This window comes from Flavobacterium suncheonense GH29-5 = DSM 17707 (genome assembly GCF_000430025.1).
In the GTDB taxonomy this organism is placed as follows: domain Bacteria; phylum Bacteroidota; class Bacteroidia; order Flavobacteriales; family Flavobacteriaceae; genus Flavobacterium; species Flavobacterium suncheonense.
In genome coordinates this window covers 20474-77795 of sequence record NZ_KE387022.1, presented here as the reverse complement: position 1 = coordinate 77795, position 57322 = coordinate 20474, and the positions used below count along the sequence as shown (strand labels likewise).

Sequence of the window (57322 nt, the reverse complement as noted above, 5' to 3'; positions counted from 1 at the left end):
AGAAGCTATCTTATTGAAAAAAGGAATCGAAATCATTCCGGACATTTTATGTAACTCAGGAGGGGTAATCGGTTCTTACTTTGAGTGGTTACAAAACCGTAACGGAGAAATCTGGACTATGGACGACGTAATCATTAAATTGAGAAAGAAAGTAGAAGATGCGTTCAACCGTGTAGTAATCACAGGAGGTCAGTACAAAACCGACTGGAGAACTGCGGCTTACATTCAGGCTTTGGTTCGTATTGAAATGGCATACAAACAAAGAGGTATTTTCCCTTAATCGGGTAGAACCTTTCAGAAATAAAAAAGCCGCTCAATTGAGCGGCTTTTTTATGTTTGATTGTTACCAAATCTTAACACGTTTGTTTTCCGGAAGAAACATCTTATTACCTTCTTTCACGCCAAAAGTCTTATAAAACTCCGGCATATTGCTTAAAGGCCCGTTAATTCTCCATTGTGCCGGCGCGTGAACATCTACCATAATTTGATTCGCAAGCGATTCATCTTTCATGTTCACCATCCAGGCATAACCATAAGCCAAGAAGAAACGTTGGTCTGGTGTTAAACCGCTTATTTTCTGTTGCGATTTGTATTGCTCGGTTTTCTTGAACGCTTCGTAACCCATTACGATACCACCTAAATCGGCAATATTTTCGCCTTGTGTGGCATCACCGTTTAAGTGTTTGGTGCCTAAAACCGTATAGTTGTTAAACTGTTCCACAATCAGTTTGGTTTTGGCCTGGAATTTTTTCAGATCTTCCGCTGTCCACCAGTTGTTCAGGTTTCCGTTTTCGTCGTATTGCGCGCCTTGGTCATCGAAACCGTGCGTAATTTCATGTCCGAAAGTCGAACCGCCGATAATACCGTATAAAATCGCATCGTCCGGCATGCGGCCTTCAAATCCGGGAACGATAATGTTACAGGCTGGTACCACAATTTCATTGTTACTCGGGTTGTAATACGCATTATACGTTTGCGGATACATTTGCCATTCGTTGCGGTCTACCGGTTTTCCGAATTTGTTAACCATGTAATTATGCTCCCAAATGTTGGCATTCATCACGTTTGTGCAGTAGGAACTTCTGTCGATGGTTAACGAACTCATGTCTTTCCATTTGTCCGGATAGCCAACTTTCATTACTATTTTAGACAGTTTGTTCAGCGCTTTTTGTTTGGTAGCTTCGCTCATCCAGTCTAATTGTTTAATGCGGTTGGCGTATACATCGCGGATGTTGTTACCGATTTCCAGCAGTTTTTCCTTAGAACCTTTCGGAAGGTATTCCGCTACATAAATCTGACCGATTAATTCGCCTAAAGAACCGTCGGTTTGTTCCACCACGCGTTTCCATCTTGGTTTTTGCTCTTTCACGCCGTTCATCACGGTCGAGTAGAAGTAGAAGTTCTGTTTGTCGATGGCTTTGTTCAGATAGGAAGCGTAGGAATTCACCAAATCCCATTTCAGGTATGTTTTCCAGTCTTCGATGGAATAATTTCCGACCATTGTGTTCAATGCTTTGAAGAATTCCGGTTGCCCGACAATTACTTCGTTAGCGTTTTTAATACCCATCGCCTGTAAAACCGGTTGCCATTTTACCGCTGGTGTCGCTTTATCCAAATCGGCTACTTTCATTTTGTTGTAGTTGAGAATAGGATCGCGTAAGTCTTCCAGTTTTCTTGAGGCTTTGGCTAACTCGGTTTCCATTTTCATGATTAAAGCCGCATTCTTTTTAGCGGAAGCATCATCGGCTCCGGTAAGTTTCTGCATGGCTTCCAGATGTTTTACGTATTCCGTTCTTACTTTAACGGTTTCCGCATCGGTATTGAAATAATAATCACGGTTGCCCATGCCTAAGCCGCCCTGATACAAAAACACGGCATATTGTGTACTGTTTTTATCGTCCTGACCCACATAAAAACCAAAAGCCGGGCCTGCACCCTGTGTGTGCAAATAACCGATCGTAGTCATTAAAGAGTTGATATCCTTAACAGCCTCAATTTTCTGCATCGTGGGCTGTAATGGTGATAGACCTGCTTTCTCGATAGCGGCTTCATCCATCCCCGAAGCGTAGAAATCTCCAATTTTTTGTTGGTTGCTGCCTTTTTCAGCGTTTGTATCTTCTGAAGATTTAATACAGATTTGTTTGATTTGCGAGTTGATGGTATCGGCAATCGTTCTGAAAATACCGTTACTTCTCTCCGAAGCCGGAATTGGGTTTTTCTTGAACCATCCGCCGTTGGCATAATTAAAAAAGTCATCTGCCGGATTTACCGTGGTATCGCGATTGGTTACCAGCGGGTCATTCAATTCGGCTAAATTTTCCTTGCCGTCCTTTTTGCAGCTTACCAGCAATGTAGCGGAAAGGCACAACGACAAAGCAATTGCGTTTGTTTTCATAATATGTATTTTGGTTAAAGTTTGAACAGATTAAATTAGTAAGTAAACAAAGGGATTTGTTACACGGAAAGCATGAGCAACAGCCAACCGGCCACGAGCAATAAACCACCAAGCGGCGTAACTGGCCCCAGAAAACGCCATTTGTTGCCGTTCATCGTAGTGATACACAAACCGTAGATACTGAAGGAAAACAGAAAGATTCCGATAATAAAGCACCAACCCACAGCATTTTGCATTGTATTTTCAAAAGGCAGCAGTAAACCTGCTAAAAGCAACGCCAAAGCGTGATACATTTGATATTTCACGCCGGTTTCAAAGCTTTTCAGTAAATCTTCGCTCATTCTCTTTTTTAAGGCATGCGCGCCAAATGCTCCGAAAATCACGGCCAAGCCTCCGTATAAAGCTCCAAAAGTGAGTACGATTTCTTTCATAGAATCAATTTTTTCAAAGATAGGGATTTAAGTTATGAGTGAGAAGGGAGAAGTGAGAAGGGAAAGGGAAAGGGAAAGGGAAAGGGAAAGGGAAAAGGAAAAGGAAAAGGAAAAGGGAAAAGGGAAAAGGGAAAAGGGAAAAGGGAAAAGGGAAAAGGGAAAAGGGGGAAGAACTTAACTTCATATTAGAACAAAGTACATAACAAATAAAAGTAGTAATTTTGATTATCAGAAAATCGATTTACAATGTCACCAAACAAAACCACCGTTCACAATTACATGGAAGCTTTCAGGATTCTGGATCATGAAGCAGTTTTAGAATGCCTAACCGACGATGTGGTCTGGCACATTCCGGGTTCTTTCACCATAACAGGAAAGGAAGCTTTCGATAAGGAAATTGAAAACGAAAATTTCACGGGAAAACCAGTTATTGAAGTAATACGAATGGTGGAGGAAAACGACATCGTAATAGCCGAAGGCACCGTAGGCTGTCAGTTGAAAGCAGGTGAGATGCTGCATTTAGTGTTCTGCGATGTTTTTCACCTGCAAAACGGCAAAATCAAACAGCTTACGTCATATCTGATGAACACAGCGGCTTCAAACCATTAATCATGGCAAAAAACTACAACAAATTTAATTTTCACAAACATACGTTCTGTGTTTTTAAAGAAGTGAATGCCGAGGTGGTGAAAAACCTTCAGCCCAGTCACAAAAGTAGTTCCGGAAGTACCTATTATTTTACGGAAGCCGGTGTGTACCGTGTTTCCAACCATTGGGGAAGAGCTGCCAATTGCCGCTGGCGACTGGAATCAGACCATAAAAATGTTAACCAGAGCACGAAAGCAGGCTATGCCAACTGGACGGATTTCTATCCGAACAACGAACAGGAAAACCTGTTTTACATCGAAGTGGATGAACAAACCCGGGAAGTCAGCTTTCAGCACAAAAACAATCCGAAATATGATGGGAAAGCACAATTGCGTAACGCTTCGGAAACCGCCAAAGTAATCCGAACTCTGAACGAAGTCTTAACCACAGACAACTGGGCGAAATACCTTAACTTTGAAGATCTTGATGCGTTACGAAGCGAAGTGGTGCATCAGTTGATTACAACCAATACCTCCTTTATCGAAATCAAACGCAAATTCACCAACTGATGGGACGCCGTAACGAAACCAATAGACTGGCTCACAAAAAGAAAGTCGACCAGAAGAAAAACCGGGAAAAAGAAGCCGATCAGCTCCGCAAGGAAAAACTAAAAGCCATCACCCGAAAGTTCAACGAAGAACAGAAAGACGGCGAAAAGTAGCGTTCTCCGTCTGGACCTTAATACTACTTTTAATTTATAGGGTAAATTTTTGTTTTTGTTGAAGCTAAAGGTTTGTATCAAGACAAAAGAAAAATAATAAAAAAATACTTAAATTTGAGAATATACACATTCTCAACATGATACCAACAACCAAACTCCGCGAATCCATATTCAGACATTTAGACGGCATTACCATAGCACCAGTAGCCATCAATTTAAAAGACAAAGGTGTTTTGGATTATCTCCTGAAAGAGAAGAAAACAACGTTAGCAGAAGTAACCTCGCAGTTTAAAGCAAACGAAGGTTATATGAACGTAGCACTTCGCTTGTTGGCATCACAGGGATTTCTGGAATATCATGTAGACAATGAGACCAATGCGGTTACCGTTGCCGCTAACAGCAAAACTGAATACGCCTTTTCGTTGTTTCCGCTGTATAAAGACGTAGTTACTCTTTTAAACACAACCGATGTTTTTACTTCAAACACCATAACGGCGGAAAGTATTGAGAAATTACAGCCGCTTTTTCAGCACTATGAAAAGAACTGTGGGATAACATTTGAAACCGATGAAAGTCTGAAAGCTATCCAAGAACAAATTTTAATGCATATCGAAGGCTATCTGGTAGCCCCGCTGATTGTGAGTTTGGGAATGAGCGGCATGTTTCACAAATACTTCATGGAAACCTCCTTTCGTGCCGAAGAATTCCACAAAGAACCCGAAGCTTTTGCGGTAATGCTCAATTTCTTTACCTATTTGGGCTGGTTTACCGAGAAAAAAGGTACGTATCAGTTTACCGAAGACGGACTGTTTTTTGCCAAAAGAGCCTCTGCTTATGGCGTAACCGTTTCCTATCTGCCGATGTTCAAGCATATGGAAAGTCTTTTGTTCGGCAATCCGAATGAAATGCGGGATTTGGCTCCCAATCAGGACGAAATCCATGTGAACCGGGAAATGAATGTTTGGGGCAGTGGCGGCGCACATGCTACTTATTTTAAAGTAATCGACGACATCATCATCGAATTGTTCAACAAACCGATTCACGAGCAACCCAAAGGCATTCTCGACATGGGCTGCGGAAACGGTGCCTTTCTGGAACATATTTTTAACGTCATTGAACGGCAAACGTTACGCGGAAAATTTCTTGACGCCCATCCGTTGTTTTTGGTTGGAGCTGATTACAACCAGGCCGCTTTAAAAGTAACCCGCGCCAATTTAATTAAGGCCGATATCTGGGCGAAAGTCATCTGGGGCGACATCGGTAACCCTGACGGACTGGCGCAGGATTTGGAAGAGAACTACAACATCGATTTAAAAGACCTGCTCAACGTACGTACCTTCTTAGACCATAACCGTATTTGGGAAGAACCCAAAACCCGAACTCCGGGCAGGGTGAGTACTTCCACCGGCGCCTTTGCCAATCGCGGCAAACATTTAACCAATAACGAAGTGGAAGACAACTTACTCGAACACTTTAAAAAATGGTCGCCTTACGTACAGAAATTCGGGTTGCTGATGATTGAACTGCACACCGTAGCACCGGAATTAACCGCCGCCAATTTAGGCAGTACGGCCGCAACCGCTTACGACGCCACACACGGTTTTTCAGACCAATACATCGTGGAGATAGACGTTATGCACAAAGTAGCTGCAGAAGCCGGATTATTCCCTGATATGCAGTATTTTAAAAAATATCCGCATACCGATTATGCCACGGTGAGTATTAATTTATTGAGAGGATAATTTAGTTCCCTTTCAATCGCGTAACCATTTTGGAAAGCAGCATTTTAGCATCGCCGCGTTCTCTTGGCGCTTCAACGGCGTGCAACCCTTGTTTTCCTTTTACGAACTGGTAACTGAACGCGAACCGGGGAGCTTTCGGGTTTTCGTCTATCAGACCGAAGCGTAAATCGTTTAAGGACAGCGTTCCGTTGGTTTCGGTTACAAGATACCAGCCTTCACTTATTTTTTTCAGCTTTTCAAAATCGGGGTTGTCTTGTAATTGGGCTTCCAGTTCTGGTTTTTTAGTGTACTGCTGAAAGGTTATCGGTTTACTATCGAAAAGAGAATAATCGCCCATCAGATAAGCGTCTTTAGTATCGATATTAGCGTTCCACAAAATCAGGTTGAACGGACTCGGTTTTACAATAATTTCAGTATAGTCAATTTTTTGTGCGGTGGCAGCTTCTTTGAATTGATGCAAGGCATACAGTTTAATGACACAGGACAACAGCAGGTAACTACTGCTTACGATTAATCCTTTCATAGCAAATTTATAACGAAGCGCTGTTTCCTTCGCATTCCATACCCGGATTAAAAAGTAAATGAACGGCAGCGTATAAAGCGGATCGATTACAAAAATGGTTTTCAAAGAAAAACGATGCGGCAACGGCCAAAGCAATTGTGTCCCCCAGGTGGTAAACCAATCCAACAGTGCGTGCGTGAACAGGCAGCAAAATGACATCAAAGCCGCTTTTCGGAATCCGACTTTACTGTTCTCAAACCGCGTAATCAGCCAGCCCAACGGAAAGGAGAGCAATATATGAAACAACAACGAATGGCTCAGCCCCCGGTGAATCATCACACTGTCTACCGGGTTCAGGAATTTCCCGACCATTACATCCAGATCCGGAATGGTTCCCAAAATAGCTCCGTAAAGGAAGGTACGGTTTTTTAGTTCCTTTCCGGCACATACTTCGGCAACGGCTATTCCTAAAACTATTTGGGTTAGTGAATCCATGGTGTAAATGTAGTGAGATTTGTTGGAAAGTGAGAGGTGAGGGATAAGGGATGATGGATGATGGATAAGGGATAAGGGATGATGGATGATGGATGAGGGATGAGGGATAAGGGATAAGGGATAAGGGATAAGGGATAAGGGATGAGGGATTTCGTTAAGAAATATCTGCTGTTGACCGTAGGGAGTTCGGAGATTTTAGGCAGTGCTTTAAATTTTTAGATGTAGTGTTCTCCGTCTTGTTCTTTTGTATCAAGACAAAAGAAAAGAATTAAAGAAGAAAATATTATCCACGGATTGCAAATCCGCGTTATCGGAATAGGTATTATCTTTGTAGTTTTGCAGAAAATACTTAGCTATGGGCATCAACTTCACCGAACTCCAAATAACCGTACAACAGGTAATCGATTTAATAGCCGCCAAAGACCTTAAAGCTGCGAACAACAAATTGGTTGATGCTAGTGAATTATTAGACGAACTGTTAGATCATGCCGAAGAAGACGAACAGCTAATCGAAGTAAGCAAATATCAGGTATTGTTAAACCAGTTGCATCAGAAGATTAACGGATAATGAGTGTTTCCTGTTACTGCAATTCCGGAAAGGCTTTTGCCGAATGTTGTGAACCTTACATTCTGGGGAAAGCAAAAGCACCAACTGCCGAAGCTTTAATGCGTTCGCGTTATGCTGCTTATTGTGTTCAAAATGCCGATTATCTGTTGGCAACTACCCATCTTTCCACCCGAAAGTACCATAACCGAAAAGACATACTGGCGTTTGCCACCGAAAACCATTGGGTAAAACTGGAAATAGTGGAAGCCACCGAAAACATAGTGGAATTTAAAGCGTACTATCTTGACCGCAACTTACAGCCGCACACGCACCATGAGAAATCTACTTTTAAAAAAGCAGGGGAGCAGTGGTATTATGTAGACGGGAAATGGTACTAATCGTTTAAACCCGATTTACTGCGGAATGTTTTCCACTAATACTTCCTTACCTGATGTATCGTAATAAGTACAGGTCATTTTTTCCATGTTTACAATCCATTTGGCTACACCTGATTTTGCACAGTCACTGCAGAAAGTCGGATAATCGGTTTTGCCTTGCTGGTGGGCTTTCAGATCACTAATAAATTGATTTACATTGCTTTCCTCTGAAATGCTTAACGCTTCATATTTTGGTTCCGAAGAGGTCGTGTAATCATTTTTCCCGTAATAATCGGCATGACCGTCCTTCACATAAGTATCATAGGAAGTTACGCCCAGCCTGATTAGGTCTTGTACATAATTCGGGAAATCAGCACCGCTTTTTACTTTGGAATGAGCCGCTTTAATCTGATCAATAGTAAACATAATGGGATTGGTTGTTAAAAGAATCTTCCTTGTGAATAAGCAGGTTTGTTGTTAAAAGGTATCCGGTCTATAATCTCAAACTGTTTAATGTTAGGGTTAAACTGTCGGATGACCACATGGTCGCAGGTAAAGTTGAGGTCTACTTCATCAAACAGCTCTTTAGCTTTTCCCAAAGCCTCCGGAGACAGACGCCGCGCCACCGACATATGCGGATCGCTGCTGGTTTTTTTATCGGCTATACACAGCGAATTGTTTAAGTGCTTCATGATGGCTTTCAGTCCCATTTTCGAACAGGCATCCGGGGCAATGTAGAATGCGCCGTTGTCGTAACTGCCAAAATGGTTCAGATGCACTTTTATCGGTTCGAAGCCGTTGCAGATGTAGGTAAGCTGTTTTTTAATGTTCTCCAACTGTAATTCCGACGTTTTAAACTCATTTATGGTAATATGCGCCAACGAGTTCTTACTGTTGAACCAGCCCACCTCTTTGTTTAAATCCTCCTTCATGTTTTTAACAGTCGCGATTACTTCTTCCGGTGGTGAAATTGCTATGGAATACAGATTTTGCATAAACACATTTCTGGAAAATACAAAGTTAAGGAAAAGAAACAACCCGGCATGAGGGAAGTGTTTGGATTAACGTTATTTAAGTAATCTTTTTCTGCTTAGGACGCATACATTTGCAAAACAACTTTTTTCATGCTTTATCCATACACTATCCATGCTTTATCTATGCTTTATCTATGCCTTATCGGTACTTTATCTCCTGTTTTTGTCAAAATCGGTAAGATAGGTGACGTATTGGGCTTCTACGACTAATTCTCCTCCGGGAATTCTGACGATCTTATCGGAATCTATTTTGCATTCCGGCATTTTTTCTCTAATGTCTGTAACAAAATAATAGATTTCTCCTTCGTCAAAGATACTGCGGACTCCTTTTCTGACTAACTCTTCTCTTATCAAACGTCTCATCTTGTCAAGTTTTTAGATTTTGTCTTACTCCTTGAAGTTGCAACTGTTCAATACAATTTGTCATTGTTCGGTTGCGCTATTATACTATAACGGAAAACGGAAGGCTCAGCGTATAAAGGAGGGTGTTTTTTTGACTTCTGATTGTGAATTTCAATGTAGTTTTTTTGATTTTAAGCTGAACGGTTACTTGCATATGTTTATAATTTCATATTATATCTTTTTTATATTATATCTTTCTTTTGTCTTGATACAAAAGAAACAAAAGATCAAGACTTGAACGCTCCACCTAAAAATTTCAAAGGTTTCCTAAATTATCCGAACTCCCTTCGGTCAGACAACGGATTATTCTTAACGTAAACCTTTGAAATTTTCTTAACGGTTGCGCGTTCTAGGTCGCGTGGTGCTTTGATGAACGTTTTGTTTTTAGTTGTTCTTTTTTGGTGTTATTTATTAGATGAATTCCATTAGAGCTAAAACAATTTTTCTTCAGGAAACTTGTAAACCCGCAGTTTTTGAAATACTTTTAAACTATGGAACAGCATTACCAATTACTCCGTAAACACATAGAAGAAATCTGCGTCTTAACCGATGAGGAATGGGACGTGGTGGCTCAGCGCTTCACGTACAAGTCTTTGAAAAAACATCAGTTTTTAATCCAGAAAGATCAGTTAGTGCCTTGTGAATACTGGATTATCAAAGGACTGACCAAAGCCTATGCAATAGATTCCAACGGTAAAGAACACATCCTGCAGTTTGCCATGGAACAGTACTGGACCAGCGATTTCAACGCCTTTCAGAATAAAGTGCCCGCTACCATTATCATTGACTGCATCGAAGATTCCGAATTTTTTTGTCTGAAATGGGAAGACCGCGAGTACCTGTGTCATGAAATCCCGAAGCTGAACCATTTCTTCCGTATTAAATCGCATTACGGGTACATCGCCTTGCAGCAACGCATCCTATCCCTGCTTACCGAAACCGCCGAAGAACGCTACAACAACCTCATCAAGAAAATGCCGAAACTCATTCAGCGCGTACCCAAAAAACTACTGGCTGCTTATCTTGGCGTAACCCGGGAAACCTTAAGCCGATTCTAAAACCAGCCCAAAAGTGTGATCTACCTCACACTAAAATGTTGATGTACCTCATCGTCTGCAAAGGCTGGACGACGGAACTTTGTACTGTTAATTTTAAGCAATACAAATATGAAATCGACAGCGTATGCACCTACTGCCACCGCAAGCAGTACAACCAAAAAGATACCGGCCGCTTTATTAGCCTTAACCATCAGTGCTTTCGGAATTGGAACTACCGAATTTGTTATCGTTGGCCTTTTACCCACCGTAGCTTCCGATTTAAACATCAGTATTCCGTCAGCTGGATTATTAGTCAGTTTATATGCCATCGGGGTTGCCATCGGAGCGCCTGTTTTAACCGCTTTAACCAGCCGCATTCCCAGAAAAAAACTTCTTATTTATTTAATGTTGTTGTTCATAGTAGGGAACGGACTGGCTTCCGTAGCGCCAAGTTTCGCTACTTTGGTTATCGCGCGAATTGTAACCGGTTTTGCCCACGGGGTTTTCTTTTCCATCGGAGGTCGTAGTGGGTGATTCCTTCATATCTGTGTTTCGGGTATTTGGTTTCACTTCGTTTAATTCTATATTCTGCACTTCCCGGATTTTTTCATTTTTCGTGAATTTTTTATCCCCTTCAGAATTTTTTACAGTGGTAACTGTAGTCTTGTTCGTTTCTTGAACGTTTACATTTTGTGCCTGAAAATTTAATGAAAATAAAAAGGCCATTGCTAGTATACAGGTAGTTTTCATAGTTGCTGTTTTTTAATATTAGTACACTATAAATGTAGGTATATTAAGTTATAGAATGCGAAGTATATTTTTCATAATTCACAGATATACAGTATTTTATATGTTTATTTTGTAATTTTGATACTTAAAAAGGCAATGTTTTTAAAAAATAATCTGATATTGATTTTTCTGGTACTTTTCAGTTATCATACCCTGCCTGCTCAAGACAATCCGAAAGTTAGTGACAGCTCTAAAATGTATCGTGATATTGAGCAATATTCCAAGAAAAGAAAGTTCAGTAATTTTTTGCATAAATTAATTTTTGAACCGGTTGCCAAGCAGGAGCTAAGGAACATTGCCCTGCATAAAATCAAAAAACAGGAATATGCACAAAGTGCAGGGAAAGTAATACGGAAGATTAACATTATAACCCTCGATCCCTTTGGTTATTCCGAAACAGACAGCACTGCACGGCCCAAACCATATGTCGCCAGAGCAGGTAATTCATTGCATATGAAAACCCGTAGCTGGACTGTTAGGAATATACTTTTACTAAAAGAGAACACCCGCTTAGACTCCTTGTTAGCGAAAGAATCCGAGCGGTTAATCAGAAGCCAGCGTTATGTGAGAGCGGTAAAGATTACTACCGAATTACTCTCGGAGCATCCGGATTCGGTTGATGTTTACGTACGGGTTTTAGACTCGTGGAGTTTAATTCCGGTTCTTTCAGTGTCCTCCTCAAAAACTACTTTTGATATAACGGAAAGAAATGTTTTAGGAATGGGACATGAGTTTTCAAATGAATACCAAAATGCCCATAACAGCAGCAGAAACGGCTACAATGCCAGTTACACCATCCCCAGTATTTTCAATACGTTTATCCGATCCACATTTGTATACAAAGTTGATTTGGAAGGCTATTACGAAAAGTCCGTGAATATTGAGCGCCCGTTTTTTTCACCCTATGCCCGTTGGGGAGCGGGCGTGTATTTAGACAAACAGTACATAAAAGAAACCGTATTTGATACGAATCTGGGGGCACAGGATCAGAATTTTAAATACATATCTCAGGATTACTGGGCCGGACATGCATTCCGAATCTTTAAAGGCGATGCCGAATTGGAAAGAGTTACCAATTTGATTACAAGTGTTCGGTACCATACCAAAAATTATCTGGAGAAACCCGAAGTATTTAGTGACAGCTTAGGCATTTTTTCCAATGAAAATTTATACCTGATCAGTATAGGAATTTCATCCCGTAAATTCACCCAGGACAAATTCATATTCAATTACAATATTATTGAAGATGTTGCCTCGGGCATACTGTACAATATCACGTCGGGCTATCAGCGGAAGAATGGTGTTTATAAATTCTATTGCGGGGCCCGGTTCGCAATGGGCAAGTATTATAAATTCGGATATTTAAGCGGCAGCATGGAATACGGAACATTTTTTAAAGAATCGAAAACCATACAAGGTGCGCTGAATTTCAACTCGGTATATTTTACTAATTTATATAAAATGAGAAACTGGAGGTTCCGGCTTTTTATAAAACCCCAGCTTATTCTTGGTGCCAATCGTTTAGATTCCAATTCGGACAGGCTTACTTTAAATGAAAATCCGGGAATACGAGGTTTTAATAACGAAACGCTTTTCGGGACCAAACGTTTCCTGCTAACCTTTCAAACACAAGGGTATTCCCCTTGGCAGCTTTTAGGATTCCGGTTAAACCCTTATCTGAGTTTCACTGCAGGCGCACTGGGGCAGGCGCACAGTGGTTTTAAAAACAGTAGAATTTATTCACAACTGGGAGCAGGATTCATCATCAGCAATGACTATCTTGTTTTTAATGCCTTTCAGTTTTCTTTCTCTTACTATCCGAATCTTCCCGTGGATGCAGGATCTGAATTTAAAACCAACACCATAAGAACCTACGATTTTGTATTGCAGCAATTTGAAATAGCCAAACCGTTACTGGTGCCGTATCAATAAAAAAATCGTAATAAATACGATTTTTTATTTTCATTACTCAGCAAAACATATTTTTGAAACCAGTTGTTGTAGTTTGAAAAGTTAAACGTCACGTTCAGCAATTTTTTCCTTTCCATCAGAAAGTAACCCATCATATTTCGTTATACCATCTTTATAGACTTCTTCAATATTGTGTTTGAGGCTATCGCTATAGTCTTTACCCTTTTTGAGTATTTTTTTTCTTGTTTTTGATCCTTTAGCTGGAGCAAATAAAACGCCTAACAAGGCACCGGCGGCCAAGCCTCCTAATATTCCCAACATAACTTTACCTGATTCCATGATGTTTTTATTTAATTATTTATACTTTTTTTCCCTGTATGAGTCGTAGTAATATTGCTATAATTGCAATAACCAGCAGAATGTGAATAAGATTTCCGGCACTGTACCCGAAAAAGCCTACTGCCCAAATAATCAGTAGTATCACTGCTATTGTATAAAGTAGATTGCCCATGATAATTGTATTTAATTTATTGTATTTAATTTGTGTATAACCGGTATATCGTTTATACTGTTTAATTTTCGGTGGTAATTTTAACGGTGTTAAAGCATATTTGTACGTACCGTTTTTGTGTGTTTGTAGTTTGGTGGTTATCTTTTGTTTTAGGAAGCTCAATCGCTTTGTTAAAGCATTAAAAAAAGAATCGTTAAATTCAAAACTTAACGATTCTTAATCTAAAAGCGGTTAAAGCCTTGAAATTATGGCATCAAATTCTGTTTTGGTTTTACCTAATTTGGCCTGAACTTTTTTTAACATTTCGTCTCTTTTACCTTCTTCAAAATTCAAGTCGGCATCTGTTAAAGTTGGAAATTGTTCTTTTAATTTCTTTTTCTGATCCACCCAGTTCGTTTTAACCGGTGTTGGAATTACTTTGTTTTGTTCCATAACGTTTTATTTAAGTGCCGCATTATTGCTGCTATGTAAAGGTCATCAATAGACCGACTAATTCGTTATAGCTTTCCGTTTAATACTTGCAATATTCCTAGCTTACTATTTTGAAAATTATTTTTAAGAGGAAATTACTAATTGTTTTATTGTTGTTTTCTCCTGTTATCAGGCCGTTGGACGAGTGTTCGAAAAATAGCTTTGCACATAGGAAAGCTGCTGATCGTGGTTCATCTTGTCGGTTTCTTTCATCTCAATTTTAATCTTGCTGAAGCGATTGTCTTCTTTTAAAAGATTAAACAGTTCTGCTTTAGCATTCGTAGGACCAAACAATATAACCTCATTATAGTTCAGGATAATATCCCCTAATTCTTTATAATATTCCTTTTGCATGTGCTGTTCTTTGTTGTGCATATGACTTTCCCCTTTGCGCATGGCATTTTCCTCTTCCTCTTTTGTAAATTCAGATTTCACCGTAACTATTTCTGAAGGTTCCATAAGGAACCGGATGACATGAGCACTGGCGGCATCCATACAAATACCAATTTTTTTTGCTGTTTCCATGATTTTAAATTTTATGTGATCATTACTATGTGACAAATCATTTTAACCTAATATTTAAGAATGCCTTTTTACGGTATTCCTGTTTTTTGATTTTGACTATTTATTTTGCGGTTAATTTCTTTGAGCAATTCAAATTGTTTTTCCTGAGTTTCAAACAATGTCTTTATTTGTTCTTCCAGTAATACATCGAGTTTTTGGTTTAAGCTTCGTATCTGCATTTCGGCTTTTAGATTGATGAGGTAGTCGTTTTCATTTCTTTTCCGGTCTTTTTCTTCAAGACGGTTTTGACTCATCATAATAACGGGAGCCTGTAAAGCGGCAATGCAGGAAAGCAGTAAATTGAGCAGAATAAACGGGTAGGGGTCAAATTTAAAGTGCCCGATTGCCAGAACATTAAAGAGTATCCAAAGCATCAGGACTATAAAAAACGTGATGATGAATTTCCAGCTTCCTCCAAACCGCGCCACTTTGTCGGACACCCTTTGGCCGGGCGTAACAATCTCTAAGGGCGGATGTAAAAGATTGTGAATAATGAGTTCTTCGGCATCAAGCGTGTCCTTTACAATTTTATGTAATTTATCCAGATGCATTCGCTCATCCGATAACTGACTTTCAATGGATTCCTTTTTCATTAGTATCAAAAAAAAAAAAAAAAGAAGAAATTGCCTTAACAAAAATCGAAGCACAAATCAGACAGTTTAATCGTTAAGGAATTACGTTCGTTTTTTCACAACTTGCATAATGCATTAATAATTTTGTTTAATTGCGGTTGAATCATGTTTCAGACAATCTCTTCTAAAAGTTTATGAACGTTCGTTTATATCTCTATATCTAGTGTAAAGTTCCTTAATTATCAGCACTAATTGTTGTATAATTCTTCAGATGATTTGCATAATTCCTAGTTTTTGAAAAAGGCCGGTAGTCATCCATTTTTATGATTAAAAAAAAACAGGGCCATTGAAATCAACAGCCCCTATTTAAATAACAAACCAATCAAAATCGAACAAAATAAATTGATATGTATTATAAAGTATTTCGTTAGTAGTCCGCCTGGCATTATTGGCAGTAGTAAAGTTGGTTATTTTTCAACATATATCGTTGTATAATTTTTTATTTAAGTTGTATAATTCTTACTTTATCGGTTATCGGATTCAGAAGAATAATTTCTTAGTAAGCAGAGTGATAAAATCTTAAAATGGGTAATTAGTTATTTTTACTTTCTTTACTAAGATGGAGTAGCCTGTTTTTTATTTTTTCAACCCATCCTATTTCTTTACCTTTTCCATACGGTTCTCCCATTAAGAAACCATAAGGCTTTAAAGTGTCAATATTATCGCAGATTATTTTTAAAATAGCAGTAGCCGGAATAGCCAGAATGATACCCGATATCCCCCAAAGCAACGCCCCCAACGTTAGGGCAATAACGGTGAATAATGAATTAATTTTTACCTGAGGGCCTAACAACAGCGGCTCGAGTATAAAACCCTGGATAAACTGAACGCTGCCGTAAATAACCACAATGCCCAATAAAACAGGAAATGGTATGCCGTGTAAGGCACTTACCAGAATAGTAATCGAGACACCAAAAATATTTCCCAAATAAGGAATAATTTCCAGCAAGCCGCACAACAGGGCAAAGAAAAGGGCATTTTTTACGCCAATAGCACTAAAACCAATCCCGTACATAACCCATAAACACACAATCATTTTAGAAAGCCCGGTTAAATACTGTTGTGCTATGTTAGAAGCACCGTAAATAACTTTTTCCATCTCGTTTCGCTGGGAAGTACTAACAAGTTTAAGCATGAATTCTTTTATGTGGTTGTGGTAGTACAACAGAAAAATGAAATAGACCAGTATAATAATAATAGTGCTGAGAACGTAAACAAACGAGCCAACTACAACCTGCATAATGCTGGTATAAGAAGGTTGTTCTTCTTTAAGGATTTTAAACTGCTCTTCGGCTGTAATGTTAAGATGATTAAAAATGTAGTCCTGAATGATCACCCCCGTTTCAATTGCAGTTTGTTTTATCAGCGCCACATCATTAATCAGTTCTGAAATCTTCCACGATACAAGCATAATTAACCCGGAAAAAAAAGCCGTAAGAGATAAAAAACAAACGAGAACAGCCATACTCTTTGGCAGCCTCTTTTTTTCCAGCCAATTGCAGAGCGGTAAAAATAGCGTAGCCAAAATGCCGGCAAAAAGCAGCGGCATCAGAAAGGCTTTTGAAAAATAAATTCCTGTAAAAACAAGAAGCAGCAGCAATAACTTTTTCAGTATGGATGTATTAGTAATCGTCATGAAAGTGAGGTTGTGTTATACATCTTTTTTATGAAGGTATTAGTCTTAAAAACGGTTCGAATCCGGAGATGCTTAGCAATAGAATAACATAACTTTGGAGTTCTTGCCTTACAAAGGCTTTAAAAATCTTTACTTTAAAGGTGCTTTTCCGGTAGCGATGAAAGCAGTAGTGGTATCATGCCGCTGGGTGATGCATATTTCCTATATCCTCGATAGGGCTTCGTTTTCTTATTGTTTGTTTTCTAAAACCCGACGGAGAAACACCGGTTAGTTTCTTAAACTGATTAGACAGGTGTGCTACGCTGCAATAGTGCAGTTTTTGCGCAATTTCACTAATGTTCAGTTCTTTGTACAACAGCAACTCTTTTGCGCGCTCAATTTTATGCGAAATAATAAACTGTTCAATAGTGGTACCCTGAGATTCTGAAAAAAGATTGGCCATATACGTATAATTGAGCTTAAGCTTGCGGCTTAAATAATCCGAAAAATTCAGAGTCATTTTCTTATTCGAATAATGTACCATCTCTATAATAGTATTTTTTATCTTCTCCATTAAAATAGCCTTTTTATCATCCATAAGTTCAAAACCATGGCGTTGTAGTACTTTGCTTAGTTTTTGTTTCTCTGCCGGCGGCATTATTCCCTTTACGTCTATTTCTCCTAAATTAACAGATACAGCATGCAAGCCAAGTTTACTCAACTCGGCCTCAACAGCCATTTTACAACTGTTACTAACCATATTTTTAATATAAAGTTTCAAAATCTTACTTGTAACCGATTTAGCTAAAGATAAGACTTGTAACGTTTTGATTGTTATATAATTATGAAAAGGAGTTGTATAATTCAGATCTGTTCCAGCGCAATACGCTTTTTAGATTTCAGTTGTTTGAAAAACGAAGGAGTAAGCCCGGTAACTTTTTTAAACTGCTGTGAGAGATGCGAAACACTACTATAGTTAAGCATGTAGGATATTTGCGTGAGATTAAGCTCATCATACAGTAACAATTCTTTCACCCGTTCAATTTTATGGGCAATAATGTAATGTTCAATCGTGATCCCTTTAACCTCCGAGAAAATTTTAGCCAAATGCGTGTAATCCTGCCCTAATTTTTCACCAATGTAATCGGAATATTTTACTTTAGGAAGTGCATCAGAATAATGCACCATTTCAATAATTACTTTTTTTATTTTTTCAATCAGGATGGCTTTTTGATCATCCATTAGCTCCAGACCGGCCTGTTGCAATGCTTTTTTTAGTTGTAAAAGGGTATTGGCATTCAAATCGTTAACAGTTTCCACATAGCCCAAATCCAGCGTCTTATAGTCTATACCCATTTTTTCCAGTTCGGATTTTACAACCATTTTGCAACGAATGCTAACCATGTATTTTATGTAGAGCTTCATTTACACGCCTTTGTAGTTTTTAATTCGGTACCTTGTGTACTGTTATAAGTCTTCATAACCACTCTTAATAATTGTGGAAATCATTTTAAACTGCACATTCGCATTAAAGCCATGTTTGGCATGAGCCGGAATAATTATGCCTTCGCCTAATTTTAAAAAGTGGGTTTTATCGTTAATGGTAATTTCTGCCGAACCGTCAATAATTTGGATGTAATTATCATACGGAGACGTTTTTTCCGCTAATTCTTCGCCGGCATCGAAAGAAGAAGCGGTAATGTTTCCGGTAGTTTTCTTAATAATTGTTTTGCTTAAAACCGCATTGGGTATGTATTGAATAATTTCAACTATTATATGCGATTTTTCTTTTTCAAGTTCTGCAGTATCCATGACAGTTCATTTTGATACAGCATGCAGTAGGAGGGTAATGTAGTGAGGGTTATTGGTACAAAGGTAATGCTTTGTTTTTTTGCATATTCCTGATAATTAGGCTTTTGCAATTTTTTGTTTTTAGCACGTATCAATTAATTGGCCCTTAAAACCTTGAAGCGTTGAAGTTATTTGTTTCAAAGCTATTATGCTTTAACGGGAAATCTATGAGCGCCTAAGACAACTGTTAAATTCAGGCTGGTTTTAAAATAACAATTAAAATAACAATTAAAGTAACAATTAACTGTAATATCTTAATACAAATGTTATTGCACATCGTCCATCTGCAACACAACTTTGTACGATGCTTTCAATATACATTCCTTTTTCAAAAAACTTGTCGAGTTCCGGATAGGTGCTTACAGCGGGGCGCTTTTTTTTCACTACGTCTGGAATGTTTGTAAAAATGGTTATGACTTCCTGTTGTTTCATGGTGAATGGTTTTATGAAGTTATCGGGTACAATTTATTGGTTGTAAATATGAATTTTAATTATCTGTTTTATTTTACGGGAATTAAACAAACGTTACGGTTTTCTGTACAATGTTCTCAAAGTTACAACTAATTAATGGTAAAATCTAAAGGATTGAAATGTAAATAACTGAATTACAGTGAAATAAGATTGTTTTTTTAAGTGTTTGTCCTTAAAATAAGCGTACCTTTACAGCAGAGTTTTATATAAAACACCATTACTTCAATAGATAATCTCCTTTTCATAGCGTTTAGCTGAAAGTTTTTTGATGGTAAAGATGCACTACATTGGAGTTCCAATGTTTAAACAGCAGGCAAATAACTTTAAAAACAAACATCATGAAAACTTTATTCAACACTATTGCCATTGCACTTGTTGTTCTGTGGGGTATCGGCTTCTTTTTTAGCAGCATAGGTTTATCAATTCATTTATTGTTATTTCCTATTGCAGCCATTTTGGTTTACGATTTTATCGGAATCATGAAACTTTTAAACAAAGCCTGATACGTTGCATTACGTTACTTATTCTCCTTACAGGGAGCAATAACTCTAAAATACTATACCATGAAAACACTGCACAACATACTGTCTGAAAAAATATTCGCTGTTACAGCCAATATTCAGCAAAATTTTCCGGGGCTTTATGAGCATCTCGACGAAACACCCTTTTCATTGGAAGCATACGAGACCCACGAAATTGAAGATACCGACCTGATACATTATCTGGAGGAGTTGATTTCTCAAATGAACGCTTATAAGGAAACAACTCCTGCACACAAACGCATTACAATTGCCTCTCTTGTTAAATTATTAAACAGCACCTCAGAATCATTAAATGAGAATTGGGAAGACCAAAAAGAACAGTTGCTGGAGAAATTTGCTGCTTTAAAGGAAACCGATTTGCTGTTTATTGATGGTAAAAAAGAAGAAATGTTTGAAAGAATTCGAAAAATAATGCGAGTATCAAAAGAAGAGCTTGCCCTTTTACTGTACAAGTTTTAGTTTGATTGTAATATTTTTTTCTTTTGCAGCACGAGCAATATACTCGTGCTAGCGGGAAGTTCTTGTTTTGAAGATATTTTTTCGCATAAATAATTATTTGATATGATATTTTTTCGTATCTTTACTGGACTAAATAATTGGAAGCCAATAACTTCTGGTTAGTAGGTCTTTAAAGAGTGTGCAATTAGTTTTGTATACTCTTTTTAGTTTTTATATGTATTCTAACACTAATGCGAGGATCCTGCTCGTGTTTTCATGCTATTGGCATTGATTAACTACCTGAATGACTATTGACGACATGAGCAAGATGCTTGCGCCAGCGGGAGTCTATGCCTTGTTATGTTTTATCCTGTGGTTTTGTTTCTTGTTTTTGTGATTGGGTGGCTTTGTGTTGTTCGTGCAGTTGGTGTATTTCGTCGAGCAGCTGCATTTCTTCCATAGGGATTAGTTGCAATGCTATTTCGAGGAGGTTGCGGATGTTTATTCTGGAATTTACGATATGATTTGAGTCGTAGGGTTCGTCTGCTTCTAAAGCCAGAATAGCAACCTTTATGATGTCCATAACGGTAAAAATCACATCGGCATGACCGGAAAACTGTAAAGGAACGTTGTAGGATTCCTTTCGATGCTCACACGGTTTTAGAAGCGTGAAATACCGTCTGGCTTTAATGTACTCATGGAGTTCCGTTAAGGATTGCATTTCATTTGTTTTCATGATTATTGGTTTTAGGTTAGTTGGTTTCCTCCAAACGTTTGATTTCGGCTTCTATTAGCAGCGTTGCTTTTTCGTGGAATTGATAACAACGTCTTTGCAGTAGTTCTGTAAGAACGAAATCGGTAGGTTTTAATTTAATTGTGCGCAGTTTACTTAGGTGTTGCGATAAAAGTTGGAAAATTTTCAGTTCTTCGGACGTGTGCCTTGGGAAAATTTCGTCTGGCAGTGAGCAAAACAAATTGCATAAATCGAACAGATATCCCAATGAGAAATGCATCGGGCGGTAGCCCAGAAACGTATGGATTAGCGCTAAGGTAATGTTCTCTATAGCCATGTGCAGCATTGATTCCTGAATGGGTTGGGTATCAAAACCTTCTATCTGGTTTTGCGATTCTAAAAACGTTTCCGCAATGCGGTTGCGGTTGTGCCAATATGCCCTGATACTTTCGATATTGCGTTTTGGATAACGTTCTACAGTTACCACCGGAGGAACTACAGGATGCTTATACAACAAACCAGATTGCATTACTTTTTGAAAGAAATAGCTTTGCTGTGCCGTTAATTGCCTTACCGCACTGGCTTTGTGCAGCAGTAGCGTCATTGTATAGTGCCCATTGCTTTTGGTTTTGAGCACATCAGCCAATTCGCCAACGGCATTTTCTTTAAATTCCGGGCAAAAGGCTAACAAGTAAAAGTGGTAGTTACTTTGGTTAAACACATTACCTGATAAATAACAATGCTTGGATTTAGTGGTGTGCTGTACACCAAAGCAATACAAACCTGAGAGTTTGAGGTTTTCTTTTAGAAAAGTAGTAACATATTCCAGTGCCTCGTTTTGGGACACGGTGTAAGGGTGAAGGGAAGCGTGATTATCCATAACGATATTTTTTTTGGTTGAACATTCGCGAAAAATCTTATATTTGCTAAGAGACTGCAAGTAAGGAATAGGGGATGGCGTACCGAACCAAAACGATTGGTATACTACCAACACCTGCTTGTATATTACCCATAAAGAACTTTTGAGGATTACGAACGAAACCTTATTTTTGAACCATGAGCACAGTAGCCAAAAACCACATAGGAAGAAAGATAAGCCGCATACGAGAATTGCGCGACATGAAACAGGAAGCGTTAGCCGCCGCCCTTGGTGTGAGCCAGCAAACGATTTCTAATATTGAGAATAGCGAGACTGTTGAAGAGGAGAAACTTCAGGAGATTGCTAAGGTTTTGGGGGTTACTGCTGAGGGGATTAGGAATTTTTCTGAGGAAGCGGTTTTTAATATTATATCTAACACTTATCACAATACAAGTAGTGATAATTCGACTTTAATAGCGAGTTCCTTAAATTATCAACCTACTTTCAATACTGTTGATAAAATGATTGAACTTTACGAGAGGTTATTACAGGCTGAAAAAGATAAGGTTGCTTATTTGGAGAGGTTAACTAAGGAAAAATAAAATTAAAAAGGAGATTGTGAAAGTAGTCTCCTTTTTTGTTTGCGAGTAAAGAGTTTTTATGTTGACTTTATTTTCTTAACGACTACACTTTCTGAGGTTCGGGTAGGCTTTCGATGTATGAATTGTCGAATCTAAATTATCATAAATAATTTCTTTCAATATATGGTAGTTTAACCCCTAATTTATAAACTTTGTAATAAGCTTTAATCTCTTTTCTATTTTCTTCCTTCATGATATTTTCAAAACTTAGAATATTAATTCCATTTTCCATATCCGGATAAATAATCAAGCAATCAATTGTACTATCATCAGTGACATTTAATTTCTCTCGAACTTTCTTCAAACGCGCATAACCGGCAACCTGACGAATATCTTCGTGTATAGTTCCGTTCTCATTGTTGTATTTCAACTTATACTTCGCATCAATTACCATTTGAAAATCAGGCTTTGACACCAAAATATCCAATGCATTTCCAAACGTAGAAAACTGATAATGAATTGTTTTTCTATCCGCTGGATTGGCTTCTATCATCTTACTATAAACATACAACTCAAACAATCTTGGCATATCGATCCAAAACGGAGGTGTAGTTACTTTCTCTGTAGTGGTTTGGGTAATGTTGTATGCAAATTTCTTTAGGATATAGCTGCCTATTTGCAAAGCAGTTGCGTAATCTTTGTAAAATGGGTTGTGTTTAATATGTTTTAATTGATATTCTTCTACTTGATCCGAAATCAACTCAAAAGCAGGATGACAAAAATTAATAGTATGTTGAATATCCGAATAATTGCTACCAAAAAGATCTTTGTGATTTTCAACATAACTACTGGCAAACAACATGACCTTCTTTAAAAAACGATTTTCAACATGGTTTTCACCAAATTGTTGGTACTCGCAATAAGTAGAGATAAAACGATTTCTGAACACATTCTGTTTGATATGTTGTCCAACTAAAATTTTACCTTTTACCCGATTCGTTAGGTTTTCCTGAACTTTGTAATAGCTTTTCTTTAAACCTTTACGTACAATTGATTTTAAGGTTTGAAGAAAACGAACAACTAAAAATGGCGTTAGTTTATCGTTTTGTTGCTCAATTGCTATTGGCTTTGCTTCCCAGTCAATTTGAATTAACCCATTAATTACAGCATTGCTTTCGGGAATACCCGTTACTTGCAACAACATTTTCAGATAATCTAGTTCGAATTCTTTTGAATTGAAAATCTCTGGTTCTCCCTGTACTTCTTCCGATTCATCTTCTATTTTTAGATTGAAGAGTTGTGCGGATGTAGCGTTTATTTTAGGTTCGATATACAAGGATCTACCCGTATTACCCAACCAATCAAGCCCAATACAATAATCAGCTTGAAGATGTAAACCTGTTTCCGAATGAGAGACAATGAAACAATGGCTACTCTGATTGAAGCGTTTGGATTTTACTGTTTCAAATAAAGTAACGGAATCCAAATTCAAGGTATTGTTTTGTATCTCCTCAAATTGGATATGAATACTTTTATGTTCGGACAGACGAAATCCCATTAGATAGAAGGCATTAAATCTTCAATTTTTTGTATAATGTCAGTGCCAATTAAAACACCATCCTTTACATATTCCAATAAAATAGGTTTGATTTCATATTCGAAACGGATAGACATGGAACCACCTTCGTCTGTTTTATCAATAAAATAGGAATGTCCTAGCTGTACGTCTTTCTTTTCAAATTCAGGAGATAAGTTGGTATCAAATAAAGTGCTAACCTTTTTGAAAAGAACATCATCAAAATTATCTAAACCTTTAGTTTCTTTAAGATTTTCCGCTGGGACATCCACAAAAGCAAATCGTCTTCGGATTGCATAATCAATATGACCTACAGAGCGGTCTGCGGTGTTCATAGTACCAATAATATAAAGATTGGGAGGAAGAATTAACTGATGACCGTCAACATTATACATGCTTTCAACTGCTTCTTCACGATATTCTAGGGCATAAATTAGTTCTCCTAAAACCGAAGAGAGATTGGCACGGTTGATTTCGTCGATGATGAGAACGTAGTTTTTTAAATCAACTTTTTTTACAGGAACTGTTGTGTCTTTTTCTAAGTTCTTATTTTTAATAAACTTCTGGAAAAGATTTAGGACTCGAACAAAATAACTCGCATGTTGTCTTGCTAGTCCAGAAATTTTCGGATTGTTTTTAATATCCTTTCTAACAGAATCTCCTTCAAAATATGATTGTAATATATCCTTAAATAGAATTCTGTTCCCATTTTTCAACCAACCATCTTTTAAACCTTTATAACGAAATGCATGTTCGTCATCAGACGAAATGAGTCCAACATTTTCAGTTAACGCATAAAATCCATTTGCATTTTCAATTTCATCATTGAGATACTCAACAAAGTTTTCAAAAAGTTCCTTTATTTTAGCTTCTTTCGAAATTGCTTCAACATCTTTGTTACTATCAACAAAATTTTCTAATGCCTTTTTTGCAAAAGCTCCTAAAGTTTTGTTCTCTGCTTCATATATAATACCATCTCCATCAGGATTGGGTTTTGCAACGATTCCACGCACAAAATCTTCATAAGTGTAACTTGGGTGGAATTGGATTAGTTTGAATTGATCGCAATTTTTTAAATCAAACACAATATCAGACTCTTCAATATTTTCATAAATATATTTTGCCACAGCAGCTCCATAAGAATCTAGACCATTTTCTTGTTCTCCTTTTTTATCCCAACGCTTATCGGCGTACCAATTAATTATTTCTGAAAAACTAGGTGAATTTTCGGAGCCTGTATTTAAACCTAAACGTACATTATTTTCTGTGACCTCATTGATAGTGTATTTAGATCTGTTTTTTACGCTATTAATTTCTTGCCCAATTAACAATAATCGTTTAATATCCGCATTATTTATCGTTTTTGGTTTACTCTTTAACGTAGTAGGTTTTATTACTATTTCAGCAATCTCTTTTGCTAACTTCGTTTTTCCAGTTCCTGGAGGTCCTTGCAAAATGATTTGTTTTTTGTATTCTAAAAGAGATTTTATCTTCGATGTATTATCTTCTATTTCACTCATTTCATTGGAATTAATAGCCGTTTCTTTTTGTGACAAAATTTCAAAAGTTTGCCAAGGATAAGTCATAATATCATAAACATTATCATGAGGGACTTTCTCTTTAAAATAATTTAGAATACTATTACTGTTTTCAAACCAGTTCCAGCTAATTTTTAGTTCAGCAGTAGCATCCAAATTATTGATTCGTTGCATTAATGCACGCAGGGAATCTTCATTAACGATAGTACATAATAAATTGGGTTGTAAACTTGCAATCAAACGATTAGCGGCAGCTTTTCTGTTTTGAGAAGTGTGCTTTCGAAACCATTTTTTTACTTCATCGTAAGTTACCAAATCAACTTGGTCTTGTTGATCAGCTATTTTTTTTAATAGAATAGCTAATTCGCTCCAATTCTTTTTAATTGATTCTTTTTCAATGTTGGTATAATAGCCTTGCTTCAATGACGATACACATTGGTCGTTTGATCGCTCAAAATATTCCCTAAACACATCTTTATCCCAATCTTGCCAATTGGTTTTAGTTTTGGCTTCTTCAATAAATTGAGGAACATATTTTTTATAGGAATCAACCCATGTTGACCAAACGTCAATATTTTTAATTACTTCGTTTAATTTCATTATTAAACTAGTTATTCTGCTTTGCTTTAATCCCTAAATCAATTAATTCCGCAATTTCTTTCATCAAATTTGGGTCATCTTTAAAATTATCCAAATATGAAAAATCATATTGTGGATTAGCTTTAAATTCAGTTGAGATAAGTTTTTGTAATTGAGATGCTTTCTCTTTTTCTGATACAGTAGGTTTTATTTGCGATCTTAAAAAAGTTTCATCTTTTTGCGAAATAAAAGGCTCATAAAACTTATAAAAACTTCTTCCAATTGCACCTTGAAATTGAAATACATTTGGGTTAGTTTTACCGCCTTCTAAAACTTGTTTTTGAGAAATACCCGGGTATAGGTCAATATAAAATATATTTTCTATACCTAATTGATAAGCTTTCTTGGAACATAATTCACATGGACTCGCCGTAGTAAATAAATTCCCCCCTTTTAAAGGTTGACCACCATATTTCGAAATTTGAAGCATGGCATTTTCTTCAGCATGCAATGATCTTGTATGAACTTGATTATCCTTCGCCTCATAAGCATTATGATAAGACTTAAAACAGAATGAGCATGGCCTTCCTTGTAAATTTAAAGTTGCAGAATGTTTATGAAAATCATTTTTTAATTTTTCATTAAAAGATTGTCCATCCTTGTATCTATGATCCGTTTCCCCACGTTCAAAAGGAGTTAAATCATTTCCTATTTTATCAATGTCTCTTAAATCACGACTTGAACAAGGTACTTGACCATGTGGAACTTCATTCCAACCAATTCCTTTAACAGAAAAGCTTTTATCTGTCACCACAGCACCTACTTGACGTGAAATACAGCCAGAATTTAATTTTGTATTAAATGCTATCTGCATAATTCTTTCAATATAAGTAGGGGTAATTAAACCCGGTTGTTGAATCAAAGCTATTAATTTTAGTACTTGAACTAAAAAAGGTTGATATATATAATACTCATTAGTTTTTGGTAAAGAACTTAGCACAGAATATCCATTAACATTTTTTCTAAGTAATTCAGTATATGTGTTTATATCACTATATTTTTTTTCATACCAAATATGATAATCTGATTTTTGCACACAATTCTCAATATCAAAACTTTCAAAATCCCCGTCTTTAAAGTCGTCAACTTTATATTCAGTTTCGTCTAATCTAAATATTAATCTGATATTTTCTTCTTGGTCAGTTTTTGAATCTATACTTTTTATCTTACTCTTGATACTTTCTTTACGTTGTTGATCTTCTCGATTATTGGCAATCATATAAAAACCAGAGTATTTCTCTCTGAAGTACATCATTTCATAAGAATTCTTTAATCTATCAATAATAATATGTGCCTTCTTATGATTTTTATTTCGATGAACTTTAATAATCTGATTTATTATTTCAGCAATAGTATAAATATTATCTAAGCTTAAATTATTTGAATTTTCATCTAATTTTTCAATTTTTAAAGTTCCAAATCTTCGTAAATAATATGAGGAGACATGAATAAGTTTATGTCTTAAATAAATGCTAAATAAATCTAATTGCTCAAAAAAAACATTTGCGAATTCATTAAAAGAATCATTAAAGAAAAAATCAGATTGAAATACAGCCGATTTAAAATTTTCTTTTAAATCTACATTTATATTAAACTTTATCGAGACAACCTTATTTATATTACTAGTAACCAATTCCTTAAAATCACCATTAACAAAATCGGTACTATCTTTTGCAATACCAATTTCATTCCCAAACCAAGGAGACATGTTTTTAGTACTTCCAAGCTTTACAATCCAATCACAAATATTATTCACATAATTTTCTGAATTTTCTGAATAACATTCATGCAGTATAAACAGAAGCACTACTTTTTTGTATTCTATAACTTCAAATTTTTTCCAGTTATCACTATATTCAAAAAAGTCTTTTATTCTCCTAAATTTTCTAGTCTCACTAGCACTTATCTCATGATAACTTGAAATAAAATTGCTCATGAAATCTATATTTTCAGATGTTAATTTATCTTGGGAAAGAATATCTGAAAACTTATCAGCACCTGCTTGCATTTTACCTGTCAAGCCAAGAATAATAAAGTCTTCTCTTAGTTTATAAAAGTTATTTAAACCCATTGATTATTTAGTTTATTAAAATATATTTTTGTCCATTATAGTTTTTCAACAATCACAGCAACATTTAATCCCTCATTTCCATTACATACTCTTCAATATCCCATTCAGAAGTGACAACGCCATTATTTACGCTTTGCATTTTACACACCAAACCATCAAAAATATAATAGAAGGCAACTTGGCCGTGTACTTTAAGCATACCTTGTTGTTTATTCTCTTTCAATTTTACACGCCAAGTTCTGCGTAAATCAGGAGAATTGAAAATCAAAAACTCTGGTAAAACTCCTGTTTTCTCAAAATCAATACTTCCGCCACTTTGAAGGGTAAGTTTAATTATTGGATGACTTTCTTTATTTACCATATTCTGTTGTCTCCTCAGCAACCATCCCCATTTCCTCTTCAACACCCCCAACCATAACCTGCCCATTCATCAACATAGGCAACAACCAATCACGAAGCGAAGCAAGTTCTTGGTTTTCTTTTAAATTCTTCTCTTTTTTGATTTGAATTGGTGTCATAAAATCATAAAATTTATCAGCCAATTCAATAGGAGGAACAACCGTTTTATAACTTGTTACGAATGACTCGAATAAAAGATTTTTAATACCGCTGGTTTTGCCTTCAAAGCCAAATAAAATTCCGGCATCATAAATCGAATTCCATTGAAAAACGAAATTGTAGAAATACTTATCTTCTTTTAAAGTAACGGCTTTACAGAAATTAGAACAAATAATAGGAGCATCGAAACGCTCTAAAGTCTGCTCTGTTATATACGCTAATCTACCCGTTGATTGAGTAGGACTTCCTCCAGATATTTCAACAATTAAATCGTGAGGATCTAACGTTTTAAATAAATTCTTTTCTAAAATATAGCGCTCAGGTGTTTTTAGTTCTCCCTTTCCATTTAATCCATTGATGTCTGCACCTCTAACACAATATGCTTTTTGATTATAGTTTCCTTCTACTTGGTCTTTACCCCAATCTCCGCTTTTATCGTTATTAATAAACCAAGCTAATTCTTCCACTCCCCACCCCTCAGGAATTTCCCTCTTCAACTCCTCATTCCAAACCATTTTACCACCAGAAGATTTATAAGGTTTTCCATCCTTATCAGGAAAATCAAACTGCACAAACCAATAATCATACAAAGTCTTAGCCATAGCTTCTAACTCGGAATTGATTTTATTGTTCAACTCAATTTTAGCATCTAAATCGGAAAGGACTTTGGCTATTCTTTTTTGCTCTGATTTTTCAAAATTTGGAATATGAAATTCTAAAATTTGGTTTTTGTCACCTCTGGGCATTTTTGTGCCTTTTGCACCATTCATCACATAATCGAAAAAATCATCTCTAAATAAGGAATAGTAAATAAAGGTAGAATCAAATTCTGGTCTCACTTTTAATGTCAAAACATCGGCAGAACTTCCTCCATCATATTTTGCTAACCAAATTTTTTTTAAATATGGACGAATATTTGAAATAAGGATATCTCCTTTTGAAAATTTAGTTACCTTTCCTTCTTGTGAAGGTAATTTTTCAGCATTGACTTTCCCTAATTTATTTTGCAGTAAATTGTCTGTAGTAACGTAATTCTCAATTGTTAACTCTTTCAATGAAACTCTTTCATTTGAGTAAAATACAACATCATTTAAAATATTACTCATACTTCAATCCCTTCAAATTATTCTGAATTTCCGTTTCCAAAGTTTTACTATCAGCAAACAAATTGGCTAAATTACTTTCAAATGATTTCATTTTATCCGCAAATTCCTCTGGAGTAATATCCGTATATTCAATCTTCACTTCAAAATACTGTCCGGCACTCAAACTGTAATTTTTAGCTTTAATTTCATCATACGAAACCACAACCGAGAAATCATCAACGGCTATTTTATTATTAAACGTATTAATGATATGGTCTTCTTCCTCATGACTCAATACCGTTTTTTGGTTTTTGCCATCTTTTACGGTGGTTCCCAATTTGGAGGCGTCAATTAAGACTACATCGCCTTTGTTTTGTTTGTCTAAGAAAATTACTGATACGTTGGTTCCGGTAGTTGCAAAGATGTTACTTGGCATGCTCACCACACCGGCTAACATTTTGCTTTCCACCATACGCTCTCTAATTTTCTTGTCAATACCACTTTGGGCGGTGATAAATCCTGTAGGCACTACAATAGCGGCTTTTCCGGTATCTTTTAACGAATACATGATGTGTTGTAAAAACATCAGGTAAATTGCCATGCTTTCTTTTTTGGTTTTCGGCACATTGGGTACTCCGGCAAAAAAGCGATCGTGGTTTTCTTTGGTATCTAAATCGGCACTAAAATCAGAGAAATCCAATTTAAACGGCGGATTGCTTACGATATAGTCAAACTGTTGCAAGCGTCCGTTTTTGTCTTTATGGTACGGTTCTAAAATGGTGTTTCCCTTTACAATATTGGGAATCGAATGTACCAAATCGTTCAGAATCAAATTCAAGCGCAATAAGTTTGAGGATTTTTGTGAAATGTCCTGAGAGTATACAGTACACTTGTCTTCGCCAATTTCGTGGGCAAGATTCATCAACAACGTTCCCGATCCGGCCGAAGGATCGTAACAGATCACATCACTTACTTCGCCATGTACCAAACAACGCGCCATGATTTTCGCTACAGCATGCGGAGTAAAGTATTCGGCATATTTTCCGCCACTGTTGGTGTTGTAATCTTTAATTAAATATTCGAAGATGGTCGCATAAAAATCAAACTTCTGATGAAAGATGTTCTCAAAGCTAAAATGCACCAGCTTGTTAATAATGGCTTTGCAAAACTCGTCACGCTTATCGGTTACATATTTGCTGATGTTTTCAAACAAAACAATCTTTTCGCCGCCTTCGGTTACTACCGAGAAGATGCTGCTGTTCTGTTTGGCGATATCTAATAAAGTTGCGTCAAATATATCCGCAAATTTTGCTTCGTTTTGTCTGTCAAATAAGCTCGAAATCAACTGATCGGGATGCAGGTTTGCGGTGCTTTCGCTCATTTGCATCGTTAGCATTTCATAGTCTTCGGGGCTATAGGCGCGTAAGGCTTTTTCCCAATCCTTGGCTTCGGCTATTTTGGGGTCCAGTTGTTTTACTTCGTGAACAAATTTGTCATTCAGGAATTTATATAAAAAGACTTGGGTGATAATCTTAAATTCATTGCCGTCATTTCCCAATCCGTAATTGGCACAAACGCTTTTCAGGTCGTCAATTAAGGCTTTGGTTTGCTTTTCAAATTGTAATGCAGTAGTCATTCTATATTTATAAGTGTTTAATTTTTATTGTTAATTGTAATATGCATTTTTTGCATATTGCTTTTTCTTCAAATTCTCCTTCATCAAAAACATTTCGAATATGTCTTGAAATTACAGATTGACCTCTTTGAAACAGTAGTACTAACTGTTCCTGAGATAGCCAAACGGTTTTATTCTCGAAATTTACCATCAGCAGCAACCTGTTCCAAAATGGAACAAGTTGAAGTTTCTTGTAATTCTTCTGCTTTATAGATATTTTGAATATGCTTTACAATTGCCGGCCTGTTTACTGTAAACAATGAAGCAATGGTATGGCCATCCAGCCAAACTGTATCTTGTTCAAACCGTACTTTTACTTCTGTTTGATTGTCTTTAGTTTTAAAAATTTCTATTTGCTGCTCCATTATGCTACTCTGCCGTAAAATTCATTCATATATTCTTTAACAATCATTCCGTTGATACGCTTAGTAGTAGCGGCATCCAATGGAATGTGTTGTTTGTTTTTAAACTGATCGATCACCAAGCGCATCATCATACGTTCTACAAAACTTTCGTTTTCCAACATTTTTGAATTTTGAAGAATTTGTTGGTCGACTTCTTTTTTCAACCCTTGCAAGGCTTCAAACAACTTGCTTTCGCTATCCGTTAACGGATCTTTTTCCATCAGGCGTTTGTGCAGTCGGGCATATTTTTCGTCATTGTCGTATTTGGCACGCAACAATTGGTTTTTGCGCTCGAGTTCTTTGGCTTGGTTGTAAATGGCTTCCAACGCTTTAATATTGGCTTCCATTTCTTCTTTGGAAACCTCGCTCAAATTTTTCTTTTTAAACAGACGTTCCAATTCTTCTTTCAATGAAATAAAAACCGGATCTTTTTGATCAAAATTTCCACCGAGCATTTCTCTGGTCTTTTGCAAAGTGGTTTTCAGTTCATCGGCCAAAACCATTTCTTCTTCTTTTACTTTTACAAAAGCAAACAGTACGTCTTCGAGTGCAATGTTAAGCAAATTTGAAGTATCTACATTACTTTCTAAAGCTTCTTTGGTGTTAATTAACGTCAAATGATTATTAGCCTCTCTCGCTAATACCGTAAGCTTATGAAAATCCAGTTGCTCCAGTAATTCATAATTTCCCGATAAGCGAATCAGGTTATACAAACTCTTGGCATTGTTTAAAGCTTTGGTAATTTGCAACATAATGCCACGGTCTTTAATCTGTGAGATTTGCTGCGAAAAGATTTCGGCATTCTGTATATTGTAATGAAACAGGACATCTTTTATTTCCTGAATTTCCTGATTGATTTCTTCCTGCGATTTAAACAAATCCGAGTAGTGCTGCATCTCATCTCCCAACTCTGATTGCAGTTCGTTAAAGTAATCCTGATTGGTTTTATCAAACTCTTTCTGAATATCAGCAAAATCCACTACATAACCATATCGGAAATCTTTATAGGTTCGGTTAACGCGGGTTAATGTTTGCAGCAGATTGTGTGCTTTAATTACACGCCCGATATATAATTTCTTCAATCTAGGTGCATCAAAACCGGTCAAAAGCATGTTATACACAAACAATAAATCGATATGACCCTCTTTAAATTGATCCACCTCGCTTTTACGATCGTCTTTGGTTCCTATATCATGCAAAATAACGGCAGCCTTAGTTACACGGCTTTCATTTTTCTTTTTATCGCCGTAGCTTTGGTTCGGTTCTGCGGCCATTAAAAGTCCTTCCGTTTCGTCCTTTTGAACCGCATATTTTGCTTGGAAAATTTCATACAGCATTTTAGCCTGTTCCGAAGAATCACAAACCACCATACCACCAATTGTATTGTCATTCATGGTAATTCGGGCTTTTTCAAAATCCTGCACGATGTAATCCAGCATCGGCTCTACAAACTTCGGATGGGCGTACACCAGTTTTTTGTCTGTATTCCCTTTTAAAATATCGATTTCCTCAAGAGTTTGCTTTAAAGCCAAACGGTAATTTGTTTCGATTTCTTCGCGAATTAAACGTAAGGTATAACCATCAGCTATAGACGAATTGTAATAATACTTGTGAATATAACCGCCAAAAAGCGATTTCGAATTGTAATCCGTACCCAATAAAGGTGTTCCGGTCAATCCAATTTTAATCGCATTCCTATCCGATTCGTTCAGGTTGGCTAAAAAGCTTCCTTTCGGATTATAACTTCGGTGCACTTCATCCATAAAATACACCCGCTGAATGTTCAGGTTATAATCGGTATTACGAACTACATTCGGATCATCCTGAAATTTTTGGATATTAACCACTGTAATTTCAGGCTTTCCGGAATTGTTATGAATAACACTCGTAGATTTTATGTCCTTAGAGAATTCTTCTCGCGAATTGATATTATGAACCACCAAACCACGGCTTTTAAATTCTTTTCCGGCCTGAATCAATAAATCCAAACGATCCACTATAAAGTAAAACTTCGGTACGATATTTTTCTTCTGAAAATAGTTCGTCAAATATTTTACATTGTAAAACGTTAGTGCTGTTTTTCCACTTCCTTGTGTATGCCAGATAATCCCTTTTTTTTCACCGGCATCAAGCTTAGCTTCAATAGCTTTAGTAGCAAACAGTTGCGGATAACGCATAATGTGTTTTTGCAAACCGCTTGATTCTTTCACGTAGGCAATTCCGTATTGCAAAACAAAAGCCAAACGTTCTTTTTGAAACAAGGAAGTACAAATTCGATTGGTTGGAGTATTCGGATTTTTATTGGTTATAAATTCATCCGAATGTTTAATACCAACTAAGTTATTATCTTTTAAAACGACAGTTTCTGTTGTATCATCAACTTCTGAAAGTATCTGATTCAAATCGAAAGTTGCCTCTTCTCTGAAATAGTTAAAAATCGGTTTGTAATATGAGGTAGTCGCATAAAAAGCTCCTTCAATTGGTAACGGCGAGCTATTGTCATATTCCATGTTATTAGAAAAAACCATTAACTGGGTAATATTAACAAACGGTCGGAATTTCTTATTTTGGAATCGTGTTTGTATACGCTTGTGTTCTGCTAAAATACCGTCTTGATTGTTCGGTTTTTTAACTTCAATAAAAACCAAAGGCATTCCGTTAATTAGTAAAACAATATCCGGGCGGAATTCCTCATCATCTTTTTTATAAGTCAGTTCCGTAACAACGTGAAAAGAGTTATTATTGAAATCTTCAAAATCAATTAAACGAACTCCGGACTGATCAATAATTTTTTCATAAAAAGCTTTTCCTAAATCTTCATTTTCTAAACACAAAGCCACTTCATCATACAAGCGATGTAAATCACCATCATTCAACTCTGGATTTAATCGTTTCACAGAATCATGAAATATATCATGAAAAATATTGGTGGATTCATCCCATTTTTGAGAAGCTAATGAAATATATTCATAACCTAATCGCATCAAATGCAGTATGGTAGGGATTTTTACCCTGGAATCTTCGTTGAATTTCATTTATCGGGACAGAGTTAGCTTAATTGTCCAAACTTAACCATAAATAAACACTTACACAATCACTAAATTTAGTGATTTTTAAAAAAAATCGGTCTCAATTGCATTCGGGCATTTAAGCGCAACGTAAAGCTGGATTTTGCGTCAATCTTAAAAATAAAAACCTCTAAACATAAAGTTAAACTTGCAAAGTACCTGATCTAAAATTGTAAATTTACCCCATGAGGCAACTAAAATCATACTACCAAAGCAGCAAACGCACCATTTGGGTACTCCTGATTTTGTTCGCATTGGCGCCTTGTACCGTAAAAGAAAGCCTGTTACTTCCGGCCGGTATTACCGGAGCCAAAACCCTCAATGCCGCTAAAACTACCACATTGGGCGGGCAGTGTATCTCCTTTCTTGAAACGCAGCACAAACAAACCGCAAGTCAATCCCGTATTGCTCAAAAGAAACACACAACTAATTGCGTTGCCTCTTTTGTCGGCAACTATCCGCCGGTAGTACCATACAAAACTTTAAACGAAACCGTTTTCGGCGGCAACAGTCCTCCCAAATACATTTTATTCAAACGATTGAAAATTGCATTGGTATAGTCGCAACAAAGCACACCAACAATTCAACAACGTTTAATAAAATACTTACTCATGAAAAACAACATTCTTGAAGGCGCTGCGCATCCCGCTGGCCTAATCACCTTATCCCTCAGATGGGTTATAGGCTGGACTTATTTTTCCGCATTTTGGCGTAGACTTGTCTTAGAAAACAAATTAACCCCAGACGAAGCCGGTTACATAGGGGAGAAGTTCAACCACTTTTTACCCAACGCCTTAGGCATCAAACCCCTTATTGAATATTTGGTTACCCATCCCGATGCGCTTTACATTGCAATGGTTGCCTTTACCCTGGTAGAAGCCGTGGTAGGCCTCTTTTTGTTACTGGGATTATTTACCCGATTAATGAGCATAGGTGTTTTCCTGCTCGCCTTAGGGATACTCTTAGGTTCCGGTTGGCTGGGCACCACCTGCCTGGACGAATGGCAAATCGGCGTACTAGGCATAGCAGGAGGGCTCACTCTTTTCCTGAGCGGAAGCAGTGCCTATAGTCTGGACCACTATTTAATCCGAAAAAAAATCCCGTTCACCACCCGTAAGTGGTTTCACTATCTCGGAACCGGGAACCTTCCAGCAAAGTACCTTCAGTCGGTAGTGGTAACTCTGTCCGTATTACTATTCGGATTAACCCTGTACACCAACCAGTACTTTCACGGAGGTGTTTATGGCCCGTTACACAACAAATCCGTAAAACCCAAAGTTGAGATAACCAATTTAAAGACAAGCCCCAACAGCCTAACCTTTCAACTCTACCGAACCGAAGGCGCAGACGTATACGGCTCGTTTCTGATAGGCATAGAAATTCTCAACAGTAAAAAAGAAACCGTCCAAACAATAAATCAGGAAGCTCTTTCCAAATTTCACGCCACACAAATACAAAACCATTATATAGCCAAAATAAAACCCGGCAAGCACAGCCTGATACTCCCATTAGGTGCCAAAGCTGACATCACAATCCCGTTAAGCCAAAAGCTGGAGAAAGAGGCGCATACCCTAAAACTAACCGACATCAGCGGCATAACCTGGACCGCCAAAATACCAAGGGATTAAAAACGACACAGAAAAACCAGTAACTTCATTACAGCACGGCCAAGTGTCAATACAAGCCAAAACATCAATTAATGCCTCCCGACCTAAGAACGCGTAACCGTTAAGAAAATTTAAAGGGATTCCGTTAAGAAATATCCGCTGTTTGACCGTAGGGAGTTCGGAGATTTTAGGAATCCCTTTAAATTTTTAGGTGCAGCGTTCTCCGTCTTGACCTTTTGTTTCTTTTGTGTCAAGACAAAAGAAAGTGAAAAAAAATAGATAAAAAACAAAAAAAATATCCCCAAATTAAAAACTACATTTGCCCTCCAAAAAAAGAAAAACTATGAGCGCAACCTGGTATGAATGCAAAGTAAAATTCAGAAAAACCGACGAAAACGGAGTACAAAAAGTAACCACAGAACCCTATTTGGTAGACGCCTTATCCTATACCGAGGCCGAGTCCAGAATCACACAGGAGATGATGCGTTACATTAGTGAAGAGTTTAAAATCACGAACATAAAAGTAGCCAACTATGCCGAAATACACCCCTTTGAAAACGCAGACCGTTGGTTCCGGTCTAAAGTAGCCTTAACCGCCTACGACGAAGAAAGCGGGAAGGAGCGCAAAACCAATATGTACCTGTTAGTACAGGCAAACGACGTAAAAGAAGCGTTTGACAACACCATGACTGCCATGAAAAACACCATGGGCGACTACACCATCCCGGCCATTTCCGAATCCCCAATTATGGACGTATTTCCATATTTCAGCGGAGAAGAAGACGGACTCGAACAAATAGAAAAATTCAACGCCCTAAAAGCTTCCAAACCCTCCATAACCACAGAAGACGAAGACCACATGGAATTTGACGAAGAAGTAGTGGCAGCGTATCAGGAGGAATGAGAGGTTAGGAGTAGTCACAGTCTGCAACTAAATCCCCAACAAAAGAAGAACCTTTTTTAAAGCAATAACCATCTTATAAAAAGACAAAAAATAAAATCCCGAACTTTGTAAAAAAAGCAATGCCCGACCACCACTACATCTACTGCCTCGAATCCGTAGCAGACACCGAGGCACCCAATAAAACCCCAATTCTCCCATCCCTGGAAACATTGGCGGCGCAGTACGGCATTACCAATGTATACAAAACCTGCGACAGCATAGAAGGCTTCGAGGAAAGCATCAGCACGTTGTTGTATGAAGACCGGCATTTTAAAGACTACGCCATCATCTATTTGGTATTTGAAGGCCGAAGCAACGAACTGAAAATCGCCGACTACTACTATACTTTTGAAGAAATCGCCGAGTTTTTTGAAGGCAGGCTGAAAGGCAAAATCGTTCACTTCGCCAACACCTTACAATTAGATTTAGACGAAGAAACCTTCCAGTACTTCCTCGACGTAACCGGCGCCAAAGCCATTTCCGGCTATGCCAACCGAGTACCGATATTAAGCATGGTACTCGACAACCTCTATTTCTCCCTAAACGAAGAATACGACGATGTAACCGAACTTACCGAAGAACTGTTTCATAAACAATATGCTTTGGCTAACAGTATGGGGTTTAGGATGTATTATTGAGTGGGGGGAAAGGGAGAAGGGAGAAGGGAGAAGGGAAAAGGGAAAAGGGAAAAGGGGGAAGTGAGAAGAAAGCTTCTAGCTTTACACATCCCCTAAATCTAGCTAACAGTTCCAAAAGCATCCTCTCTAGCCCTTCGACCTAAGGATGTGTAACCGTTAAGAAAAATAAACCCAAGACCGTTAAGAAGTGGTAGCTGTCTGACCGAAGGGAGTTCGGATGTTTTAGGAAGCGCTTTAAATTTTTAGGTGAAGTGTTCGAATCTTGAAATCTTTAGGTTCACGAAATCCTTGGGCAAAATAGCATTTGAGTATTTTTTGTTTCTTTTAATTCATAAAGTACTATTTTGTTTTGGTATTGCTTTGCCAGTTCGCTAACGCTCGGGTCGTTGAACCTTCGGTTTGTGTCAAGATAAAAGAAAAATATAAAATTCTAATTTAGTGCAGTAAGTTTTGGGATATTGAAAATGTTTGTATAACTTGTGTTCTGCTTAAAAACTTGTTAAAGTATTGCAACAATAGTAAGTTTTTATATAAAAAACACAAAGTATGAATGCCCCATTAAGAAAGAATTTATATTACGGTATCGTAAGCAAAATTCATCTTTTATTTCTTTTATTCTCCTGTGCCTTATATGCGCAAACGTCCACTATTGAAAGCATAAACAAAGAATTCGATACCGCAACAAAGTATGCCCATTCCGGTAATCCGGAAAAAGCAATACCCATTTTGGATAAAATAAAGAAAGAGTGTGAAAGCATCAACTACAAACAGGGCATTACCAGAGTAGGGCACACTTTAGCCATTATCTACTTCAACAGTTCCGATTACAACAAAGTTATCAGCCTTAGCGAAGACTACCTGAAAACAGGTGAGGAAATACAGGATTATGAAAAGCTCTCACACATTCACCGCCTAAAAGGTTGTGCCTATTCCGAATTAGGACTGCTTAACAAAGGCGATGAAGAATACGACCTCGCTTTAGAATACGCCCAAAAAATTAAGGCCGGCAACAACAAACAGCACGCCCTGGGGGTTATTTACGGCAACCGTGCCAGTCATCTTATCAAAAGCGGTGCGCCTCAGGACGCCATTTTTGCCAGCATCAACAAAAGCATAGCCGAAGCCGAGAAAATAAACGAATCTGATAACTCCTATATTTCTAAAAAGTACAGCCTTATCGCGTATTCGTATATCATTCTGGCCAACGAATATGCCAAAGCGGGAAACGTGCCAACCGCCGGAGAGTATTACCTGAAAGCCCTTGCAATCCACGAAACTAAACCGGTTCCGCTGGTAGAGAAAGTAGTGCTGTTGAGCGAACTGGGCTATTTCTATACCGATCAGAAAGCCTACGATAAAGCTGTAAAATATGCAGAATCAGGTATTAAATTAGAGAAAGAAGCAAGTTTCCCACAGTTAAGAAGAGATTTGTTTGAAACGTTGTCTAAAGCCTATCTGGAATTGCACCAAACCGAAGCGTCCAAAAAATATCTCAGTTTGTTTACCGCCTTAAACGACAGTATTAACAACAGCGAAAAAAAGGCAGTCGATACCGCTTTAAGAAGCACGATATCCAAACAGAAAAAGCAATATCTTGCCAGCAGCAGCAAACAAACCGTCATTTACATACTCTCTTTTCTGGCTCTGGCAGTACTCGGTATAGTGCTTTTCCTGCGTTATAAAAAGCAAAAGCAAATCCAGATACAGAAAATAGAAAGCGTTTTAGAACAATTAAAAGCAAGACAAAACCAACCTGAAACCATACCACTAACAGCAACGGAAAGCAGTAAAACAGAGGAGGCAGAGGAAACAGAAGACGACAAAGAAGAAGTAATAGCCCTCATGTCTCCGGAAGCCGAAGAAAAGCTACTGGAAAAACTCCACGATTTTGAACAGAAGCAGCTTTACCTCGAAAGAAAAGTTTCCCTGTCATACGTGGCGGCGCAGGTGGAAACCAATACCAAGTACCTGTCGTACATCATCAAAAAGCACAAAGGCAAAGACTTTAATAAATACATTAACGATTTAAGAATCAACTACATCGTTCAGAAAATCAACGACAATCCGGTGTACCGGCAGTATAAAATCAACGTATTGGCAGAAGAAACCGGCTTTTCTTCCCATTCCAAATTCGCTACTGTGTTTAAAAGCACCGTTGGCGTTTCTCCATCCGAGTTTATCAAATACTATCAGGACAACGAAAGAGATAAAAAAGAGGCGAGTTAAGCCTCTTTTTTTATTGCAGCACTATTTTTAATTCTGAACAGACAGCACTTTTTACCGGTCTGTCGGTTGCAACAACATCTTTATCGTGCTGTCCTTAAGCACTTTTTTTACTTTATCAGACAACCTTAGGCCCAAAGAACAAAATGTGATTCTTTTTGTAACTCGCTGATTGGCAGTGGGTAGAGCGACACGTTGTTTTCCAAATTACAGAAAACGGATATGCAAACACTTTGTTAATGACTGTAACTTTTGTTCTTTGCACCGAAATAAGTAACGTAGTACTACTTGTTTTAAAAGCCCCTTTTAAGTTTAAAAATTCAAAGTAAAAGTGAAAATGAAGAAAAGATTTGTATTTGTATTTGTTTTGTTGATGAGCTCTCCTTTGGTTTTTTCTCAGGTGGGAGTAGGTACAACAACTCCCAGAGGAGCTTTAGAAGTTAATTCGGCAACAACAGGTTTCGTAGCGCCTCAGATTGCTTTAAGTAACACTGCGGTAAGTGCGCCGGTTGTAAACCCGGCCGGAGGAGCTTTATTGGCCGGAACCATAGTCTATAACACGGCAACGGTTAACGACGTCACCCCGGGCTACTATTACTGGAACGGAACTATTTGGGTGCGCATGGAAGGAGGAGCAGCCTCCACACCTCACAATACCTTAGACAAAGCCTACGACGAAGGAGGAGCAGGAGCAGGCCGCACCATTACAGCCGATGCCGGAGCAGTAACCATCAACAATACCAATGCGGGAACTTCGGGGCTAATAATCAATAACAATTCTACTACTACAGGTATTTCAGGACAACGTACCAATGTAGTGAACAATAACACAATTGGGGTAGTGGCTAACGTTACCGCAGACGGCGTAGGGGTTCTGATTGATCATAATGACACGAATAATCCATACTCAGGTTTACAGGCCACGAATTATTCCACAGTAGGTTCTGCGATACTTTCTACTACCAATGCCGCAGGAACGGCTATATCGGTAGAAGCTTCAGCTACCTCTAATGCTGCCAATGCCATGACCATCCGCAATTTCAGAACAGCAGCAGGAGCAGGTTTAGACGTTATCGGCGCCATAGGAACCCGCAGTACCAGTCAAACTGCCGCAGGTTCGGCCTTTGCCGGCTATCTGAACGCAACACAGGGGACAGCCGCCCAGTTTAACGGAGCAGGGACAGGCGCTCTTTCGGCAAACAATGTTTTTTCAGGTAACAACCGATACGGAATAATTGCGCAGGGTAACCCGGTGGGAACGTATTCTAATTTTACTTCTGCAAGTGGAGCAGCCTATATAGGATACTCAAGCAATTACAGCATTTGGACAGGCTATGCTTTAGTAACCGGAGGAAGCTACTACGATTACTACAGATCTGCACAGCCAAAGGCAGAAAACAAAGTGATGTTAAACGTGGTAGGACCGGGCATGAATGCCACTACTGTAGTGAAAGACGATAAAACAATAATAATGCCTGCCGTATCAGCTCCTGAAAGTCTGTTCCAGGATTCCGGTACCGGTAAACTGGTAAACGGTCGTGCCATTATTACCCTGCATCCGATTTTGAGCGAAAACATACTGGTAGATAAAGAGCATCCGCTGAAAGTATTCGTACAATTGGAAGGCGACTGCAACGGTGTATACGTAACCAACAAATCTGCCACAGGCTTCGAAGTGGTAGAATTAGCCAACGGAACATCAGATGTGGCGTTTTCGTACTCCATCATTGCCAGCAGAGCCCCTCAGAAAGTTACCGCCAAAAACGGAAGCCTTCAGGAGTTTAATGCCCCGAAACGCTTCATGACAATAGAAAGCAATACAGAAGAATTGCAATTATTGCAGGATAACAATGTGCCAATTCAGGAAAGCAGAAAATTAGAAACCCAAAAATAAAACCACTATAACCCCTAAAACCAACAAAGAATGATCAGAAAAATTACACAACTATTTAAGTTGCAGCACTTATGCTTTGCCTCAATCCTACTATCGGGCGGTATGAGTTTTGCACAAACAGCAGCCAAGAATCCTGTTTACGACCTAAAAGGAGACGAAGTTGTTGCAAAAAGAGACCTGTTTGCCAAGCATTTCCTTAATCCGGACGGTTCTTATACCGCAGCCATTGCTTCCGGTCCTATCCATTACGAAAAGAACGGTGCTTTTTTAAACATCGATAACACTATTCGCCCTTTTTCCTCCACATCCTACACCTACGCCAACACAGAAAACCTTTTAGAATCCTATTTTGGTGCAACAGCCCACACCGGAATAAAAAACAAAACCAAAGAAGGAGAAGTTCTGGAATTTCAGAATACCACCATGTATTGGGAAGTAGCGGGCCAGAAAGCCGGTGAACAGCAAAGCACAAACGCTGCGATAGTTATAGTAGACAACAAGGCTTATTACAACAATTTATACGGTTCAATCAACGCAGAGTTTGTCGCGTTAAACGGAAAGCGTAAACTAAACTACATCATCCCGAATGCCGAAGCGCTGGCAGCTATGCCGGCTAACGCAACCTATTTGGTATTTACCGAAAAAGTAACTATTCCAACGAACTGGTCGTATGCCAATACCGAAGAAGGCTTGGTTATCCGAAACGAAAAACAGGAAAACATTTACCTGTACAACAAACCGTATTCTTTCGATGCCAACGGTAAAAAACTGCGCAGCAACAATACCGAAATGGCCATAGCAGCAGAAGGTAATGTACTAACCATAGCAACTAAAGTTAAAACCAGCTGGCTGTTAAATACCAACAGAGTATTCCCGGTAACCGTAGATCCTACCGTAACGGTATATCCGGATATGGCTAATTATAACACAGGTTCTGTATACTCCTCTGATTACTATAAACTTACCGCAGATATCGGATTCGGAAGAGACGAAGATAATGGAGCAGTAGAAGACTTTCTTAGAGGGTGGGCTAAATTCAACACTGCCTCTGTACCGGATGACGCTATTGTTTCCAACGGAGTAACGATTAACTACTATGTATATTACGCTTCTCCTGATTACAGCCCAGCCTACGGACATGAATTGGTGTTTTCACAACTTAACTTAAACCCCGTAACAGCTTCCGGAAGTACTTTATACAATGCCATCGAGCAGTTTGGTTACGGTCCGTTTGTTACGGCAGCCATTAATTCAGTAGGGTGGAAAGCCCATACCATTACTTCGGCAGCAATTCAGAATGATATCGCCAATGGCTTAGTAAACAACTATTTCTCGATAGGATTCATGCCTCAGGGAGATTTTTATGCAGGAGAACTGATAGCGGTAGACGGCTGGGATTATGACAAACCTTATTTGACGTTTACCTACACGCAACCGACTATGAGTTCGGATAGTTTTGACAAGCTGGTAAGCATCTATCCAAATCCGACAGCTAACACCCTGACCGTTGCAACTGATTTACAAATCGAAAGCATCAAAATTTATTCATTAGTTGGCCAGTTGATCTGCACTAATACCCATCAGAATACCATTGATATTTCGTCCTTGCCAAAAGGTATTTATTTAGCAGAAATCACGCTGGATAATGGTAAGGTTATAAGTGAGAAAGTGATTAAAAAATAACTCACGATCGTTTTTTAGTTTTTTGTAGTTTGGAAAAAGCCCTGCCTTAAAAAGCAGGGCTTTTTTAGTATAAAGAGATAAGTTTATGCGGCAGCATCCGCGCAACAAAAGGGAAACTACAGCAATAGTATCAGTAACAGAATAATGATAATAATTGCTCCCACTGAAAGGTATACTCCGCCTTTAGCCGCTTTCAGCTCTGTCTTAATGGTTTTTACTTCCTTGCGAAGCTCGCGTTTTTCCGCAGGAGTTAAAGTACTGCGATCCATATTTTTAATTTCCTCCAGGCGGTTTATTAGTCTTTCGGCCCTTTGCGCTTCTGTATTAGCCGGAATAGTGTCATTACTGATGTTAGAATAAACCGGCACACAAATGATGGTTAACAGTACAAGTAATACCGTTTTCTGAATAGTTGCTTTCATAATCTTGTTTTTTAGTTATACAGCAGTTAACAAAACAGTAAGAAATGTAAACAATAAAGTTACGTATAAACCTTAATATGAGAAAGTTATGATTGTAAAAACTGATAAGTCAATCAAAAAACGCCATGTAACTATTTTTTAATGAAAAGCGCTAAAGTAAATAATGCGGATTTTGATAGAATGTAAAAAAAAAAATAACAAATTATAATTAAAACCTTAAAAAATAACAGGTATTGTATTACAAGTTTTTGTAAAAATAAAAATATTTTTACAAAACATAGCTATGTTTCAAATCTATTAATAAAATAATCATTAGCTTATGAAGAAAAATATACTTAGTATTTTATTCTTGACCTTATCCCTAACAGTCACCGCCCAATGTTATGAAAGTTTAACCTTTGGAGGAGCCCATACCACAGCCAAAAAAGCAGACGGCACCTTATGGGGCTGGGGGTTTGGTGCCTGGGGAGAGTTGTCTTCAACAAATGAAACGGAACTTTGAAAGGAAACAAGAGTTGTTATAAAGAAATAGAAATTCAGTTTCCATCTTGTGGTACCGGCCGTACGGTTAATGAAGACATGCTGGTTGTAGAGGATAATGTATTGATAGTAGCCCCTAATCCGGCTATAGAAACTACAAAAGTACTTTACAATTACAAGAATAAAGACGCTGCAAAAACCATCGAAATTCGCGACATGCAGGGCAGATTCTTAAATGTTTGGGAGGTGAAAAACCAAACAGGAACCATAGAAGTTGACTGCACCCGCTATGCCGGTGGTCAGTATTTCATTGTGATGAAAGAGAACGATGCGGTTATTAAAAAAGCCCGTTTACTCATTCAGCATTAATTTTTTATGCAGACGCGCTTTGAGTGCGTCTGCATTTTTTACTATTTTTAGCATACATACTTTTTGAAATTTCTGGTCCCTGAGCCTGTCGAAGGGAACAAACAAAAGATTTAGCGAAATAAAGCACAAAACAAAACCTACAACCTATGAAAAAACAACTACACACAATATTATTGCTATTACTAGCATTTTCATCCCACTCTCAAACTTGGCAATGGGGCAAACGAGGAGGTAGCACGGATAATTTGTCAGTCACAAGTAGTAGAAAGGAAGAAATAATTGATATGGTTACAGATAGTCAGAAAAATATTTACATACTGGCTCCAGTTGGTCAGACACTTTTAAATATTGACGGTAATCCCAAAACCAATTATGGAGACAGTAGCTCTAAAACGGATTATGCTTTGAGCAGTTTTAGTTGTGATGGAACGTATCGCTGGTCAAAAATTATTGGGGGGGGTATTGAAGATATTGATGGAATCGAAGTAGACAGTCAGGATAATGTTTATGTTTCTGGAACTTTTAAGAGCTGCTCTTCACCATATTATGCCCGTATTGATAGCGATGTAATTCTTAATGCCTATACTTCTGCAGGTTGCAAGACCTTGTTTATTGCAAAGTACGATACTAATGGAAATCTATTGTGGTTCAAACAGCCACAAGCTTTGGTGACGCAGGCGGTGGCCACCGGGCAAACCCTTTCAAGAGGTTTAGTAATGGATGACTTAGGTAACAGCTATTGGTTATGTTATTTGCCAACCGGTACTTATGCTGACGGAGCTTTTGTGAATAATATGTCGGGAACTAATTTATTTATATTAAAGTACGATGCAAATGGTAATTTTTTGAATGCAACTTATTTTGATGCTCAATTGACAAGTACATTTGGTTTAAATTTAAAATTTTATCGTAATCCATATAACGGAAGTTTTTATATTTCAAGTAATAAAGATGCATCTGCAACAGCAGTAGTTGGAGGACAAACGATAACGCACCCGGCATTTATAGCCTGTTTTAACGAATTGGGTCAATTTCAATGGAAAAAGGAAAGTACTGGTACTACTGCAGGAGCTATAAAATTTTATAATCTGCAATTCGATCCTTCTAATAATATTTATGTGAGCGGTAGAAACTGTTGTGGTGCAGATTCTTTTTTAGGGGTTTCGGTTCCATCGCCTTATGCGTCTTCTTTTATATTAAAAACAGATTCAACAGCCGATAATTTATTATGGAGTACCTACTATAATGAAAATGGGGCATACTCATACGGTGCAATAGCCTTAAACGGCAACGAAGTAGGTTTGGCGGGTTATTGTTTTGGCCCAACATTTACCTGGGGTTCCCAAACCATTTTCGCCTCCAATGCCAACGAAGGCACAGAAGTCATGTTGGCCCGTTTTAACAAAGACACGGGTGCCTGTTTAGGCTTACACAAAATTCCCGGTAATGTGAACTATGACGATTATGGCACCGCCCTAACCGTAGACGCTTCCGGCGATTATATTTTAGGCGGAGGTTTTGGCGGGCAATTAACCATCAATGGTAATACTTTAAGCAATGCGGGTTCCCAAACCGATTTTTTCTTAGCAAAGTTTGCTACTTCAGTTTGTTCGCCATTAAGCAATGAAGAGTTTAATTTAAACGAAATCAAAGTATATCCTAATCCGGTAAAAGACAAGTTGCATTGGCAGGGTGAAACCGGCTGGACAAACTATGAAATGTACTCGGTTTTAGGTCAGAAAGTCGCGGAAGGGAAGATTGAAGCTGGTCAAAATCAAATCAACATCAGTTCTTTAACCAAAGGGATTTATATGTTAAAGTGCTCGGATAGCCAAGGGAACAGTAAGGAATTTAAGATTGTGAAAGAGTAAGATACTTCTAATTTCTACCATCTTGATTTTGTGAAAAGGAAAGCCTGTAATCAATAAAAACAGCTTAACACTAATAACATGGTTAAAGAATTAGAATAATTTCGATGGGGAAAGTATAGTAAACAGATGCTTTCACAATAGGTATTTTTATAAAACTTCCATTTCGTTATTAAAACAATAAGTCCATCTGAAAAGATGAACTTATTGTTTTTTTATACATTCGAGTATATAGAGAATAAAATTTTATCTGTATGCTCTGAAACTACCATTCGTTACAGCGATAGTAACACCGTTCTCATCTTCTCCTGTAAAAGTGAAAGTTCCTTTCACATATTCCTCGCTTAAATCTGTAATAGTAAGTGTACCGACAGTGCCGGTATAGGTAGCATCTCCAATCCACAATTCAGCATTATAAAGCGTTTCCAGATTGTCATCGGAAGGTAAATCGTCTGTAATGGTGTGGTTTCCTGTTGTAGGTGTAACAGGCATCCACAACGAAATGCGAGTGTAAACATCATTCACGTCTTCGTCTCCCATAACAAGTCGCTGAAGTGAAGTAATTGTTTCGGCTTCAAAATTATATTGCTGCCCGTTTGCGGTAAACCGGACGTAAAGGCTGTTGTCATCCTCACTACTTGATGAACTGTCGTCTGAGGAACAGGCTATAAAGCTTAAAGAAAATAAAGCAAAAAGAATATAAGATAATTTTTTCATGATAAAGTGTTTTTTTAAATTATTATAGTTTTTTATCGGATTTTAAAACGATTTTGGCAATGCGCTTTTTCAGGTCGCCCATTAATTCTGTTAAGGCACTTTCACACATTGGCAAAATCTTTTCCGGTTTTACTACAGGAACACCACCTACCATAACACCTGTTTTTTTAGAACGTTCATTTTCGGTAAATGCCAAAACCTTTTCGCCATTTTTGTCGTACAAAGCTATGCGGGTGCTTGCGCGCATTTTTACCGTTGCCGTCCCGCCAATTCCAAATCCTTTCTCAAAAGCGAAATTGATGGTAACAAACATTACGCCATCTGCTTTATCGGCAAACATTTTAGCCATTGCAACTTCGTTATCTTTTCCCATGAAGCCTTCGTAAATGTATTTATACCCGTCATAAACGAGATAATTAGCGGCATCATAGTTTTTTACATCATACTTTGGCGTGAAATTTTGATAGGCTTCACTATTTAAAATCTCAGTTTCCGGTAACAATTCAAAGGGAAAGGCTTTGGAATAATCGTTAAAAAAATTATCGTGATAATTTTGTAACATTGGTGCAAGATTAAAATTCGGATCGTCTCTTAACTTTAAAATGTCCTGAAGTAAAAAATCATATCCGGCACCCAAATCATTAAACTCCACCATTTTATTGGCGTAAAAAGTAACAACAGCAACTTTTTTCTTTTGTGCGAAAGCCGATACAGACAGTAGCATCAACAAACCAATTAACATTCTTTTCATTTTCAATTTAATTAAATATTAAAAGCCATCCCTCGCTGAGATGGCTTTGCTGAATTTTTAGTGTAACCCAATTATTGTTTTGTATAAACTGCTGAAAAATCTGCTGTAACATAAACAGGATCTCCGGCCGAAGTAGTACCTACAACAGAACCACTTTCAACCATTAAAGTAATGGTGGTCCCTGAAACGGTATAATCATCACTATATGTGTCTCCGTCAAAAGTATAGGTAAGGGTTAACACATTGCCGGATAAAGACCATGTTCCGGTAACTTGCCCGTCATCATAACACTCTATGGATTCATTTACGCCATCGGTAACAATATCCAGTCCTTTGTCATCATAAACAAAAGTATTATCGGCATTTAAAGTCATAAATGAATCGTTAAAACAAGCTGTTTCATTCATTTGATTTACTGAAGGAGTTCCGTCATTGTTCAAATCCTGAGGTTCGGAAATGTTATATGCTGTCAGTTTGTAGGTTCCTGTGATACTTCCGGAAGAACTTCCGCCATCGTTATCATCATTATTACACGATGATAAAATTCCTAAACTTACAAACGCTAACAAAAGTTTCTTTTTCATAATTGTATTATAGTAAGATTATAAATTCACAATAAAGACTGTCTCTATTGCAGAGGACAAACGTATCTCAAATTGCAAAGTAAAACAATCACTATTTTTAATGATTAACACCTCACTAATTTTAGGGATATGAAATACCGGAAAAGTGGTCGGACTGTAATTTATTGTCGCAATAAAGGAATTGAAATCCAAAGGTTTGAAGTTGACTGAAGTGTTTGAAAGTTTGTTTTTTATCTATCCGCGTAAAAACTTTTCGGATTAATGACCATAAAATGCTTTATCGAAAACGCACTATAAATTCTAATTTTCGATGCGTTATTTCCCGATACAGAAATTAGCAATCAGTTATCGTGCTGTATTTCATACTGATACGGTACAATATGGATACAACTTTAATCGAAATAACGATAAACATCACAAACAAACCAGTAGTTTGTATATCAGAGATGTATAGGAACTTGAGGGTAGTTGAACTGTAAGATATAACTTTTTCATAAAGAAAAACGCTAAATTTGCGACTTTTTCCTGATGCTAATTCTGCCCCGCCCAGATTGTTTGCTGAACAAAGGGTTACCAGGATTTTTTTCAGAAAATTTTAGCTCTATGCAATAAATTTTTCAGAATAATAGTTTATTTTGTCACCATTTAGTGATTTAATCAATCTATTAACAAACAGGTTACCAAATCATGAAAAAAATCTGGATGAAATAAGCACATAAATTTCCGAGGGGGCGTTTAAGGCACTTTTACGCACCTTCAAATTTAAACCGAGCCCATTTGGTAACCACGTTTTTTATCGCTCCAAAGAAAACCTTAACGTTCGGTATACTATGAAAGACCGGGTCGCGATTTTAACATCATCAGGAGAGATTCAACCGGACCGTTATGTGTTTTATTTGGAAGGAATCGGGCAACCGTAAGAAAGCGGTTAATAGTTATTATAAAGCAATTAAAATTCCAGAACCTTATACTGTAAACATTAATACGGCAAGTGCGGCACGTTTACAGCAGGTTGCTAAAGCTAATGATGTTAGCGGAATGACAGGATTCTTTAAAAATTTAGTTAAAGAAAGAGAAAATAATGGTAATTTTAGAGATATAAATGAGGTTGAAAGGCGTATGAATAGTATTGCTAAAGAAGACCATATTGATAAATTAGAAACTTTAGAAAAGAATAATAGACTAATATATTGAAAATAATTACATATGATAAATATTGAAAAAAAGTTTAGAGATAGGAAAAGTAGTTTGTCCAAAGAAGTTTATGATTCAGATTACTTAGTCTCGTCAGGTGCAGTATATATGCCAAACGAGGCTATACCACAAGAAGACCTAGAAATAATATTAAATGAAAAAAAAATAATTTTTCCTGAAAGTTTAATAAATTTTTATAGTCAAGCCGCTAAACTTAATTTTGTATGGAGAATCATCGATGAAAGTTTTCAAAATGGTAAAGAAAAAGAATCAATATTCAAAGAAGATCCATGGATAAAGAAAGAGTATTTAGAGAACGGATATAGCTGGGAAGCTGTAAAGATACTGCTTAGTGGTAATCTAAATATAACACAACTTAAAAATGTTATAGATTTAGAGAATGTAAAATCAACCGGAATGTATGATGCTGCAATAAGTTTAGGATTAAACGGAGGAGATTTACGACCTATTGATACTAATGAATTTGCTGTTGCCTGTATGAAGGTTGAAAACGGGAAGTTAATAGACAATATTTATTTGTATACAGGTTTTGGCGGTTTTCCGGAAGCATTGCATGATATGAAAGTTACATTTGAACAATATTTAGAATTAGCTTATAAAGCTAAATGTTTCAATTATTGGAACTTAACTTATTGTTTAAAAGAGAAATCTCCAAGTCACGAACTGATGAAACGTTTTTTTCCTGTGATCTTTCCTCATTTAGAACCTGATTTGGCAGAATTTGGAATAGTGTACTAAGTTCGCATTAAATCAAGAGTAGCAACCCGGCTGCATATCTATAAAACATGGAATTCAAAAACACACAACGGTTTGAAAATTTGAAACTTTTAGAAAAAAAAATGGGAATATTATGTTTATGGGGAAGATAATACTATATAACTATCTGTGCCGATTCCTGATCCAGCCCCGGGATTTGACGTTATTCATGTTTTGTCGGAAACTGAAAAAGAAAAGTATTTACAGGCAGGTATTTCAGTACTTGAGGATAGGATAGAAGACATGAAAGCAAACTTCTATAATTATAAAATGAATTCATGGAGGTGACAGGGGCAAGCCTGATCACTTAGGCTCGTCCTGTAAGCCCTCATAGGTCTTATGGATCAGGAAGGACAATGCCTGTCGTATTTTCTCCCGGCCAGCCGTCTCGCCCAGGTCTATTCCGCAAAAGATGCTTCCGTTGTGCGATGCATAAAGGTTAAGGTAATAAATCCCGGCTACCAGTATGGCTGTTATAGCTCTGTAATCCTGTGCATTTTTGCCAAAGTAGGGGTCCATGACGTGCTTAAACAGTTCTTCACCTACGTTCTCCTGGTTCTGTGTCATGAGCCGCAGGAACGGTTGTTCTTCAGACAGGCGCCACAAAAGCACCTTTTGCAGTTCTGCGCTAGTCCTGACAAAATCAAATTGTTGAAGTAGCACTTCGATAGTAAAATTCTTTCCGCCATCGGAAAAGTCGGCTGGAATGCTGTCTGCCTTTACGTTGCTCCAAAAGTCTTTCGAGTTGATGTATTCGCCCACCAGGTTATCTTTACTGCCAAAGTAATTATAGATAAGCTTTTTATCGAGCCCGGCCGTAGCCGCAATCTGGTTAACTTTTAGTGCCTGGTAACCTTCGCTTCTCAGTATCTCCCCAACGGCATCCAGTAGCCGTTGCCTGGTGTTCTCTTTATTCCTGCTTGGGGTTTTCGAAATTCCGTCTTTCATTTTTCCTTTTTTGGCTAACAGCAAAAATAAGACAATCAATGTTCCTAAACATCTTTAAAAACATAATTATTTCAATCGCATCAATTTATGAGAGCTCATTTGTTAAAAGAATGTTGAAAGTCTAAACATTTTAAATATCACCAATCGGTGATTTAATCTGTAAATTTGTATATTAGCCTCCAATAAATCAACTTTAATAAAAAAATCGCTTAAATCAGGCTGATAGACGTTAGTCCGATTATAACATTTTAACGGGGATAGTCTCCTCCTTTAAATCATGAAACAAGAACCATTATTCACAACTGTGCTTACCATTGGGGACGATACACGCGAAGTTAAAGTATATGGCAACGTAGACAAAAAAATCAACTTTACCTATTACATTTAAATTATCTTCAACTGAATAAAAACCTGATCTGGATTTTATGTCTGCTACGAAATCTAATACTTTTTGGATCATTGATATTTAATGATTAAAGTTTTTTAATTGTTCTATTATCCTTGAGTAATTGTGTTGCCTGAAAACTCATATCTCTTTATTGTATTGTTCCATACTCCAGGAATCGTCCACAGGCTCCATAATGCGCTCAACAGATAACAATTTCCCCAGCTTATTCATTTTCAGTTCTCTGTCCCCGCCATAGTATTTCCATTTGGGCTGGTCGATATCGGGGCCGAAATTTGCCACGATTTTTAGTTCTCCATTTATCTCAGATACGATAAAGCAATCATTTATTCTCTTCGTATTCATATATGAATTTGGAACCGATACATAGCAAGCCCACAAATCGCCGTATTTGCTGTTTTTGTAATGACTGATTTTGTACAGGTGGCGTGGGCGTAATTCCGACATCAGAAACAGCTCCTCGAAGAAAACTTCATCGTGTGGTTTGTTCATTCTTCCGATGCCGAACCCGATGCCGGAATCCTGGTCGGATATATCATGTGTGAACGACATCAAATAATCGAACGCGTCGTTGTAACCCGACATGTTGTCCCGTTTCCGATACTCGATGTGTGCGTTTTGTTCCGCCTGAACCAAGTCGGATATAAATTTTTTTACTTTTTCCATTTCGAGGGTATGAATCGCGGTTTTTTATGATTAACTCATTTATTGTTGTAGGGATGCCTTGAAATCTTCCAGCCGTTGTTTGTGATAACTGAAATCTTTGTCGGGGAAAATCTTCGGCAACATATACGCGCAGACTTCCATGTGATGGAGCACGGCATCCAAACGGCTGGTTTCCTTGGTTACGTTGTGCCCAAGTGGGGAAGGAGCCAATCCTTCACCATAAGGATATATCGTCAGCCAGCGCTGTCCTACTTTAAAATCGGCGCACTTGTTTTTAATTTCATCAAAATCCAGATAGAAATATTGCCATCCGCACACAGCCATGCTGTCTATCATCGCCTGGAAATAGCTCTCTAATGTAAAATTAGTTTTGAAAAATCGCCCTCTGTCTAAGTATAGAATGTCAAAGGGATACTTGTCTTTAGTGCGATGGAAAATCCCATAGGTTCCGTTACCCATCCCGTGGGCCGATTTGCAGAATAAATTGGTTTCTTCTTTTAAAAAACGTTCTTCTTCTTCACTAAAATATTCATGCTGGCAGGCAATAGATTTATAATCCGGTTGAGCTGGTGATACTAAAGAATCAGAAAATCCCCAGTTTCTAAACCCTCCATACAGATAGATATTATCTAAAGTAAGTTCCCAATCCAACTTTAAATTTCCTATTCTTTCCCATTTTAAATCTTCATCCGTAATCTCCCTCTCCCATTTATATAGAAAATCTTCTTTTGTATTAACTGCTATAAAATTGAATGCTCTGTCAGAAAAGTTTAATGTGTCATCTAAATTATCTGTAACAGTATAAAAACCTGATCTGAATTTTATATCTGCTACAAAATCTAATACTTCATTTATCATATATTATTAAAATTTTGTCTATGGGTTCTAAGTAAGATTCTATAATTACTTATGTAAAAGATAAATAGCTTTATCAAATTTCTTTAATGTATCAGGGTTAAACTGAGCCGTAATTTTTAGTTCCTCTTTTATTACAGCAACAATAAAAACAAGTTGTAACTGCCAGTTGTTGAATATAAGTAGCTTAAATTTTGTCTTTATAATAATTATAAAATTCTAATTGGTCTGTCAGCACTTCATAAATCTCTGTCCAGCCATGCTTTCCAGATAAATCGATAGCTGCATTCCATGCCTCTATATTAGGGCGCCCAAAGTTTACTCCACTCCAGTATCCTGCACTAACTAAAGCATTCCATGCCGTAACCGGATCTTTTAGTTCTTCATCTATTACTTTAGCTGCTTTTATATGGGCATGTCCATTATATGCACTTTTATTTTTGTTAAGAATTTGGCCTGCTTCATATAAGGGATGGCTGCGCCATTTAGAGAAATAGCCCAGTTCAGGGTTAAATTTGCTTATTATAGGATCCAGTTGAAAAGATGATGATGTAGTATATGGTATAAAACCAAAATCAAATTCTACGGCATCAAATCCATGTGGCTGGATAAAGCTTTGCCACAATTGATTCTCTTTTTCTTCTGTTTTAATATTAATTAAGGTATATGCTCTTTGCCCTATAGCATTATATGCCCTTGTGTTCCATATTCCGTAATCTTCTACCTTGAAGTCAGGAAAATAAGATTCATCTTTTATCATTGAATGCATTAACTGGACATATTCCTTTTGCTGCCGGGCAGGGTAATAGTGGTTCCAAAAATCCAGATATACATTGGTATAAAATTCTGCAGGATTTGAAAGATATTTCTGCTTATCCTTATTGTGCAGGTATTCATTTAAAAATTCCAATGTATCTAAACCATTTGTATATTCTCTAAACGGGATTGATAGCTCCTCCAATATCTGCCAATCATCTAAAATATATTGGGCAAAATTGGGGGTATTCAACATTTTTAACTGCCTGAAGGATAAAAAGGTGATCAAGCTGTTAGAGAATGAATAGTGATCCCATCCGCTTCTTAAACAAACGGGAGAATCTGCCAATTTTTTATTCGGTGTTAATTTAATGGCATAACTGTCAAATTTCTCGAAGCAAAAAGGTGCTACATACCATTGTCCTACCTGTAATATTTTAGTATATAGTTCAGTTTCTTCCTTATGGCTGAATTCGACACCTAAGATTGTGCTTAACTGTTCCTTGTTTTTATACAATTCTTTTAAATCCTGGTGTATTTTATTTAGTCTCATAGATATTATTTTAGCTATTAGAATATTCAGTTCTGCCCAAGTTCTCTAAAACCTCCTGATATTTTTTTTGATGGTATGACCAGTCTTTATCAGGGAATAACAATGGCAATACCTGAACTGCTGTTTGCATATCCTCTAAAACCTTTTCCAGCATGGGAATTTCCTTCACGATATCTATATAGAAATATTGCCATCCTTTAAAGCCATAGTTCTCAAACAAAAGTTCCATGTATCTATGATAATCAAAGTCTAGTTTTACATACCATCCTGCTCCTGCGTTACAAAAAGCTATCGGCGGCGGAAAATTGCCTTCTTCTTTAATAAAACATCCTCTCATACTATCATCAACCCCCATAGGTAACCTTTCAAACCAACCTAATTTTTCTGAATATTCCCCATCATCTTTTACATTGACCGTGTTTTCAAAGTAATCAGTTGGAAAAGTTAAAGCATCGGAAACATCATTAAATACAAAACCTCCTCTTAAAATTTTCAGGTTTGTGGGTACTTTTAATTTATCATCCCAATTGAGGACGATGCTCACCAGATTAAAATATTCTAGATCATTATCAGAAATTAAAATATTTTCTTCTTCTAAGTCGTTTTTTACACTTTTTAAAAATCTTTCAGATGGTGCTTCGCAGTCATAATAATTGGTTTCACTTGAATATTTTCCAATCTCAATGTTCGGATTATCCTGCAGTTCTTTTAAACATTGTAAGTATTTTTCTGTTATCATGATGGTGTTATAAATTGGTGTTTTGTTTTTTCCATATTGATTTGGCAAAATTCTCATAACTGGCTGAAGCATCTTTAACCGGTATTTTGTTTGCAGCTTTGTAATTCTACTATACCTTCAAAGAAAATTTTATATCGGCAGGGCTGAGATTCGCCAAATGAAACTATTATAATGAGTTCATCTTGTTTTAAATAACCGGAGGAAAGACCTTCTTTAGAACGGTAATATACTTTGCTGTCAAAAGCGGACGATTTAAAATTCATATTATTGATTACATCCTTAAAGAAAGCCTCATTCAATATGTGTTGAAGGTTTTCCAGTGAGATAACATCAGAGATCCTGAAATTGTAGCGCTGCTTATTAAAAACAAGGGAATGGTTATCATAAAAACGGTCCTGGTTACCATCATATAGCAGTTCGCGATTATTATTTAAAATTTTTGTTACAGAAAATTTCGCACAATCCTTCATGGCCCGGAGGTAAGCCCTAAAAGTGTCATGGTCTACATGCTTAAAGCCTGCTTTGTCCGGCAAGCTATATCCGCACAGACCAGCCATAAAGGGAATCGGCCTTTCTGCGTCGGCACCTATCTGTGGCGCTTTAAGCTCTAAAGGCTTTAAATAAGTCCTGTTTATGGCTATGCTAAAGTCGCTCCAGGCCTTCATGAACGTTGAACCACATGTCTTGCAGGTTAAAATGGCTCTATAGCATTCATTGCCTTTGTCGATTTCATTGGTGTCAAAACAGTCATCAGATGCCTGAATAAAGCTTTCGGTTTCCCTCATGGAAAAAGAAGCACCTGAGTCAACACAGTCAATGCTTGTATACTGGATGAAGCGCGGAAACGCACACGGACAGCCTAGTTTTTTGTAATAGTCAATGGTTTCCCGGCAGAGTTGAGGCCAAAGTTTACCGGCATTACCCTGAATTTGTTCTATTGCCTCAGGCTCTGATACCATTTCCGTTTTAGTTTCATTAATAGGCTTATCTGGCCACATCCGGCTCAATATCTTCTGTAGAATGTTCATGTCCTAAATTAAATTTGTACTTATTGGCTCAAAAACATTTTAAAATCTTCCAGACGTTGTTTATGATAACTGAAATCTTTATTCGGGAAAATTTTTGGTAGCAAATACACACAAACTTCCATGTGATGAACTACTGCAGCCAAACGGCTTGTATCATGAGTTACATCCCTTCCTAACGGTGATTCTATCAAACCTTCACTATATGGATATAATAGCCAATATCCTACTTTGAAGTCGGCACATTTAGATTTTATTTCTTCAAAATCCAAATAAAAATATTGCCAACCACACACCGCCATACTGTCTATCATAGCTTGATAATAACTTTCTAAGCTAAAGTCAGTCTTAAAAAAGCGACCATTATCCAA

The 57322-nt window shown here is 37.4% G+C and carries 63 protein-coding genes (1 of these 63 only partly in view); 26 read left to right on the top strand and 37 right to left on the bottom strand.

Features of this window, described 5'->3' with window-relative positions; translation table 11 throughout:
• Positions 1-280: the end of a Glu/Leu/Phe/Val family dehydrogenase gene (locus G498_RS0114350; protein WP_026981790.1), read on the top strand. 995 nt of this gene lie to the left of the window's left edge; the window shows 280 of its 1275 coding nt (coding positions 996-1275); its start codon lies beyond the left edge, outside the window; the stop codon is at positions 278-280.
• Positions 281-343: 63 nt separating this feature from the next.
• Here the strand turns inward: G498_RS0114350 and G498_RS0114345 are convergent, their stop codons facing one another.
• Positions 344-2395, bottom strand: coding sequence for a M13 family metallopeptidase (locus G498_RS0114345; RefSeq protein ID WP_026981789.1), 2052 nt, complete (start codon positions 2393-2395; stop codon positions 344-346).
• A 59-nt stretch (positions 2396-2454) separates the two neighbouring features.
• Complete coding sequence (locus G498_RS0114340; protein ID WP_026981788.1) at positions 2455-2826, bottom strand: DUF423 domain-containing protein; 372 nt, start codon at positions 2824-2826, stop codon at positions 2455-2457.
• Positions 2827-2860: 34 nt separating this feature from the next.
• On the opposite strand from G498_RS0114340, the gene G498_RS15810 reads away from it, so the two are divergent.
• From G498_RS15810 to G498_RS0114315, 5 genes are all read left to right on the top strand, one after another.
• Positions 2861-3004 carry a hypothetical protein gene (locus G498_RS15810; RefSeq protein ID WP_154656460.1) on the top strand — a complete coding sequence of 48 codons (144 nt, stop codon included), beginning with the start codon at positions 2861-2863 and terminating at the stop codon, positions 3002-3004.
• A gap of 68 nt (positions 3005-3072) precedes the next feature.
• Positions 3073-3435: a nuclear transport factor 2 family protein gene (locus G498_RS0114330; protein ID WP_026981787.1), complete on the top strand. Its 363-nt coding sequence runs from the start codon at positions 3073-3075 to the stop codon at positions 3433-3435.
• Between the two features lie 2 nt (positions 3436-3437).
• The gene (locus G498_RS0114325) at positions 3438-3983 is read left to right on the top strand and encodes a hypothetical protein (RefSeq protein ID WP_026981786.1); all 546 of its coding nucleotides are present in this window, start codon (positions 3438-3440) and stop codon (positions 3981-3983) included.
• Complete coding sequence (locus G498_RS15805) at positions 3983-4135, top strand: hypothetical protein (protein WP_154656459.1); 153 nt, start codon at positions 3983-3985, stop codon at positions 4133-4135. The genes G498_RS0114325 and G498_RS15805 overlap by 1 nt, the downstream gene beginning before the upstream one ends.
• Positions 4136-4272: 137 nt before the next feature.
• Positions 4273-5877: a class I SAM-dependent methyltransferase gene (locus G498_RS0114315; protein WP_026981785.1), complete on the top strand. Its 1605-nt coding sequence runs from the start codon at positions 4273-4275 to the stop codon at positions 5875-5877.
• Position 5878: 1 nt separating this feature from the next.
• Here G498_RS0114315 and G498_RS0114310 read toward each other — a convergent pair whose 3' ends face one another.
• Complete coding sequence (locus G498_RS0114310; protein WP_026981784.1) at positions 5879-6874, bottom strand: metal-dependent hydrolase; 996 nt, start codon at positions 6872-6874, stop codon at positions 5879-5881.
• A gap of 355 nt (positions 6875-7229) precedes the next feature.
• Between G498_RS0114310 and G498_RS0114305 the strand changes: the two genes are divergently transcribed.
• Positions 7230-7442, top strand: a complete 213-nt coding sequence (locus G498_RS0114305) for a hypothetical protein (RefSeq protein ID WP_026981783.1) — start codon at positions 7230-7232, stop codon at positions 7440-7442.
• On the top strand, positions 7442-7819 hold the full coding sequence (locus G498_RS0114300) for a YchJ family protein (RefSeq protein ID WP_035744832.1): 378 nt from the start codon (positions 7442-7444) through the stop codon (positions 7817-7819). The genes G498_RS0114305 and G498_RS0114300 overlap by 1 nt, the downstream gene beginning before the upstream one ends.
• 15 nt (positions 7820-7834) lie before the next feature.
• Here G498_RS0114300 and G498_RS0114295 read toward each other — a convergent pair whose 3' ends face one another.
• From G498_RS0114295 to G498_RS0114285, 3 genes are all read right to left on the bottom strand, one after another.
• Positions 7835-8224, bottom strand: coding sequence for a DUF1398 domain-containing protein (locus G498_RS0114295; RefSeq protein ID WP_026981781.1), 390 nt, complete (start codon positions 8222-8224; stop codon positions 7835-7837).
• Positions 8225-8238: 14 nt separating this feature from the next.
• A complete protein-coding gene (locus G498_RS0114290; protein WP_026981780.1) occupies positions 8239-8793 on the bottom strand; it encodes a 2'-5' RNA ligase family protein in 555 nt (184 codons plus the stop codon).
• A 189-nt stretch (positions 8794-8982) separates the two neighbouring features.
• Positions 8983-9195 carry a hypothetical protein gene (locus G498_RS0114285; protein ID WP_026981779.1) on the bottom strand — a complete coding sequence of 71 codons (213 nt, stop codon included), beginning with the start codon at positions 9193-9195 and terminating at the stop codon, positions 8983-8985.
• A gap of 530 nt (positions 9196-9725) precedes the next feature.
• Between G498_RS0114285 and G498_RS0114280 the strand changes: the two genes are divergently transcribed.
• From G498_RS0114280 to G498_RS0114270, 3 genes are all read left to right on the top strand, one after another.
• Positions 9726-10292: a Crp/Fnr family transcriptional regulator gene (locus tag G498_RS0114280; protein ID WP_026981778.1), complete on the top strand. Its 567-nt coding sequence runs from the start codon at positions 9726-9728 to the stop codon at positions 10290-10292.
• A gap of 108 nt (positions 10293-10400) precedes the next feature.
• Entirely contained in the window at positions 10401-10805 is a 405-nt protein-coding gene (locus G498_RS0114275) for an MFS transporter (protein ID WP_026981777.1), read from the top strand.
• A 351-nt stretch (positions 10806-11156) separates the two neighbouring features.
• Positions 11157-12992 (top strand): BamA/TamA family outer membrane protein, encoded by a 1836-nt coding sequence (locus G498_RS0114270; RefSeq protein ID WP_026981776.1) that lies wholly within the window; start codon positions 11157-11159, stop codon positions 12990-12992.
• Between the two features lie 81 nt (positions 12993-13073).
• Here G498_RS0114270 and G498_RS0114265 read toward each other — a convergent pair whose 3' ends face one another.
• The 10 genes from G498_RS0114265 to G498_RS15795 form a co-directional block, all read right to left on the bottom strand.
• Positions 13074-13310, bottom strand: coding sequence for a YtxH domain-containing protein (locus G498_RS0114265; RefSeq protein WP_026981775.1), 237 nt, complete (start codon positions 13308-13310; stop codon positions 13074-13076).
• 19 nt (positions 13311-13329) lie between these two features.
• Entirely contained in the window at positions 13330-13482 is a 153-nt protein-coding gene (locus tag G498_RS15800) for a lmo0937 family membrane protein (protein ID WP_117616544.1), read from the bottom strand.
• 231 nt (positions 13483-13713) lie between these two features.
• Positions 13714-13914: a CsbD family protein gene (locus G498_RS0114255; protein WP_026981774.1), complete on the bottom strand. Its 201-nt coding sequence runs from the start codon at positions 13912-13914 to the stop codon at positions 13714-13716.
• Between the two features lie 168 nt (positions 13915-14082).
• Complete coding sequence (locus G498_RS0114250; protein WP_026981773.1) at positions 14083-14478, bottom strand: hypothetical protein; 396 nt, start codon at positions 14476-14478, stop codon at positions 14083-14085.
• 68 nt (positions 14479-14546) lie between these two features.
• Positions 14547-15110, bottom strand: a complete 564-nt coding sequence (locus G498_RS0114245) for a DUF1003 domain-containing protein (RefSeq protein WP_026981772.1) — start codon at positions 15108-15110, stop codon at positions 14547-14549.
• Between the two features lie 571 nt (positions 15111-15681).
• The gene (locus tag G498_RS0114240; protein WP_026981771.1) at positions 15682-16785 is read right to left on the bottom strand and encodes an AI-2E family transporter; all 1104 of its coding nucleotides are present in this window, start codon (positions 16783-16785) and stop codon (positions 15682-15684) included.
• Positions 16786-16960: 175 nt separating this feature from the next.
• Positions 16961-17545, bottom strand: a complete 585-nt coding sequence (locus G498_RS0114235; protein ID WP_026981770.1) for an AraC family transcriptional regulator — start codon at positions 17543-17545, stop codon at positions 16961-16963.
• 83 nt (positions 17546-17628) lie between these two features.
• The gene (locus tag G498_RS0114230) at positions 17629-18189 is read right to left on the bottom strand and encodes a helix-turn-helix domain-containing protein (protein ID WP_026981769.1); all 561 of its coding nucleotides are present in this window, start codon (positions 18187-18189) and stop codon (positions 17629-17631) included.
• A 42-nt stretch (positions 18190-18231) separates the two neighbouring features.
• Positions 18232-18576 (bottom strand): cupin domain-containing protein, encoded by a 345-nt coding sequence (locus G498_RS0114225; protein WP_026981768.1) that lies wholly within the window; start codon positions 18574-18576, stop codon positions 18232-18234.
• A gap of 279 nt (positions 18577-18855) precedes the next feature.
• The gene (locus G498_RS15795; protein ID WP_131387704.1) at positions 18856-19047 is read right to left on the bottom strand and encodes a hypothetical protein; all 192 of its coding nucleotides are present in this window, start codon (positions 19045-19047) and stop codon (positions 18856-18858) included.
• A gap of 377 nt (positions 19048-19424) precedes the next feature.
• Between G498_RS15795 and G498_RS15790 the strand changes: the two genes are divergently transcribed.
• A complete protein-coding gene (locus tag G498_RS15790; RefSeq protein WP_117616543.1) occupies positions 19425-19589 on the top strand; it encodes a lmo0937 family membrane protein in 165 nt (54 codons plus the stop codon).
• A gap of 60 nt (positions 19590-19649) precedes the next feature.
• Positions 19650-20087 carry a hypothetical protein gene (locus G498_RS15250; protein WP_035744822.1) on the top strand — a complete coding sequence of 146 codons (438 nt, stop codon included), beginning with the start codon at positions 19650-19652 and terminating at the stop codon, positions 20085-20087.
• Between the two features lie 337 nt (positions 20088-20424).
• Here the strand turns inward: G498_RS15250 and G498_RS0114200 are convergent, their stop codons facing one another.
• Positions 20425-20802, bottom strand: coding sequence for a hypothetical protein (locus tag G498_RS0114200; RefSeq protein WP_026981766.1), 378 nt, complete (start codon positions 20800-20802; stop codon positions 20425-20427).
• A 16-nt stretch (positions 20803-20818) separates the two neighbouring features.
• On the bottom strand, positions 20819-21679 hold the full coding sequence (locus G498_RS0114195; RefSeq protein WP_026981765.1) for a hypothetical protein: 861 nt from the start codon (positions 21677-21679) through the stop codon (positions 20819-20821).
• 176 nt (positions 21680-21855) lie between these two features.
• On the opposite strand from G498_RS0114195, the gene G498_RS0114190 reads away from it, so the two are divergent.
• On the top strand, positions 21856-22260 hold the full coding sequence (locus tag G498_RS0114190) for a helix-turn-helix domain-containing protein (protein ID WP_026981764.1): 405 nt from the start codon (positions 21856-21858) through the stop codon (positions 22258-22260).
• Positions 22261-22399: 139 nt separating this feature from the next.
• On the opposite strand, the gene G498_RS0114185 is transcribed toward G498_RS0114190, so the two are convergent.
• The 8 genes from G498_RS0114185 to G498_RS0114145 form a co-directional block, all read right to left on the bottom strand.
• The gene (locus G498_RS0114185) at positions 22400-23725 is read right to left on the bottom strand and encodes an McrC family protein (RefSeq protein WP_244877133.1); all 1326 of its coding nucleotides are present in this window, start codon (positions 23723-23725) and stop codon (positions 22400-22402) included.
• 71 nt (positions 23726-23796) lie between these two features.
• Positions 23797-25953 (bottom strand): AAA family ATPase, encoded by a 2157-nt coding sequence (locus tag G498_RS15575; protein WP_051269928.1) that lies wholly within the window; start codon positions 25951-25953, stop codon positions 23797-23799.
• 7 nt (positions 25954-25960) lie between these two features.
• Positions 25961-28063 carry a cytidine/deoxycytidylate deaminase family protein gene (locus G498_RS15975; RefSeq protein ID WP_026981762.1) on the bottom strand — a complete coding sequence of 701 codons (2103 nt, stop codon included), beginning with the start codon at positions 28061-28063 and terminating at the stop codon, positions 25961-25963.
• 64 nt (positions 28064-28127) lie between these two features.
• A complete protein-coding gene (locus tag G498_RS0114170) occupies positions 28128-28424 on the bottom strand; it encodes a hypothetical protein (RefSeq protein WP_026981761.1) in 297 nt (98 codons plus the stop codon).
• The gene (locus tag G498_RS15235) at positions 28414-29727 is read right to left on the bottom strand and encodes a restriction endonuclease subunit S (RefSeq protein WP_081694251.1); all 1314 of its coding nucleotides are present in this window, start codon (positions 29725-29727) and stop codon (positions 28414-28416) included. Before G498_RS15235 ends, G498_RS0114170 begins: the two co-directional genes overlap by 11 nt.
• Positions 29720-31342, bottom strand: coding sequence for an HsdM family class I SAM-dependent methyltransferase (locus G498_RS0114160; RefSeq protein ID WP_026981760.1), 1623 nt, complete (start codon positions 31340-31342; stop codon positions 29720-29722). The genes G498_RS15235 and G498_RS0114160 overlap by 8 nt, the downstream gene beginning before the upstream one ends.
• Before the next feature lie 170 nt (positions 31343-31512).
• Positions 31513-31746 (bottom strand): hypothetical protein, encoded by a 234-nt coding sequence (locus G498_RS0114150; RefSeq protein WP_026981758.1) that lies wholly within the window; start codon positions 31744-31746, stop codon positions 31513-31515.
• Entirely contained in the window at positions 31746-34820 is a 3075-nt protein-coding gene (locus tag G498_RS0114145) for a type I restriction endonuclease subunit R (protein ID WP_026981757.1), read from the bottom strand. Before G498_RS0114145 ends, G498_RS0114150 begins: the two co-directional genes overlap by 1 nt.
• A gap of 218 nt (positions 34821-35038) precedes the next feature.
• Between G498_RS0114145 and G498_RS0114140 the strand changes: the two genes are divergently transcribed.
• The 7 genes from G498_RS0114140 (at position 35039) to G498_RS0114110 (ending at position 43841) form a co-directional block, all read left to right on the top strand.
• Positions 35039-35413 (top strand): hypothetical protein, encoded by a 375-nt coding sequence (locus tag G498_RS0114140; protein WP_131387703.1) that lies wholly within the window; start codon positions 35039-35041, stop codon positions 35411-35413.
• A gap of 51 nt (positions 35414-35464) precedes the next feature.
• Positions 35465-36481 (top strand): TQO small subunit DoxD, encoded by a 1017-nt coding sequence (locus tag G498_RS0114135; RefSeq protein ID WP_035744818.1) that lies wholly within the window; start codon positions 35465-35467, stop codon positions 36479-36481.
• Positions 36482-36803: 322 nt separating this feature from the next.
• Positions 36804-37364, top strand: coding sequence for a DUF4494 domain-containing protein (locus G498_RS0114130; protein ID WP_026981754.1), 561 nt, complete (start codon positions 36804-36806; stop codon positions 37362-37364).
• A 119-nt stretch (positions 37365-37483) separates the two neighbouring features.
• On the top strand, positions 37484-38041 hold the full coding sequence (locus tag G498_RS0114125) for a DUF6642 family protein (protein WP_026981753.1): 558 nt from the start codon (positions 37484-37486) through the stop codon (positions 38039-38041).
• A gap of 546 nt (positions 38042-38587) precedes the next feature.
• Complete coding sequence (locus tag G498_RS15565) at positions 38588-40267, top strand: helix-turn-helix transcriptional regulator (RefSeq protein ID WP_026981752.1); 1680 nt, start codon at positions 38588-38590, stop codon at positions 40265-40267.
• A 334-nt stretch (positions 40268-40601) separates the two neighbouring features.
• Positions 40602-42158: a hypothetical protein gene (locus tag G498_RS15560; RefSeq protein WP_131387702.1), complete on the top strand. Its 1557-nt coding sequence runs from the start codon at positions 40602-40604 to the stop codon at positions 42156-42158.
• A 30-nt stretch (positions 42159-42188) separates the two neighbouring features.
• Positions 42189-43841, top strand: a complete 1653-nt coding sequence (locus tag G498_RS0114110) for a T9SS type A sorting domain-containing protein (protein WP_081694250.1) — start codon at positions 42189-42191, stop codon at positions 43839-43841.
• A gap of 116 nt (positions 43842-43957) precedes the next feature.
• On the opposite strand, the gene G498_RS0114105 is transcribed toward G498_RS0114110, so the two are convergent.
• On the bottom strand, positions 43958-44263 hold the full coding sequence (locus tag G498_RS0114105; RefSeq protein WP_026981749.1) for a hypothetical protein: 306 nt from the start codon (positions 44261-44263) through the stop codon (positions 43958-43960).
• Positions 44264-44582: 319 nt separating this feature from the next.
• Here G498_RS0114105 and G498_RS0114100 point away from each other — a divergent pair, with 319 nt between their 5' ends.
• The 3 genes from G498_RS0114100 (at position 44583) to G498_RS0114090 (ending at position 46983) form a co-directional block, all read left to right on the top strand.
• Positions 44583-44765 carry a hypothetical protein gene (locus G498_RS0114100; protein ID WP_026981748.1) on the top strand — a complete coding sequence of 61 codons (183 nt, stop codon included), beginning with the start codon at positions 44583-44585 and terminating at the stop codon, positions 44763-44765.
• Complete coding sequence (locus G498_RS0114095; RefSeq protein WP_026981747.1) at positions 44762-45112, top strand: T9SS type A sorting domain-containing protein; 351 nt, start codon at positions 44762-44764, stop codon at positions 45110-45112. The genes G498_RS0114100 and G498_RS0114095 overlap by 4 nt, the downstream gene beginning before the upstream one ends.
• Positions 45113-45258: 146 nt before the next feature.
• Positions 45259-46983, top strand: coding sequence for a T9SS type A sorting domain-containing protein (locus tag G498_RS0114090; protein ID WP_081694249.1), 1725 nt, complete (start codon positions 45259-45261; stop codon positions 46981-46983).
• Positions 46984-47226: 243 nt separating this feature from the next.
• Here the strand turns inward: G498_RS0114090 and G498_RS0114085 are convergent, their stop codons facing one another.
• The 3 genes from G498_RS0114085 to G498_RS15555 all read right to left on the bottom strand — a co-directional run bounded on the left by G498_RS0114085 (position 47227) and on the right by G498_RS15555 (position 49032).
• On the bottom strand, positions 47227-47697 hold the full coding sequence (locus G498_RS0114085; RefSeq protein ID WP_026981745.1) for a hypothetical protein: 471 nt from the start codon (positions 47695-47697) through the stop codon (positions 47227-47229).
• Positions 47698-47719: 22 nt separating this feature from the next.
• The gene (locus tag G498_RS0114080) at positions 47720-48448 is read right to left on the bottom strand and encodes a hypothetical protein (RefSeq protein WP_026981744.1); all 729 of its coding nucleotides are present in this window, start codon (positions 48446-48448) and stop codon (positions 47720-47722) included.
• Between the two features lie 71 nt (positions 48449-48519).
• Positions 48520-49032, bottom strand: a complete 513-nt coding sequence (locus tag G498_RS15555; protein ID WP_051269926.1) for a lipocalin-like domain-containing protein — start codon at positions 49030-49032, stop codon at positions 48520-48522.
• An 885-nt stretch (positions 49033-49917) separates the two neighbouring features.
• Between G498_RS15555 and G498_RS0114070 the strand changes: the two genes are divergently transcribed.
• Together G498_RS0114070 and G498_RS0114065 are read left to right on the top strand one after the other, a co-directional pair.
• Entirely contained in the window at positions 49918-50226 is a 309-nt protein-coding gene (locus tag G498_RS0114070) for a helix-hairpin-helix domain-containing protein (protein ID WP_026981743.1), read from the top strand.
• Positions 50227-50238: 12 nt separating this feature from the next.
• On the top strand, positions 50239-50985 hold the full coding sequence (locus G498_RS0114065) for a hypothetical protein (protein WP_026981742.1): 747 nt from the start codon (positions 50239-50241) through the stop codon (positions 50983-50985).
• 321 nt (positions 50986-51306) lie between these two features.
• On the opposite strand, the gene G498_RS0114060 is transcribed toward G498_RS0114065, so the two are convergent.
• From G498_RS0114060 to G498_RS0114025, 7 genes are all read right to left on the bottom strand, one after another.
• Positions 51307-51951 carry a TetR/AcrR family transcriptional regulator gene (locus G498_RS0114060; protein ID WP_026981741.1) on the bottom strand — a complete coding sequence of 215 codons (645 nt, stop codon included), beginning with the start codon at positions 51949-51951 and terminating at the stop codon, positions 51307-51309.
• 526 nt (positions 51952-52477) lie between these two features.
• Positions 52478-53023, bottom strand: a complete 546-nt coding sequence (locus tag G498_RS0114050; RefSeq protein ID WP_026981740.1) for a hypothetical protein — start codon at positions 53021-53023, stop codon at positions 52478-52480.
• A gap of 39 nt (positions 53024-53062) precedes the next feature.
• Positions 53063-53881, bottom strand: coding sequence for a hypothetical protein (locus G498_RS0114045; protein ID WP_026981739.1), 819 nt, complete (start codon positions 53879-53881; stop codon positions 53063-53065).
• 184 nt (positions 53882-54065) lie between these two features.
• Positions 54066-55187: a hypothetical protein gene (locus G498_RS0114040; RefSeq protein WP_026981738.1), complete on the bottom strand. Its 1122-nt coding sequence runs from the start codon at positions 55185-55187 to the stop codon at positions 54066-54068.
• A 10-nt stretch (positions 55188-55197) separates the two neighbouring features.
• Complete coding sequence (locus G498_RS0114035; RefSeq protein ID WP_026981737.1) at positions 55198-55998, bottom strand: hypothetical protein; 801 nt, start codon at positions 55996-55998, stop codon at positions 55198-55200.
• 2 nt (positions 55999-56000) lie between these two features.
• A complete protein-coding gene (locus G498_RS0114030; RefSeq protein ID WP_026981736.1) occupies positions 56001-56954 on the bottom strand; it encodes a hypothetical protein in 954 nt (317 codons plus the stop codon).
• A gap of 20 nt (positions 56955-56974) precedes the next feature.
• Positions 56975-57322 (bottom strand): hypothetical protein (locus G498_RS0114025; RefSeq protein WP_035754371.1); only part of this gene is annotated, 348 nt, incomplete at its 5' end.

Coding starts and splice junctions, on each gene's coding strand:
- G498_RS0114140 (WP_131387703.1), top strand. CDS start 35,039: ATGAGGCAACTAAAATCATACTACCAAAGCAGCAAACGCACCATTTGG.
- G498_RS15555 (WP_051269926.1), bottom strand. CDS start 49,032: ATGAAAAAGAAACTTTTGTTAGCGTTTGTAAGTTTAGGAATTTTATCA.
- G498_RS0114080 (WP_026981744.1), bottom strand. CDS start 48,448: ATGAAAAGAATGTTAATTGGTTTGTTGATGCTACTGTCTGTATCGGCT.
- G498_RS0114190 (WP_026981764.1), top strand. CDS start 21,856: ATGAGCACAGTAGCCAAAAACCACATAGGAAGAAAGATAAGCCGCATA.
- G498_RS0114275 (WP_026981777.1), top strand. CDS start 10,401: ATGAAATCGACAGCGTATGCACCTACTGCCACCGCAAGCAGTACAACC.
- G498_RS15790 (WP_117616543.1), top strand. CDS start 19,425: ATGAAAACTTTATTCAACACTATTGCCATTGCACTTGTTGTTCTGTGG.
- G498_RS0114160 (WP_026981760.1), bottom strand. CDS start 31,342: ATGACTACTGCATTACAATTTGAAAAGCAAACCAAAGCCTTAATTGAC.
- G498_RS0114150 (WP_026981758.1), bottom strand. CDS start 31,746: ATGGAGCAGCAAATAGAAATTTTTAAAACTAAAGACAATCAAACAGAA.
- G498_RS0114300 (WP_035744832.1), top strand. CDS start 7,442: ATGAGTGTTTCCTGTTACTGCAATTCCGGAAAGGCTTTTGCCGAATGT.
- G498_RS0114270 (WP_026981776.1), top strand. CDS start 11,157: ATGTTTTTAAAAAATAATCTGATATTGATTTTTCTGGTACTTTTCAGT.
- G498_RS0114230 (WP_026981769.1), bottom strand. CDS start 18,189: ATGAAGCTCTACATAAAATACATGGTTAGCATTCGTTGCAAAATGGTT.
- G498_RS0114255 (WP_026981774.1), bottom strand. CDS start 13,914: ATGGAACAAAACAAAGTAATTCCAACACCGGTTAAAACGAACTGGGTG.
- G498_RS15800 (WP_117616544.1), bottom strand. CDS start 13,482: ATGGGCAATCTACTTTATACAATAGCAGTGATACTACTGATTATTTGG.
- G498_RS0114110 (WP_081694250.1), top strand. CDS start 42,189: ATGATCAGAAAAATTACACAACTATTTAAGTTGCAGCACTTATGCTTT.
- G498_RS0114100 (WP_026981748.1), top strand. CDS start 44,583: ATGAAGAAAAATATACTTAGTATTTTATTCTTGACCTTATCCCTAACA.
- G498_RS0114135 (WP_035744818.1), top strand. CDS start 35,465: ATGAAAAACAACATTCTTGAAGGCGCTGCGCATCCCGCTGGCCTAATC.
- G498_RS15810 (WP_154656460.1), top strand. CDS start 2,861: ATGAGTGAGAAGGGAGAAGTGAGAAGGGAAAGGGAAAGGGAAAGGGAA.
- G498_RS0114310 (WP_026981784.1), bottom strand. CDS start 6,874: ATGGATTCACTAACCCAAATAGTTTTAGGAATAGCCGTTGCCGAAGTA.
- G498_RS0114045 (WP_026981739.1), bottom strand. CDS start 53,881: ATGATAAATGAAGTATTAGATTTTGTAGCAGATATAAAATTCAGATCA.
- G498_RS0114240 (WP_026981771.1), bottom strand. CDS start 16,785: ATGACGATTACTAATACATCCATACTGAAAAAGTTATTGCTGCTGCTT.
- G498_RS15560 (WP_131387702.1), top strand. CDS start 40,602: ATGAAGAAAAGATTTGTATTTGTATTTGTTTTGTTGATGAGCTCTCCT.
- G498_RS0114090 (WP_081694249.1), top strand. CDS start 45,259: ATGAAAAAACAACTACACACAATATTATTGCTATTACTAGCATTTTCA.
- G498_RS0114030 (WP_026981736.1), bottom strand. CDS start 56,954: ATGAACATTCTACAGAAGATATTGAGCCGGATGTGGCCAGATAAGCCT.
- G498_RS0114265 (WP_026981775.1), bottom strand. CDS start 13,310: ATGGAATCAGGTAAAGTTATGTTGGGAATATTAGGAGGCTTGGCCGCC.
- G498_RS0114170 (WP_026981761.1), bottom strand. CDS start 28,424: ATGGTAAATAAAGAAAGTCATCCAATAATTAAACTTACCCTTCAAAGT.
- G498_RS15565 (WP_026981752.1), top strand. CDS start 38,588: ATGAATGCCCCATTAAGAAAGAATTTATATTACGGTATCGTAAGCAAA.
- G498_RS0114250 (WP_026981773.1), bottom strand. CDS start 14,478: ATGGAAACAGCAAAAAAAATTGGTATTTGTATGGATGCCGCCAGTGCT.
- G498_RS15575 (WP_051269928.1), bottom strand. CDS start 25,953: ATGAAATTAAACGAAGTAATTAAAAATATTGACGTTTGGTCAACATGG.
- G498_RS0114060 (WP_026981741.1), bottom strand. CDS start 51,951: ATGAAAGACGGAATTTCGAAAACCCCAAGCAGGAATAAAGAGAACACC.
- G498_RS0114085 (WP_026981745.1), bottom strand. CDS start 47,697: ATGAAAAAATTATCTTATATTCTTTTTGCTTTATTTTCTTTAAGCTTT.
- G498_RS0114105 (WP_026981749.1), bottom strand. CDS start 44,263: ATGAAAGCAACTATTCAGAAAACGGTATTACTTGTACTGTTAACCATC.
- G498_RS0114225 (WP_026981768.1), bottom strand. CDS start 18,576: ATGGATACTGCAGAACTTGAAAAAGAAAAATCGCATATAATAGTTGAA.
- G498_RS0114340 (WP_026981788.1), bottom strand. CDS start 2,826: ATGAAAGAAATCGTACTCACTTTTGGAGCTTTATACGGAGGCTTGGCC.
- G498_RS0114345 (WP_026981789.1), bottom strand. CDS start 2,395: ATGAAAACAAACGCAATTGCTTTGTCGTTGTGCCTTTCCGCTACATTG.
- G498_RS0114295 (WP_026981781.1), bottom strand. CDS start 8,224: ATGTTTACTATTGATCAGATTAAAGCGGCTCATTCCAAAGTAAAAAGC.
- G498_RS0114285 (WP_026981779.1), bottom strand. CDS start 9,195: ATGAGACGTTTGATAAGAGAAGAGTTAGTCAGAAAAGGAGTCCGCAGT.
- G498_RS0114065 (WP_026981742.1), top strand. CDS start 50,239: ATGATAAATATTGAAAAAAAGTTTAGAGATAGGAAAAGTAGTTTGTCC.
- G498_RS15805 (WP_154656459.1), top strand. CDS start 3,983: ATGGGACGCCGTAACGAAACCAATAGACTGGCTCACAAAAAGAAAGTC.
- G498_RS15235 (WP_081694251.1), bottom strand. CDS start 29,727: ATGAGTAATATTTTAAATGATGTTGTATTTTACTCAAATGAAAGAGTT.
- G498_RS0114305 (WP_026981783.1), top strand. CDS start 7,230: ATGGGCATCAACTTCACCGAACTCCAAATAACCGTACAACAGGTAATC.
- G498_RS0114290 (WP_026981780.1), bottom strand. CDS start 8,793: ATGCAAAATCTGTATTCCATAGCAATTTCACCACCGGAAGAAGTAATC.
- G498_RS0114145 (WP_026981757.1), bottom strand. CDS start 34,820: ATGAAATTCAACGAAGATTCCAGGGTAAAAATCCCTACCATACTGCAT.
- G498_RS0114195 (WP_026981765.1), bottom strand. CDS start 21,679: ATGGATAATCACGCTTCCCTTCACCCTTACACCGTGTCCCAAAACGAG.
- G498_RS0114315 (WP_026981785.1), top strand. CDS start 4,273: ATGATACCAACAACCAAACTCCGCGAATCCATATTCAGACATTTAGAC.
- G498_RS15250 (WP_035744822.1), top strand. CDS start 19,650: ATGAAAACACTGCACAACATACTGTCTGAAAAAATATTCGCTGTTACA.
- G498_RS0114245 (WP_026981772.1), bottom strand. CDS start 15,110: ATGAAAAAGGAATCCATTGAAAGTCAGTTATCGGATGAGCGAATGCAT.
- G498_RS0114070 (WP_026981743.1), top strand. CDS start 49,918: ATGTGTTTTATTTGGAAGGAATCGGGCAACCGTAAGAAAGCGGTTAAT.
- G498_RS0114130 (WP_026981754.1), top strand. CDS start 36,804: ATGAGCGCAACCTGGTATGAATGCAAAGTAAAATTCAGAAAAACCGAC.
- G498_RS0114040 (WP_026981738.1), bottom strand. CDS start 55,187: ATGAGACTAAATAAAATACACCAGGATTTAAAAGAATTGTATAAAAAC.
- G498_RS0114125 (WP_026981753.1), top strand. CDS start 37,484: ATGCCCGACCACCACTACATCTACTGCCTCGAATCCGTAGCAGACACC.
- G498_RS0114050 (WP_026981740.1), bottom strand. CDS start 53,023: ATGGAAAAAGTAAAAAAATTTATATCCGACTTGGTTCAGGCGGAACAA.
- G498_RS0114035 (WP_026981737.1), bottom strand. CDS start 55,998: ATGCTTCAGCCAGTTATGAGAATTTTGCCAAATCAATATGGAAAAAAC.
- G498_RS15795 (WP_131387704.1), bottom strand. CDS start 19,047: ATGAAACAACAGGAAGTCATAACCATTTTTACAAACATTCCAGACGTA.
- G498_RS0114325 (WP_026981786.1), top strand. CDS start 3,438: ATGGCAAAAAACTACAACAAATTTAATTTTCACAAACATACGTTCTGT.
- G498_RS15975 (WP_026981762.1), bottom strand. CDS start 28,063: ATGGGTTTAAATAACTTTTATAAACTAAGAGAAGACTTTATTATTCTT.
- G498_RS0114200 (WP_026981766.1), bottom strand. CDS start 20,802: ATGAAAACAAATGAAATGCAATCCTTAACGGAACTCCATGAGTACATT.
- G498_RS0114280 (WP_026981778.1), top strand. CDS start 9,726: ATGGAACAGCATTACCAATTACTCCGTAAACACATAGAAGAAATCTGC.
- G498_RS0114330 (WP_026981787.1), top strand. CDS start 3,073: ATGTCACCAAACAAAACCACCGTTCACAATTACATGGAAGCTTTCAGG.